This window comes from Streptomyces sp. NPDC048383 (genome assembly GCF_040651775.1).
In the GTDB taxonomy this organism is placed as follows: domain Bacteria; phylum Actinomycetota; class Actinomycetes; order Streptomycetales; family Streptomycetaceae; genus Streptomyces.
In genome coordinates this window covers 1-43,939 of the sequence record NZ_JBEZKS010000067.1, presented here as the reverse complement: position 1 = coordinate 43,939, position 43,939 = coordinate 1, and the positions used below count along the sequence as shown (strand labels likewise).

General features: G+C 72.0%; 40 protein-coding genes and 1 pseudogene. 20 read left to right on the top strand and 21 right to left on the bottom strand.

The window, feature by feature from the left end; all coding sequences use genetic code 11:
- Positions 1 to 93: 93 nt before the first annotated feature.
- Positions 94 to 447 carry an LPXTG cell wall anchor domain-containing protein gene (locus tag AB0D46_RS33305; RefSeq protein WP_362883057.1) on the bottom strand — a complete coding sequence of 118 codons (354 nt, stop codon included), beginning with the start codon at positions 445 to 447 and terminating at the stop codon, positions 94 to 96.
- A gap of 107 nt (positions 448 to 554) precedes the next feature.
- Between AB0D46_RS33305 and AB0D46_RS33300 the strand changes: the two genes are divergently transcribed.
- The 3 genes from AB0D46_RS33300 (at position 555) to AB0D46_RS33290 (ending at position 3,424) form a co-directional block, all read left to right on the top strand.
- The gene (locus tag AB0D46_RS33300) at positions 555 to 896 is read left to right on the top strand and encodes a hypothetical protein (protein WP_362883056.1); all 342 of its coding nucleotides are present in this window, start codon (positions 555 to 557) and stop codon (positions 894 to 896) included.
- Between the two features lie 159 nt (positions 897 to 1,055).
- The gene (locus AB0D46_RS33295; protein ID WP_362883061.1) at positions 1,056 to 2,300 is read left to right on the top strand and encodes an Ig-like domain-containing protein; all 1,245 of its coding nucleotides are present in this window, start codon (positions 1,056 to 1,058) and stop codon (positions 2,298 to 2,300) included.
- 149 nt (positions 2,301 to 2,449) lie between these two features.
- Positions 2,450 to 3,424 (top strand): GNAT family N-acetyltransferase, encoded by a 975-nt coding sequence (locus AB0D46_RS33290; protein WP_362883054.1) that lies wholly within the window; start codon positions 2,450 to 2,452, stop codon positions 3,422 to 3,424.
- A gap of 39 nt (positions 3,425 to 3,463) precedes the next feature.
- On the opposite strand, the gene AB0D46_RS33285 is transcribed toward AB0D46_RS33290, so the two are convergent.
- A complete protein-coding gene (locus tag AB0D46_RS33285) occupies positions 3,464 to 4,405 on the bottom strand; it encodes a helix-turn-helix transcriptional regulator (RefSeq protein WP_362883052.1) in 942 nt (313 codons plus the stop codon).
- 204 nt (positions 4,406 to 4,609) lie between these two features.
- Between AB0D46_RS33285 and AB0D46_RS33280 the strand changes: the two genes are divergently transcribed.
- Positions 4,610 to 5,656, top strand: coding sequence for an NAD(P)-dependent alcohol dehydrogenase (locus AB0D46_RS33280; protein ID WP_362883050.1), 1,047 nt, complete (start codon positions 4,610 to 4,612; stop codon positions 5,654 to 5,656).
- Between the two features lie 160 nt (positions 5,657 to 5,816).
- Positions 5,817 to 7,988 carry a sulfatase-like hydrolase/transferase gene (locus AB0D46_RS33275; protein ID WP_362883048.1) on the top strand — a complete coding sequence of 724 codons (2,172 nt, stop codon included), beginning with the start codon at positions 5,817 to 5,819 and terminating at the stop codon, positions 7,986 to 7,988.
- Between the two features lie 141 nt (positions 7,989 to 8,129).
- Here AB0D46_RS33275 and msrA read toward each other — a convergent pair whose 3' ends face one another.
- From msrA to AB0D46_RS33250, 5 genes are all read right to left on the bottom strand, one after another.
- Positions 8,130 to 8,825: a peptide-methionine (S)-S-oxide reductase MsrA gene (msrA, locus tag AB0D46_RS33270; protein ID WP_362883046.1), complete on the bottom strand. Its 696-nt coding sequence runs from the start codon at positions 8,823 to 8,825 to the stop codon at positions 8,130 to 8,132.
- A 91-nt stretch (positions 8,826 to 8,916) separates the two neighbouring features.
- On the bottom strand, positions 8,917 to 10,083 hold the full coding sequence (locus tag AB0D46_RS33265) for a hypothetical protein (RefSeq protein ID WP_362883045.1): 1,167 nt from the start codon (positions 10,081 to 10,083) through the stop codon (positions 8,917 to 8,919).
- Positions 10,080 to 11,678: a M48 family metallopeptidase gene (locus AB0D46_RS33260; RefSeq protein ID WP_362883043.1), complete on the bottom strand. Its 1,599-nt coding sequence runs from the start codon at positions 11,676 to 11,678 to the stop codon at positions 10,080 to 10,082. Before AB0D46_RS33260 ends, AB0D46_RS33265 begins: the two co-directional genes overlap by 4 nt.
- A 94-nt stretch (positions 11,679 to 11,772) precedes the next feature.
- A complete protein-coding gene (locus AB0D46_RS33255; protein ID WP_362883041.1) occupies positions 11,773 to 12,804 on the bottom strand; it encodes a hypothetical protein in 1,032 nt (343 codons plus the stop codon).
- Positions 12,805 to 13,029: 225 nt separating this feature from the next.
- The gene (locus AB0D46_RS33250) at positions 13,030 to 14,148 is read right to left on the bottom strand and encodes a hypothetical protein (RefSeq protein ID WP_362883040.1); all 1,119 of its coding nucleotides are present in this window, start codon (positions 14,146 to 14,148) and stop codon (positions 13,030 to 13,032) included.
- A gap of 148 nt (positions 14,149 to 14,296) precedes the next feature.
- Between AB0D46_RS33250 and AB0D46_RS33245 the strand changes: the two genes are divergently transcribed.
- Positions 14,297 to 15,454 carry a cystathionine gamma-synthase gene (locus AB0D46_RS33245; RefSeq protein WP_362883038.1) on the top strand — a complete coding sequence of 386 codons (1,158 nt, stop codon included), beginning with the start codon at positions 14,297 to 14,299 and terminating at the stop codon, positions 15,452 to 15,454.
- 50 nt (positions 15,455 to 15,504) lie between these two features.
- Here AB0D46_RS33245 and AB0D46_RS33240 read toward each other — a convergent pair whose 3' ends face one another.
- From AB0D46_RS33240 to AB0D46_RS33230, 3 genes are all read right to left on the bottom strand, one after another.
- Complete coding sequence (locus tag AB0D46_RS33240; protein ID WP_362883037.1) at positions 15,505 to 15,756, bottom strand: hypothetical protein; 252 nt, start codon at positions 15,754 to 15,756, stop codon at positions 15,505 to 15,507.
- Positions 15,753 to 16,229 carry a sigma factor-like helix-turn-helix DNA-binding protein gene (locus AB0D46_RS33235; RefSeq protein ID WP_362883035.1) on the bottom strand — a complete coding sequence of 159 codons (477 nt, stop codon included), beginning with the start codon at positions 16,227 to 16,229 and terminating at the stop codon, positions 15,753 to 15,755. The genes AB0D46_RS33240 and AB0D46_RS33235 overlap by 4 nt, the downstream gene beginning before the upstream one ends.
- A gap of 71 nt (positions 16,230 to 16,300) precedes the next feature.
- Positions 16,301 to 16,822: a MarR family transcriptional regulator gene (locus tag AB0D46_RS33230; RefSeq protein ID WP_362883033.1), complete on the bottom strand. Its 522-nt coding sequence runs from the start codon at positions 16,820 to 16,822 to the stop codon at positions 16,301 to 16,303.
- A 247-nt stretch (positions 16,823 to 17,069) separates the two neighbouring features.
- On the opposite strand from AB0D46_RS33230, the gene ilvA reads away from it, so the two are divergent.
- The 3 genes from ilvA (at position 17,070) to AB0D46_RS33215 (ending at position 20,382) form a co-directional block, all read left to right on the top strand.
- Positions 17,070 to 18,302, top strand: a complete 1,233-nt coding sequence (ilvA, locus tag AB0D46_RS33225; RefSeq protein WP_362883031.1) for a threonine ammonia-lyase — start codon at positions 17,070 to 17,072, stop codon at positions 18,300 to 18,302.
- A 176-nt stretch (positions 18,303 to 18,478) separates the two neighbouring features.
- Positions 18,479 to 19,510 carry an ATP-binding cassette domain-containing protein gene (locus tag AB0D46_RS33220; protein WP_362883029.1) on the top strand — a complete coding sequence of 344 codons (1,032 nt, stop codon included), beginning with the start codon at positions 18,479 to 18,481 and terminating at the stop codon, positions 19,508 to 19,510.
- Positions 19,507 to 20,382 (top strand): ABC transporter permease, encoded by an 876-nt coding sequence (locus tag AB0D46_RS33215; RefSeq protein WP_362883028.1) that lies wholly within the window; start codon positions 19,507 to 19,509, stop codon positions 20,380 to 20,382. Before AB0D46_RS33220 ends, AB0D46_RS33215 begins: the two co-directional genes overlap by 4 nt.
- 79 nt (positions 20,383 to 20,461) lie before the next feature.
- Here AB0D46_RS33215 and greA read toward each other — a convergent pair whose 3' ends face one another.
- Both greA and AB0D46_RS33205 read right to left on the bottom strand, forming a co-directional pair.
- Positions 20,462 to 20,959, bottom strand: coding sequence for a transcription elongation factor GreA (gene greA / locus AB0D46_RS33210; RefSeq protein WP_362883026.1), 498 nt, complete (start codon positions 20,957 to 20,959; stop codon positions 20,462 to 20,464).
- 175 nt (positions 20,960 to 21,134) lie between these two features.
- The gene (locus AB0D46_RS33205; RefSeq protein ID WP_362883025.1) at positions 21,135 to 21,551 is read right to left on the bottom strand and encodes a DUF4307 domain-containing protein; all 417 of its coding nucleotides are present in this window, start codon (positions 21,549 to 21,551) and stop codon (positions 21,135 to 21,137) included.
- Between the two features lie 107 nt (positions 21,552 to 21,658).
- On the opposite strand from AB0D46_RS33205, the gene mca reads away from it, so the two are divergent.
- Entirely contained in the window at positions 21,659 to 22,540 is an 882-nt protein-coding gene (gene mca / locus AB0D46_RS33200) for a mycothiol conjugate amidase Mca (RefSeq protein ID WP_362883023.1), read from the top strand.
- Between the two features lie 2 nt (positions 22,541 to 22,542).
- Complete coding sequence (locus AB0D46_RS33195; RefSeq protein WP_362883021.1) at positions 22,543 to 22,788, top strand: hypothetical protein; 246 nt, start codon at positions 22,543 to 22,545, stop codon at positions 22,786 to 22,788.
- Positions 22,789 to 23,042: 254 nt separating this feature from the next.
- On the opposite strand, the gene AB0D46_RS33190 is transcribed toward AB0D46_RS33195, so the two are convergent.
- A complete protein-coding gene (locus AB0D46_RS33190; protein ID WP_362883019.1) occupies positions 23,043 to 26,369 on the bottom strand; it encodes a tetratricopeptide repeat protein in 3,327 nt (1,108 codons plus the stop codon).
- A 756-nt stretch (positions 26,370 to 27,125) separates the two neighbouring features.
- On the opposite strand from AB0D46_RS33190, the gene AB0D46_RS33185 reads away from it, so the two are divergent.
- From AB0D46_RS33185 to AB0D46_RS33150, 8 genes and pseudogenes are all read left to right on the top strand, one after another.
- Positions 27,126 to 27,308: a cypemycin family RiPP gene (locus tag AB0D46_RS33185; protein WP_362883017.1), complete on the top strand. Its 183-nt coding sequence runs from the start codon at positions 27,126 to 27,128 to the stop codon at positions 27,306 to 27,308.
- A 362-nt stretch (positions 27,309 to 27,670) separates the two neighbouring features.
- Complete coding sequence (locus AB0D46_RS33180) at positions 27,671 to 29,176, top strand: alpha/beta fold hydrolase (protein ID WP_362883016.1); 1,506 nt, start codon at positions 27,671 to 27,673, stop codon at positions 29,174 to 29,176.
- Complete coding sequence (locus tag AB0D46_RS33175; protein ID WP_362883014.1) at positions 29,166 to 29,726, top strand: hypothetical protein; 561 nt, start codon at positions 29,166 to 29,168, stop codon at positions 29,724 to 29,726. The genes AB0D46_RS33180 and AB0D46_RS33175 overlap by 11 nt, the downstream gene beginning before the upstream one ends.
- The gene (locus AB0D46_RS33170; protein WP_362883012.1) at positions 29,723 to 30,295 is read left to right on the top strand and encodes a CypD family RiPP peptide-cysteine decarboxylase; all 573 of its coding nucleotides are present in this window, start codon (positions 29,723 to 29,725) and stop codon (positions 30,293 to 30,295) included. The genes AB0D46_RS33175 and AB0D46_RS33170 overlap by 4 nt, the downstream gene beginning before the upstream one ends.
- Positions 30,288 to 31,025 carry a methyltransferase domain-containing protein gene (locus AB0D46_RS33165; protein WP_362883010.1) on the top strand — a complete coding sequence of 246 codons (738 nt, stop codon included), beginning with the start codon at positions 30,288 to 30,290 and terminating at the stop codon, positions 31,023 to 31,025. Before AB0D46_RS33170 ends, AB0D46_RS33165 begins: the two co-directional genes overlap by 8 nt.
- Positions 31,022 to 31,654 (top strand): ATP-binding cassette domain-containing protein, encoded by a 633-nt coding sequence (locus AB0D46_RS33160; protein ID WP_362883009.1) that lies wholly within the window; start codon positions 31,022 to 31,024, stop codon positions 31,652 to 31,654. Before AB0D46_RS33165 ends, AB0D46_RS33160 begins: the two co-directional genes overlap by 4 nt.
- Positions 31,651 to 33,198, top strand: coding sequence for a hypothetical protein (locus AB0D46_RS33155; RefSeq protein ID WP_362883008.1), 1,548 nt, complete (start codon positions 31,651 to 31,653; stop codon positions 33,196 to 33,198). The genes AB0D46_RS33160 and AB0D46_RS33155 overlap by 4 nt, the downstream gene beginning before the upstream one ends.
- 61 nt (positions 33,199 to 33,259) lie before the next feature.
- Positions 33,260 to 33,418, top strand: a pseudogene (locus AB0D46_RS33150) (DUF255 domain-containing protein); the annotation flags it as partial.
- Positions 33,419 to 33,451: 33 nt separating this feature from the next.
- Here the strand turns inward: AB0D46_RS33150 and AB0D46_RS33145 are convergent.
- From AB0D46_RS33145 to AB0D46_RS33110, 8 genes are all read right to left on the bottom strand, one after another.
- Positions 33,452 to 33,859: a PIN domain-containing protein gene (locus tag AB0D46_RS33145; protein ID WP_362883007.1), complete on the bottom strand. Its 408-nt coding sequence runs from the start codon at positions 33,857 to 33,859 to the stop codon at positions 33,452 to 33,454.
- Positions 33,856 to 34,128 (bottom strand): hypothetical protein, encoded by a 273-nt coding sequence (locus AB0D46_RS33140; protein WP_362883006.1) that lies wholly within the window; start codon positions 34,126 to 34,128, stop codon positions 33,856 to 33,858. Before AB0D46_RS33140 ends, AB0D46_RS33145 begins: the two co-directional genes overlap by 4 nt.
- A gap of 112 nt (positions 34,129 to 34,240) precedes the next feature.
- Entirely contained in the window at positions 34,241 to 35,692 is a 1,452-nt protein-coding gene (locus AB0D46_RS33135; protein ID WP_362883005.1) for a CBS domain-containing protein, read from the bottom strand.
- 366 nt (positions 35,693 to 36,058) lie between these two features.
- Positions 36,059 to 36,598, bottom strand: a complete 540-nt coding sequence (locus AB0D46_RS33130) for a hypothetical protein (protein WP_362883059.1) — start codon at positions 36,596 to 36,598, stop codon at positions 36,059 to 36,061.
- Positions 36,599 to 36,618: 20 nt separating this feature from the next.
- The gene (locus tag AB0D46_RS33125) at positions 36,619 to 38,583 is read right to left on the bottom strand and encodes a hypothetical protein (RefSeq protein WP_362883004.1); all 1,965 of its coding nucleotides are present in this window, start codon (positions 38,581 to 38,583) and stop codon (positions 36,619 to 36,621) included.
- Positions 38,580 to 39,743 carry a 5'-methylthioadenosine/S-adenosylhomocysteine nucleosidase gene (locus AB0D46_RS33120; RefSeq protein WP_362883003.1) on the bottom strand — a complete coding sequence of 388 codons (1,164 nt, stop codon included), beginning with the start codon at positions 39,741 to 39,743 and terminating at the stop codon, positions 38,580 to 38,582. The genes AB0D46_RS33125 and AB0D46_RS33120 overlap by 4 nt, the downstream gene beginning before the upstream one ends.
- Positions 39,744 to 40,487 (bottom strand): NUDIX domain-containing protein, encoded by a 744-nt coding sequence (locus tag AB0D46_RS33115; RefSeq protein ID WP_362883002.1) that lies wholly within the window; start codon positions 40,485 to 40,487, stop codon positions 39,744 to 39,746. It lies immediately after the preceding gene.
- Positions 40,488 to 40,840: 353 nt separating this feature from the next.
- Complete coding sequence (locus tag AB0D46_RS33110) at positions 40,841 to 41,407, bottom strand: Uma2 family endonuclease (RefSeq protein ID WP_362883001.1); 567 nt, start codon at positions 41,405 to 41,407, stop codon at positions 40,841 to 40,843.
- A gap of 231 nt (positions 41,408 to 41,638) precedes the next feature.
- On the opposite strand from AB0D46_RS33110, the gene AB0D46_RS33105 reads away from it, so the two are divergent.
- Positions 41,639 to 43,705, top strand: coding sequence for a thioredoxin domain-containing protein (locus tag AB0D46_RS33105; protein ID WP_362883000.1), 2,067 nt, complete (start codon positions 41,639 to 41,641; stop codon positions 43,703 to 43,705).
- Positions 43,706 to 43,939 lie beyond the last annotated feature (234 nt).

Here is a 43,939-nt window from a genome sequence, read left to right as displayed (position 1 = left end):
CGTCATCGACTGGCGCGCCCCCGCGGCCGCGCCGTTCTACCGGTCCACGCCCAAGCCCCGGGGCCCGGCCCCTTCCCGTTCCGTCCGACGCGGCTACCGGGTGCGGGAGCGGCGTACGGAGAAGGTCACGAACCCGGCGCCCAGACCCAGGCAGAGGGTGCCGCCCAGGACGTACGGGGTGGTGTCCGTACTGCCGGTGTCGGCCAGCGTGAGGGTGACCGTGGCGGTCCGGTCCCCGGAGTCGGCGTCGTCGGACGGGCCGGACCCGGAGGCGTCGTCCCCCGCGGGGACGCCGCCCACGGCGCCGGTGTTGGCGGCGGCGGGGCCGCCGGAAGAACCCGCCGTGTTCCGGTCCGGAGCGGTGGCGTTCGCCGAGGGAACGAACCAGAGGACGGCGAGGAGGGTGGTCGCTCCGAGAGCGGTGAGTAGCGGTCGACGTGCGGACACGGTGCGATCCCCCTTGTGGCAGCAGCGAATTGGCCGTGTGCGCCGATGCTAGTGAAGAGGGCGGGTCGTGGGAAAGTCGAGGCTGTCGCGGGCTTACTCTCCGTCGTATGAACCCTTCTGAGACATCACGATACGTACGACTTCGGGTGGATTTGGTGCTCGAAGTCTCCGACTCCGACGCACTGATCGGCGCCGCGCTGGGCCACATCAAGGCGGACGAGTTCATGCCGGACGAGGAGCGCGGCCACGCCGAGGCGGCCGTCCGGCAGGACGAATCCGAGGCGCTGGCCTACCTGGTGGACCCGACGGACCTGGTCGCGGAACTGCCCGGAATCGAGCTGGCACAGGCGTCCTGGAGCAGTGAACCGGTCGAATACGACCCCGAGTCCCTGGAGTGGGACCTCGACGAGGAAGATGGGGACTTCGAGGAAGAGGCGGACAACGCCTGACCGTGGGGTTGCACACATTCGAACGGAGTGTGGAACCGATCCGCGTTGTTAACGCGTTGTCAGGACGAGCAGGGGGTGATGCCCCCTGCCCGGCCCAATCCCGGGAATGCAGCCTCGGGGTTTCCGGCAACGATGGAGTGACGTGTGAGGACGTACAGCATGCGGCGGAAAAGGTCCCTGGTGGCCGTATCCGCCGTGCTCGGCGGCGTACTGATGCTCTCGGCCTGCAACGACGGGGGTACCGAGAAGCCTCAGGGCAGCGCGGAAACGGGCAAGGCGCAGGCGGACGTGGACGCGGCGGCGGCCAAGGACGCTTCCAAGGCGAAGATAGAGATCACGCCCAAGGACGGCTCCACCAACATAGCCCTGAACGACGCGGCGACCGTCACCGTCAGTGACGGCAAGCTCACCCAGGTCGAGTTGAAGAGCTCCGAGGGCGCCGTGGTGGCGGGCAAGATAGCCGCCGACGGCAAGACCTGGAAGCCCGACGCCGCACTCAAGCGCTCCACGAAGTACGCGCTGGCGGCCACGGCGAAGGACGAGGCGGGGCGCGAGGCGCACGAGAACGCCTCGTTCACCACCCTCTCCCCGGAGAACAGCTTCGTCGGCTCGTTCGTCCCGGACGAGGGCCAGACGGTCGGCGTGGGCATGCCGGTCTCGATCACCTTCAACAAGGCGATCAAGGACCAGAAGGCCGTCCAGGCGGCGATCACGGTCAGCTCCAGCAGCGGCCAGGAGGTCGTCGGTCACTGGTTCGGCAACCAGCGCCTGGACTTCCGCCCGGAGGAGTACTGGAAGGCGAACTCCACGGTCACCCTGAAGCTCGCGCTCCAGGGCGTGCAGGGCGCGCCCGGCATCCAGGGCGTGCAGAACAAGACCGTGACCTTCAAGGTCGGCCGGAGCCAGGTCTCCACCGTCGACGTGACGGCCAAGACGATGACGGTCACCCGGGACGGCGCGGTCCTCAAGACCATCCCGATCTCGGCGGGCTCCCCGGACAACCCCACGTACAACGGTCAGATGGTGATCTCCGAGAAGTTCAAGGAGACCCGGATGGACGGCGCCACCGTCGGCTTCAAGGGCAATGACGGCAAGGGCGAGTACGACATCAAGGACGTCCCGCACGCGATGCGGCTGTCCACCTCCGGCACGTTCATCCACGGCAACTACTGGGGCGCCGACTCGATCTTCGGGAAGGTGAACACCAGTCACGGCTGTGTCGGTCTGAACGACGCCAAGGGTGCGAACGACCCGGACCAGCCCGGCGCGTGGTTCTTCGACAACTCGCTGATCGGCGACGTCGTCACCGTGAAGAACTCCCCGGACAAGACCATCAAGCCGGAGAACGGTCTCAACGGCTGGAACATGAACTGGGCGGAGTGGAAGGCCGGCTCGGCCGCCTGACATCCCGTGTGAGCGCCGCCGACGGCGCCGCGCGTCCGACCCGCGAACGGCGGGGAGCCCGTGAGGGGCTCCCCGCCGTTCGCGCGTCCGCGCCGGTCGCGGCGGTGGCCGGTCCGCGTGACGGGGACGGCACGGCCTAGGGTCGGGGCATGACGAAGATCGAGACGCTGACCGTGCCCCCGACCGACGCCGAGGTGGACACCTGGTGGGCGGTGCAGGTCTCCGCGCACGCGACCGACACCGCCGCGCTGCCCGACGTACCCGCCCCCACCCGGGCGGAGACGGCCGGGCGGCTGCGCGTCCCGTCCGGGCGGGGCCGGTTCGCGCACTGGGCGCAGGCCGACGGCGAGGGCCACGCCGCCCTGCTGCTGTTCACCGAGGAGGGCAACACCCACACCGCGTTCCTCGACGAGCTGACCGTGCGCCCCGACTCCCGCCGCCGGGGCGTGGGCAGCGCCCTGTGGGAGCGGGTGCGCGCCGAGCTGATCGACCAGGGCCGTACCTCGGTGTCCACCGTCGCCGACACGGGCGGGCCCGCCCAGGCCTTCCTGGAGGCCGCCGGCTTCGTCAACGTGCTGCCGATGGCCTGGTACGTACAGGAACTCGGGCAGGACCCGGCGGCCGAGGCCGACCCCGACGTCTCCGGGTACGAGCTGCTCACCTGGGCCGGCCTGGTCCCCGACGCCTGGGCCCCGGCCGCCGCCGCGGCCCACGGGGCGATGGAGGACGCGCCCTCCGGCGACGGCGACGAGCGGTTCACCGCCTGGACGCCCGAGCGGGTGCACGCCGCGCAGCGGCTCGTCCTGGACCGCGGGGGGAAGCTGCTGATGGTCGCTGCCGTCACCGCCGCCGGGGAGATCGCCGCGTACACGGTGCTCGTGCTCCCGGATCCGGACGGGACGCGCGCCCTCCAGTACGACACCGTCGTCGTCCCCGCCCACCGGGGCCGCGGTCTGGGCCGCGCCGTCAAACTGCGGATGCGGGCCGAGGCGGCCGTACGGTACCCCGCGCTGCGCCGGATCGGGACGACCGTCGCCGACGAGAACACCCCGATGCTGGCCGTGAACGAGGCCCTCGGCTACCGGCGCGAGCGCGGCGCGGCCGTCTTCCGGCTGACGCTCTGACCCCTGACGGACGGGCCCCGCACGGCGCGGGCCCGTCCGTCAGGCGGGCTCCTCCGTGCGCGCCGTCCCCGACCCGGGGGCGGGCCGGGCGGACCGGGTCGGCGCGGCCGGCGCCGCCGGCGTGGGCTCGTGGGCCGGCGCCGACCAGGACGACAGCAGCCGCAGCGCGTCCGCCGACGGGGATCCCGGCACCGCGTGGTAGGTCACCAGGAACTGCGCCGGGTCGTCGGGCAGCGCCAGCGTCTCGAACGGCAGCACCAGCTCGCCCACCACCGGGTGCCGCAGCCGCTTCACCCCGTGCGTCTTCTTGTCCGCCACCGTGTGCGCCGCCCACAGCCTGCGGAACTCCTCGCTCTTCACGGACAGCTCCCCGACCAGCACGGACAACTGCTCGTCGTCCGGGTACTGGCCCGCGTAGATGCGCAGGTTGCTCACGACCTCGCAGGCCCGGCACTCCCACTCCGCGTACAGCTCGGACGTCGCCGGGTCGAGGAACACCAACCGGACCAGGTTCCGCTCCGCCGGGGGCAGCGCCCCGAAGTCGCCGAAGACGGCCGCGGCCAGCCGGTTCCAGCCGATGACGTCCTGCCGCCGCCCCACCAGGTACGCCGGTACGCCCTCCATCGCCTCCATCAGGCTCCGCAGCTCCGGGCGGACCTGCTGCGGGCGCCGCGAGCGGCTCCGGCCGCGGGCACGGGGGCGCGCCAGGTGCGTCAGGTGGTCCGACTCCGTACCGTCGAGCCGCAGCGCCCGCGCGATGGCGTCCAGCACCTCCGCCGACACGTTCTGCCCGTGCCCCTGCTCCAGCCGCGTGTAGTACGCCACCGACACCCCGGCCAGCTGCGCCAGCTCCTCGCGGCGCAGCCCCGGAACCCGCCGGTGCCGGCCGTAGTCGGGCAGGCCGACGTCCTCGGGGCGCAGCCGGGCGCGGCGGCTGCGCAGGAACTCGCCCAGTTCGGCTCGCTGATCAAGCTGGTCCATACCGCCAGTATCCCCGGGCGGGACACCGGACGGCGCGACGAGCCTGACCCCGCCAAGGGTAGGTTCGCCAGTCCTAGGCACGGCAGGGGGCTGGGTGGGCGGCCCGGACGGGGGCAGGGTGGAAGTACCGCAGTACGGACGTCGTACCCCGACGTCACCCCCACGACGTCACAGCCCGGCGTCCTCGTCAGAGGAGATCACCCCATGTCCGTCACCCAGGTCCCCGCCTACGCCGCCCCCGCCGCGAAGGCCCCGCTGGAGCGCACCACCGTCCCGCGCCGCCCGGTCGGCGAGCACGACGTCCTCATCGACATCAAGTACGCCGGCATCTGCCACTCGGACATCCACCAGGCCAACGACGGCTGGGGCGAGGGCATCTTCCCGATGGTCCCGGGCCACGAGATCGCCGGCATCGTCACCGAGGTCGGTTCCGGCGTGACGAAGTTCGCCGTCGGCGACCGGGTGGGCGTGGGCTGCTTCGTGGACTCCTGCCGGGAGTGCGAGTACTGCCTGCGCGGCCAGGAGCAGTACTGCGTCAAGGGCATGACCGGCACCTACAACGCCGTCGACAAGAAGGGCGAGCCCACCTACGGCGGCTACTCGACCCACATCGTCGTCGACGAGAACTACACCCTGCGCATCCCCGACGGCGTCGAGCTGGACGTCGCCGCGCCGCTGCTGTGCGCGGGCATCACCCTGTACTCGCCGCTGCGGCACTGGCAGGCGGGCCCCGGCAAGAAGATCGCGATCGTCGGCCTCGGCGGGCTCGGCCACATGGGCGTGAAGATCGCCGCCGCCCTCGGCGCGGAGGTCACCGTCCTGTCGCAGAGCCTGCGCAAGAAGGAGGACGGCCTGAAGCTGGGCGCCGCCCACTACTACGCGACGAGCGACCCGAGCACCTTCGAGGAGCTGGCCGGCACCTTCGACCTGATCGTGTCCACCGTCTCCGCGCCGCTCGGGCTCGACCGCTACCTGGCCCTGCTGAAGGTCGACGGGGCGCTGGTGAACGTCGGCGCGCCGGAGGAGCCGGTCGAGCTGAACCTGTTCTCCGTCATCGGCGGCCGCAAGACCCTCGCCGGTTCGATGATCGGCGGCATCCCCGAGACCCAGGAGATGCTCGACTTCTGCGCCGAGCACGGTCTGGGCGCCGAGATCGAGGTCATCTCGGCGGACCGGATCAACGAGGCGTACGAGCGGGTGCTGTCCAGCGACGTGCGCTACCGCTTCGTGATCGACACGGCGACGATCTGAGGCGCGAGGCCGCGTGACGCGTGACGTGTGCGGGGGAGCGGGGTCCGGGCGGTCGGGCCCGGACCCCGTGTCACACGCTTTTCACGTCCCGTGCATGGCTTCGGCGGGGTCCGGCTGTCGATGATCTCCTCACCGACCCGTCGCCGCCGAGGAGTTCACGATGCCCAGCCGCCGCCACTTCATCGCCGGATCCGCGGCGGCGGTCGGGCTCGCCGCACTGCCCCAACTGCCCGCCGCGGCCGCGGAGCCGGTCGCCCCGGCCGTGCCCGGGGGCGCTCCGAACCTCGTGGTGGTGCTGGCCGACGACCTCGGGTACGGCGACCTCTCCCCGTACGGCCAGAAGCTGATCGCCACCCCGCGCATCGGGCAACTCGCCGCGGAGGGGCTGCGATTCACCGACGCGTACGCGGCCGCCGCCGTCTGCGCGCCCTCCCGCGCCGCCCTGCTGACCGGACTGCACACCGGGCACGCCGCCGTCCGCGCCAACCCGGGCAGCGGCGGCCAGGCCGGCCTCGGCGCCGGGGACACCACCTTCGCGGAAGTGCTGCGGGCGCGCGGCTACCGTACGGGCCTGTTCGGCAAATGGGGCTTCGGCCCGGAGACCGCCGACCAGCCGAGCCACCCGCTGGCGCGCGGCTTCGAGCAGTTCTACGGCTACATCGACCACGGTCACGCCCACCAGTACTACCCGTCGTACCTGTGGCGCGACGGCGTCAAGGAGCCGGTCGCGGCGGGCACCTTCGCCCCCGACGCCATCGCCGCGCGCGCCCTCGACTTCATCGACGCGCACGCGGCCGGGCCCGATCCCTTCCTGCTCCTCCTCACCCCGAACCTGCCGCACGCGCCCAGCGAGGTCCCGGACCTCGGCGCGTACGCCGCGAAGCCCTGGAGCAAGGCCAACAAGGCGCACGCCGCGCAGATCGGCCTCCTCGACGCGCAGGTCGGAGCCGTGATCGACCGGCTCCGGGCGCGCGGGATCGCGGACCGCACGGTCGTCCTGGTCGCCTCCGACAACGGCCCCCACGAGGAGGGCGGCGTGGACCCCGACCTGTTCGACGCCAACGGCCCGCTGCGCGGCTACAAGCGCAACCTGTACGAGGGCGGCGTCCGGGTCCCCCTGATCGCCTGGGGCCCCGGCCGGATCGCGACGGGCACCACCAGCGCCCGCCCCACCCCGCTGCACGACCTGCTGCCCACCCTCGCCGACCTGGCGGGCGCCCCGGCGCCCACGGACATCGACGGCCTCTCCGCGGCCCCCGTCCTCGCCGGCACGCCGGCCCTGGCGCCGATCCACTCCCACCTGTACTGGTACCGGGACGAGCAGGGCGTCACCTCCCGGGCCGACGCGCAGGACGGCGGCCGGGCCAAGCGGGTCGCCGAGGCCATCCGCAAGGACCGCTGGAAGGGAGTCCGGTTCGCCCCCGGGCGGGACCGCGACGCCCCCGACGCCCAGTGGCAGTTCGAGCTGTACGACCTGACGGCCGACCTCGGCGAGCAGCGCGACGTGGCGGCGGCGAACCCGTCGGTGGTCGCCTCCCTGACGACGTTGCTGCGCGCGTCCTGGGCGCCGACCCGTCCGCGCCGGGCCTGGGGCCTGACGGCCGTCCCGGACGCGGACGGCGCCACCGTCACGACCCGGCTCGCGAACGGCGCCGCCCGGGCCTGGCCGGACGCCCGGGTCGCGCTGACCGTCCCGGCGGGCTGGACGGCGACCCCGACCGGCCCGGTGACGGCCGCCTCGCTGGCCCCGGGGCAGACCCTGACCACGGTGTGGACGGTGACCGGGCCCGCGGCGGCGTCCGCCCTGCTGACGGCCTCCGCGACCACGTCCGCGTACCGCTTCTCGGTGCCCGTCCGCTTCACCCCGCTGCCCGCCCCGCCCACCAAGGACGGGTACCTCAGCGACCTGCCGTGGGTGTCCGCCGCCAACGGTTGGGGCCCCGTCGAGGTGGACCGGTCCAACGGGCGCAAGGAGGCGGGCGACGGCACCCCGATCGCGTTCGGCGGGGTGACGTACGCCAAGGGGCTCGGCGTGCACGCCCCGTCGGAGGTCGTCTACCACCTGGGCGGGCGCGCGGCCCGCTTCACGGCGCTGGTCGGCATCGACGACTTCTCGAAGCAGCAGTCGGCGGCCGGCGCGACCCGGGCGGTGGTCCGCGCCGACGGCCGCACCCTGCTGACCACGGGCACCCTCACGGGAGCGAGCGGCCCCACCGCGATCGACCTGGACGTCACCGGGGTGCGCCTGCTCCACCTGGTGGTGGAGGACGCCAACGGCAACTCCGCCTTCGACCACACCTCGTGGGCCCGCGCGCACGTCACCGTGCGCTGACCCCGTCCGGAGCGGCGGGCCGGGTGTGCGACCCGCTCGCCCCGGCCGGGCGGCGCGGCGCCGACGACCGCCGAGGCCGTCAGCTCGATCCGGATGCCCCCACGGGCCCCGCAGGACCCGGCACGGGCGGTACGCGGACCGTCAGGCGTCCGGGGACGGGGACGGGGACGGGGACGACGGGGCCGCGGCCACGCCGATCGGGCAGGAGACGCCCGTGCCGCCGATGCCGCAGTAGCCGCCCGGGTTCTTGTCGAGGTACTGCTGGTGCTCCGGTTCCGCGGGCCAGAAGGGGCGCTCCGCGGCGGGCAGGACGGCCGTGGTGATCCCGCCGTGTCCCGACGCGGTGAGGACGCGCTGGTAGCCGGCGAGGGAAGCCTCGGCCGCGGCCTGCTGGGCGGGGGAGTGGGTGTAGATCGACGAGCGGTACTGGGTGCCGACGTCGTTGCCCTGGCGGAAGCCCTGGGTCGGGTCGTGGGACTCCCAGAACAGCTTCAGGAGGGTCTCGTAGGAGACGAGCGCCGGGTCGAAGACCACGCGGACGACCTCGGTGTGCCCGGTCAGGCCGGAGCAGACCTCCTCGTACGCGGGGTTCTCGGTGAAGCCGCCCTGGTAGCCGGCCAGGGTGGTCCACACCCCGGGGGTCTGCCAGAACTTGCGCTCCGCGCCCCAGAAACAACCGAGGCCGAAGTCGGCCGTTTCGAGGTGGGCGGGGTACGGGCCGGTCAGGGGGTTGCCGAGGACGGTGTGGCGCTCCGGCAGGGCGAACAGCGGGTGCGCGCGGCCCTTCAGGGCCTCCTCGCGGGTGGGCAGCTCGGGCGTGCGGCGGTACGAGAACATGGATTCCCTCCTTGTGGTCCTGACAACGGTCGGGGGCGGGCCGGGATTCCCCGACCCGCCCCCGGCGTGCGGCGTACGACGTGCGATCCGCTCAGTCCTCGTCCTCCAGCAGGGTCACCCGCACCGCCCAGTCGCGGGCGTACAGGTAGCGCTGCTTCGGGTTGCCCGCGTAGTACCAGGGCATCGCGCCGATGTGGCCGTCGATGTGCCGGAACTGCTCGACGGCCTCCGCGTCCCGGTCCTGCCAGAACAGCAGGTACGCCAGCAGGTGGCGCAGCTCGACCGCGCGGGTGTCGGCCGGGTCGGCCGCCGCGAGGTCGACGAGGGCCTCGTCGACGGCGGTGCGCACCTCGGGCCCCGTGAAGAAGTCCTCCGCCGCGAGGTCGTCCTCGTAGTTCTCCTGTTCGACGTAGGCGATCAGGGGCAGCATCGACAGCAGCTCGCCGGGGGCCGCGCCGGCGGCCGCCTTCCGGGCGAAGGCGAGGGACGCCTCGTGCGAGCCGCGCCACTTGCGGGCCCAGTACTGCATGGCGTTGGTGTGGGCGCTCAGCAGCTTCGGGGCGCGCGCGACGATCTCGGCCCACAGCCGCTCGTACCGCTCGTGCGGGTACATCAACCCCAGCGCGACGGCCTGTTCGACCAGGTACGGGACCGGGTCGGCCGGGTCCGCCAGCTCCTGCGCCTCGTGGACGGCGGCCTGCGCCGTGCCCAGCAGCTGGTGGAACAGGTCGAACTGTTCCGAGGAGGTGTGGCGGGCCCACGCGGAGCCCCGCACCTCCCAGGCGACGAGGACGGCGTTGTCGGCGTGGACGGTGGCCGCCGCCGGGTCCCCGGGCCGGGCCGCGCGCCAGGCCGTCAGCCAGGCGTCGTCCTCGACGGCCGCCTCGGCGAGGGCGCGGACCCGGCGCCAACGCAGCTCCCAGTCGGCGCCGGCGCCTTCGAGCCAGGCCGCCCCCGCCTCCCAGTCCCCGGACCGGACGGCGGCCAGGGCGGCCGTCCGCTCGGCCGGCACGGGCGCGGCGTTCTCGGTGTCCAGCCGGTCCTCCGGTACGAAGCCCAGGGCGACGACAGCGGCCGCCGTCCCGGCCTTGCCGTCGGCCTTGAGGGTTTCGGTGCGGGCGCGCAGTTCCGCGCCGGCCGACTCCAGGCCCTCGATCCGCTCGGTCAGTCCGCGGGCCTTGCGGATGAGGTGGAAGCCGCGGGCGACGTAGAGGGCGCCGGCGAGGAGCAGGGTGCCCAGGACGAGGAGGATGATCACGGGGCGAGCACCAGCTTCCGCAGCGGTTCGGTGTCGCACGGGTCGGCGACGGCCGCGTCCAGGGCGGCCTTGAGACGGTCCTCGAAGTCGCCGGCCGGGTAGGCCAGGCCGGCCGAGTCGGACCAGGACAGCTGCCAGCGGGCGGTGCCGCGGGCCGTGAGTTCGGTGGTGACGAGCTGGTTCAGGATCCGGCGGAAGGCCGGGCGGGCGAACTCGCGGGCCGCGCGACCGGTGGCGGCGGCCGCCTGCTCCGAGGTCGGGAACCGCTCGGCGAGCCGCCACCGCAACTGCGGGTCGGCGTCGACGGCGTCCAGCAGCGGCGCGAGGCCGTCACCGGCGCCCTCGGCGGCCACGGCCTCGCGGATCTCCCCCGAGCCCTGGCCGACGTACAGGGTCATGCTCTCGTGCACGAGGTCCGGCCAGTCCAGCCGCTTGAGGCCGAGGGCCTCCGGGCTGAGGACGACGGGCTCCAGGGCGGCCATGGCCGCGTCCGCGTCGGACAGCAGCTCCAGCGACGGGCGGGCGGCCTGACCGGCGCGGCCGTCGTCGGGCAGGGCCTCGATGCGGGCCACCCGCTCGGCGAGCGCGGGGTGCGAGTCGTACGGGGAGGTGGGCTCGGTCGACAGCTCGGCGCGCAGCTCGTCCAGCTGCGCGGAGCGGGCGTCCAGGAGCCGGCGGAAGCCGCCGAAGACCTGCCCGGGCAGCGGCAGCAGTCCGGCGTTGACGCCGAGGGTGGCGTAGGAGCCCATGTAGAAGTCGTGGGCGTCGCCGAGGGCGTTCAGCTCGCGCAGCGCGGAGGCGGTGGCGTCGCGGCCCGCGACGCGTACGGCGGCCAGGTCGGCGGCCAGCTCCTGACGGCGGGCGCCGGAGAGGGTGGCCCGCATGTAGAACTTGGCGTACGCGGTGTAGATCCGGGCCATGGCGCGGTAGGTCAGGCCCTCGCCGGTGGTGTCGACCTCCTTGGCCTTCTTGCCCTTGGCGGTCCGCTTCTCGGCGCGCTTCTCCTGCTTGGCGCGTTCCTTGGCCACCTTGGTGTCGGCGCGGTCGTGGAAGTGGCCGATGGTGCGGATCAGCTGGGCGCGACCGCGGGCGATCAGCGGGGTGAGGCGGGTGTCGAGGTTGGCGTAGTGGCCCATCTCGTGGGCCAGGACGGAGCGCAGCTGCATCTCGTCCAGGCCGCTCATCAGGGGCAGGCCGAGGTAGAGCCGGCGGGTGCCGGGCAGCAGGCCCAGCATCCGGGACTCCTCGGCGACGGCCGCGTTGACCTCGTCGATCAGCAGGATCTCGTCGGGGGCGCGGGTGCCGACCTGAGCGGCGATCTCGCGGACGGCCTGCCACAGCACCGGTTCCCGCGCCTCGGTGACGGGGACGCCCGGCAGCGGGTCCGCCGTGGGGGTGCGGAGCATGAACATGCCGCGCACGATCGGGATCGCTAGGACCACCGAGACGATGACGAGCTTGCCCGCCAAGGCGCCGTGCAGCCAGGTCATGCCGGCCCAGTCGAGCAGGCCGAGGAGGCCGAGCAGGATCAGGCCGAGCAGGTAGAAGCCGGCGAGCAGGACGAGCGCGCGCAGCGCGCGAAGTGAAGCGCCCATAAGGACAGGTCCCCCCAGGGGATGGAGAAGTGGAGCGGGTGATGACGGGCGCGGGTGCCGTGGACGGCGCCCCGCCCCGGTGCGGCCGGTGCGGTCAGCCGCGGCGCGCGCCGTGGGCGGCGAGCCCCCGGGCCAGGTCGAAGGCCGCGACGGGACCGGCCCCGTCGGTGTTCCAGGGCGCGGCGCCGCAGTACGGGCCGATCGCGCGGAACTGGTCGAGCGCCGCCGCGTGCATGCGGGCCTCGCCCATGCGGTGCGCCAGCAGGTGGCGCAGCCGGGGCAGGCCCTCGTGGTCGGGTCGTACGGTGTCCAGCCGGCCCGCGATGTCGAGGAGCCGGCCCCGGTTCGCCTCGGAGCGGGCGGTACGGGCGGCGCGCGCGCCGCGCAGCTCGCCCAGCGCGTGCAGGTGGACCCCGGGCAGCAGGCTGCCCGCCGGGGCCTGGGCGGCGGCCCGCCCGGCGAACTCGATCATCAGCTCGTCGGAGCCGTGCCACTTGGCGCACCAGTACTGCATGGCCTGCCAGTGGGCGGCCGTGTGGTGGGGCGCGCGGAGCGTGAGGTTGCGCCACAGGTCGGCGAACTGGCTGTGCGTGTACGACAGCGCCCGCGCGGCCGTGATCATGACGACCCAGGGTCCGGGGTCCGCGGGGGCCAGGTCGGCGGCCCGCTGCGCGGCGGCCACGGCCGCGGGCAGTTGCGCGTGGAAGTCGCGCATGTCGGCGTCCGGCACCTCGCGGGCGACGGCCGAGCCGCGCACCGCCCACGCCCGGCTGACCAGCAGTCGGGCGTGGGCCGTGCCGGCGTCGCCGTCGGCGGGTTCGGCGGTGCGCCAGTCGGTGAGCCAGCGGTCGTCGGCTTCGGCGAGCCGGATCAGCAGCTCCAGCCGGGTCCAGCGCTCGTCCCAGTCCGTTCCGGCGGCCCGGACGTGGGCGGCGGCGGGCCGCCACTCGCCCTCCCGGGCGGCGGCGATGACGCGCCGGCGCTCGTCCGCACGCTCCGGGTCGGCCTCGGGGCCGGCGCCGCGCGGGTCGAGCAGCTCCCGGGGGGCGAGGCCGAAGGCGGCCGGGTCGAAGCGCGTACGGACCCAGCGGGTGGCGAGCGCGCGTGCGGCGCGATTGACGATCACGGCCGGAATCATGCGGCCTGATCATCACTTACGGCAACTTTATTGGCCAAGGCTGCGGGGTCGGGCGCGGGGAGCCGTCGCCTCCGACGGGACATATCCGCCGACGGCCGGAGAATCCGGCACCCGCGCCGGGCCGGGGCCGTTCTCGGGTGCCCGTGCCCGCCCCGTCCCCGCCCCGTCCCCGCGCCGCCCCGTCCCCGCGCCGCCCCGCGTACGCGCCCGGCGTCAGTGCGGCAGTGTCGCCGGGGACCCGCCGTTGGCCTCGTACCCCGCGACCGCCAGCGCCCGGTACACCGCGTACGTCGCCGCCGGGTCCGGGGCCGTCGACCAGGGCAGCGCGCCCACGTACCCGTCCACGTGCCGCACCTGCTCCATCGCCTCCGCCCAGCGCTCCATGTTCACCAGGAACACCAGCAGCAGGTGCCGTACGTGCGCCAGCATCGGGTCGTCCTGCCGCGCCGTGCGCACCGCGTACATCGCGCCCTCCACCGCCCGCGTCACGACCGCGCTGCGGTAGAAGCTCTGCACCAGGTTGACCTCGGGCAGGTGCTCGTACACCGCGAACAGCGGCAGCGCCGCCAGCAGCGAACCCTGCGGGGCGCGGGCGGCCGCCGCGTGCGCGAAGGCGTCGGCCTTCTCCCGCGAACCGTGCCACTTCTCGCACCAGTAGTGCAGGGCCGCCAGGTGCGCGCCCATGTGCTGCGGAGCCAGGTCGATGATCCGCGCCCACAGGACGTCGAAGTCCGCCTCCGAGTAACCCAGCGCCCGCGCCACCGCCAGCTCCGTGATGTACGGGACCGGGTCGCCCGGCGCCAGCAGCGTCGCCCGCCGGCACGCGTCGCGGGCCTCCTCCAGGATGATCCGGTGGTCGGTGGAGCCCACGCCGCCCGAGTGCCGCCACGCCTGCTGCACCAGCAGCTCCGCGTGCACCTGCGCGCCGCCCGCGTCCTTCTCGGCCTCCAGCCGCCACGCCTTCAGCCAGCGCGCCCCGGCCCCGGGCTCCCGTACGAGTTCCAGCGCCGCCGCGCCGCCGAAGGACTGCACCCGCTGCCAGCGCTGCTCGCCCTCCCTCGGGGTACCGGCGAGCAGGGCCGACGCGGCCTGCCAGTGGCCGCTGCGCTGGACGTTGCCCAGCGCGTCCATCAGGTCCTGGTCGGGCCCGGGCACCCGGATGTCCAGCTGCTCCTCGCGCACGAAGCCGTAGTCGGCGGGGTCGGCGGCGTCGGGGCTGCCGGGCGCCACCTGGCGGATGCCGCCGGCGAATCCACCCCGCTTGCGACGCACGTACGGCAGCACGACGGCCACGATCAGGACCAGGGCCATCAGGACCAAGAGAATCTCCATGCCGCCAAGCGAACCAGACGCACCCGGGCCAAGGCCAATGGTGTGGCTCCCCGTCCTCGTTCCAGGTCGGCGGGGCAGGTCAGCGGCCCGTCGCCGCCCCGTCAGGCCGGAAGAGGACCGGGGCCCGGACGGGGCATAGCATCTGCCCATGAGCGACGACAGCCACGAGCACCAGAGCTTCGAGACCCGTGCGATCCACGCGGGCAACACGGCGGACCCGCAGACCGGCGCGGTCGTACCCCCGATCTACCAGGTGTCCACGTACAAGCAGGACGGCGTGGGCGGTCTGCGCGGCGGCTACGAGTACAGCCGCAGCGCCAACCCCACCCGGACCGCGCTGGAGGAGAACCTCGCGGCGCTGGAGGGCGGCCGCCGCGGCCTCGCCTTCGCGTCCGGGCTCGCCGCCGAGGACTGCCTGCTGCGCACCCTGCTCGCGCCGGGCGACCACGTGGTCATCCCCAACGACGCCTACGGCGGCACCTTCCGCCTCTTCGCGAAGGTCGTCTCCCGCTGGGGCGTGGAGTGGTCGGTGGCCGACACCTCCGACCCGGCGTCCGTGCGCGCCGCCCTCACCCCGAAGACGAAGGTCATCTGGGTCGAGACCCCCTCCAACCCGCTGCTCGGCATCACCGACATCGCCGTCGTCGCCGACATCGCGCGCTCGGCCGGCGCCAAGCTGGTCGTCGACAACACCTTCGCCTCGCCCTACCTCCAGCAGCCGCTGGCGCTCGGCGCGGACGTGGTCGTGCACTCCCTGACGAAGTACATGGGCGGCCACTCCGACGTCGTCGGCGGCGCCCTGGTCGCCGCGGACGCGGCCCTCGGCGAGGAACTGGCCTACCACCAGAACGCGATGGGCGCGGTCGCCGGTCCCTTCGACTCCTGGATCGTGCTGCGCGGCATCAAGACGCTGGCCGTGCGCATGGACCGGCACGCGGAGAACGCCGCCAAGATCGTGGAGGTGCTCACGCGCCACCCGAAGGTCACCCAGGTCCTCTACCCGGGACTGCCCGAGCACCCGGGCCACGAGGTCGCCGCGAAGCAGATGCGCAACTTCGGCGGGATGATCTCCTTCCGCGTCGCCGGCGGCGAGGAGGAGGCCGTCGCGGTGTGCGGTCGCACCAAGATCTTCACGCTGGCCGAGTCGCTGGGCGGCGTCGAGTCCCTCATCGAGCACCCGGGCCGGATGACCCACGCCTCGGTGGCCGGCTCGGCCCTGGAGGTCCCGGCGGACCTGATCCGCCTCTCGGTCGGCATCGAGAACGCCGACGACCTCGTCGCGGACCTGACCCGCGCCCTCGGCTGAGACGGCCCGGTCCCGGCCCGAACGGCCACGATCCCCCCGCCCCCGGAGCGCTACCAGCCCTCCAGGGGCGGGGAGATGCCGCTCGGCGGCGTCACCCACGGCCGGGTCAGCGAGGCCCACACCGTGAAGGCCACCGCCGCCGCGAACAGCACCGTCCAGCCCAGCCGGCGCAGGGCCCGGCGGCGGCGCAGCAGGCGCCGGCCGTGCGCGGCGGCGTCCACCACGAGAGCGGCCGGCACCACCGGGTGCGGGCCCTCCATCAGCTTCCGGACCTGGTCCTCCTTGCGGTCGAGGGGACTCACGCGGCCCCCCGCCCCGACGCGGCACCCGGCTCCGGCCCGGAGCCCGCGCCGCGTCCCGACCCCGCCCGCATCGTGGCGACGGCCCGGTTGCACACGGCCTCGACCCGCTCGGGCGGCAGCCCCAGCTGCGCGGCCGTGACCTCCTCCGCGACGCCCTCGTAGACCCGCATGACCAGCACCAGCCGCTCCATCGGGCTCAGCCGCGCGAGCACCCCCGTACCGCCGGGATGGCGCCAGGACGTCCGGGCGTACGCCGCGCAGAGCTCCTGGCGGGTGTGGTCGTACGGGTCGTCACCGCGCAACCGGTTCCAGTGCGCGTACGTACGGGCCAGCGCCCCGGCGAGCAGCCGGCGCGCGGCCGTCGCCCCGGTCGGGGCCTCGGCCGTCAGCAGCACCGCGACGTGCAGGAGCCGCCCCGCCGCGCCCGCGACGAAGGCCTCGAACTCCGGGTCGCGCCCCGAACGCCGGTCCACAGGCCACATAGTGCGGCCGGTGCCACCACCCCGGTCAAGGGGTCGGACGGGCCGGGATCAGCGCGCCGCGCTCAGGAGGCCGGGCCGCCCTCGGAGGCGGCGGCCATCAGCTCCGACAGGGAGAGGTTGAAGCGGGTCAGCAGGGTCGTGAAGGACTCGCGCTCCTCCTCCGCCCAGTGCTCGGTCACCCGCGCCATCAGCTCGCGCCGCGAGGACCGCACCTCCTCCAGGCGGGCCAGCCCGCGCGCGGACAGCGCGAGGACCACGGCCCGACCGTCCTCGGGGTGCGAGGTCCGCTTGACGAGGCCGCTGTCGACGAGCGGGGCGACCTGCCGGGTGACCGTGGAGGAGTCGATGCCCATCCCGCCGGCCAGCGCCTTGACGCCCATCGGGCCTTCCAGGTCGAGCCGGTTCAGGAGCAGGTACGCGGCGCGGTCCATCGAGTTGCGCGCCTGGCCGACGCCGCCGAGGCGGGTCTGCTCGGCCCGGCGGGCGAACACCGCGACCTGGTGCTGGAGCGAGTCGAGGAGACCGGCTCCGGCGGGCGCTTCGGCCGCCGTGGGCAGGTCGGAACGGGCCGGGATGGAGGGCATGGCCGTGGGCTCTCTTCGCGTGGGGCCGACAAGGATGGGGGACAGAGTACGCGGCCGTGCGGCGGCCCGTACGCCGCGTACGAGAACTGGTGCGGCCCATCGGTCCGGTCGCCCGGGGGTCGTCCCGGATGGCGAGATCTCGCCCCTGCGCGCGTGGACTCCGGGGTCCGCCGGGGCGGGCCGGGCCGGTCGTCCACCCGTCGGTCGTCCCTGCGCCGTGACCTGCGGGGGCTGCGAGACTGGCGGTATGAACTACCGCGTGCCCCAGCCCGTCCCCCAGGTCATCCTCGACGACGTCCGGGGGGCCCAGAAGATGCTGTCGGGGGTTTCTCGGGTCACGCCGATGGAAGGCAGCCGGCACCTCTCCTCCCTCACCGGTTCCCCGGTCCACCTCAAGTGCGAGAACCTCCAGCGGACCGGCTCCTTCAAGCTGCGCGGCGCCTACGTGCGCATCGCCGGCCTGCGCCCCGAACAGCGGGCGGCCGGCGTGGTCGCGGCGAGCGCCGGCAACCACGCGCAGGGCGTGGCGCTGGCGTCCTCGCTCCTCGGGGTCCGCTCCACGGTGTTCATGCCGGTCGGGGCGCCGCTGCCCAAGGTGGCCGCGACCCAGGAGTACGGCGCCGAGGTCCGGCTGCACGGCGAGGTCGTCGACGAGACCCTCGCCGCCGCCCAGGAGTACGCGGACCGCACCGGCGCGGAGTTCATCCACCCCTTCGACCACCGCGACATCATCGCCGGCCAGGGCACGGTGGGCCTGGAGATCCTGGAGCAGTGCCCCGAGGTCCGGACGATCCTCGTCGGCATCGGCGGCGGCGGGCTCGCCGCGGGCATCGCCGTCGCGGTGAAGGCGCTGCGCCCGGACGTCAGGGTCATCGGCGTGCAGGCGGCGGGCGCGGCCGCCTACCCGCCCTCGCTGAAGGTCGGCCACCCGGTGTCGGTGGACAACCCGAGCACGATGGCGGACGGCATCAAGGTGGGCCGCCCCGGCGACGTCCCGTTCAAAATCATTGGCGAGCTGCTCGACGACGTGCGTACGGTCTCCGAGGACGCGCTCTCCAGCGCCCTGCTGCTGTGCATGGAGCGGGCGAAGCTGGTCGTCGAGCCGGCCGGGTGCAGCCCGGTGGCGGCGCTGCTGAGCGAGCCCGAACGGTACGGCGACGGCCCCGTGGTCGCCGTGCTGTCCGGAGGGAACGTCGACCCGCTGCTGCTCCAGCGGATCCTGCGGCACGGCATGGCCGCCGCGGGCCGCTACCTGTCGCTGCGGCTGCGGGTCACCGACCGTCCGGGCGCGCTGGCGGGCCTGCTCGGGGTACTGTCCGCGCTGGACGCGAACGTGCTGGACGTCAGCCACGTGCGCACCGACCCGCGGCTCGGGCTCACCGAGGTCGAGGTGGAACTCCACCTGGAGACCAAGGGGCCGAAGCACTGTGCGGAGGTGGCCCGTTCCCTGCACGGTGCGGGGTACGCGGTCATCGGCTGAGCGCGGGGGAGGAGCCGGCGGTGGTTCCGAGAAAAGCATGGCGGAACGCGATATAACGCGATAGCGTGACGGCCGTCGGGCGCTGCCCGTCCGACGCCACCTTGAATTTGTGCAGGAAAGTCCTGATTCTTCGGGCCCCGAAACCATCCGGCCCGAATCGCTCTGGGAGAATCCGTATGCCAGGCGCCATCTATGCCGAAGGACTCGTCAAGACCTTCGGCGACGTAAGGGCTCTGGACGGCGTGGACCTCGATGTCCCCGAAGGCACCGTGCTGGGGCTCCTCGGCCCCAACGGCGCGGGCAAGACCACCACCGTCCGTGTCCTGACCACCCTCCTCCAGCCCGACAGCGGCCGGGCCGTCGTCGCCGGGATCGACGTCCTCAAGCAGCCCAACGAAGTCCGCCGGGCCATCGGCCTGTCCGGCCAGTTCGCCGCCGTCGACGAGTACCTGACCGGCCGCGAGAACCTCAACATGGTGGGCCGGCTCTACCAGATGAAGGCGAAGGCCGCGAAGGCCCGGGCCGACGAACTGCTCGAACGCTTCAACCTCGCCGACGCCGCCGACCGCACCGCCAAGACCTACTCCGGCGGCATGCGCAGGCGACTCGACCTCGCCGCGGCCCTCGTCGTCAGCCCGCCCGTGATGTTCATGGACGAGCCGACCACCGGACTCGACCCGCGCAACCGCCAGCAACTGTGGGGGATCATCCAGGAGCTGGTCGCCGCCGGCACCACCCTGCTGCTCACCACGCAGTACCTGGAGGAGGCCGACCACCTCGCGCACGACATCTGTGTGGTGGACCACGGCAAGGTCATCGCCCGCGGCACCTCCGACCAGCTCAAGGCCCGTACGGGCGGCGAACGCGTCGAGGTCGTCGTCCACGACCGCGCCCACATCACCACCGCCCGCGAGGTCCTCGCGGGCTTCGGCAAGGGCGAGGCCACGGTCGAGGAGCACACCCGCAAGCTGACCGTGCCCGTCGCGGGCGGCGCCAAGCTGCTCGCCGAGGTCATCCGTGAACTCGACGGCCGCGGCATCGAGATCGACGACATCGGCCTGCGCCGCCCCACCCTCGACGACGTGTTCATCTCCCTGACCGGCCACGCGGCCGAACTGGCGGCGGAGGAGAACGGCGAGGCGCCCGCCACCGGCAAGGGCGACGCCCAGGGCAAGGGCCGCACGGCGCGTAAGGAGACGGCGAAGTGACCCTCACCTCCCCGACCCCGGGCACCTCCCCGGCCCCGGAGATCGCCGCACCCCGGCCGCGGGGCGGCATCGTCCAGGGGGTCAACGACTCCCTGGTGATCGCCAAGCGGAACCTCATCCGCATGTCCCGGATCCCCGAGATGATCATCTTCGGCGTGATCCAGCCGGTCATGTTCGTCGTGCTGTTCAGCTACGTGTTCGGCGGCTCCATCAGCGTCGGCGGCAGCACCTCCCCGTCGGACTACCGCGAGTTCCTGATGGCGGGCATCTTCGCCCAGACCGTCACCTTCGCCACGGCCGGCGCGGGCGCGGGCATCGCCGACGACATGCACAAGGGCCTGATCGACCGGTTCCGCTCGCTGCCCATGGCCCGCGGCGCGGTCCTCACCGGACGCACCCTCGCCGACCTCGTCCAGACCACGCTCACCCTCGTCGTCCTGGCGGTCGTGGCCCTGCTCGTCGGCTGGCGCACCCACACCAGCATCGGCGAGGTCCTCGGCGGCTTCGCCCTGCTGCTCCTGCTCGGCTACGCCTTCTCCTGGATCGGCGCCCTGATCGGCCTGTCGGTCCGCACCCCGGAGGCGGCCACCTCGGGCGGGCTGATCTGGCTCTTCCCGTTGACGTTCATCTCGAACGCCTTCGTCCCCTCCGACAACATGCCGACGTTCCTGCGGCACATCGCGGAGTGGAACCCATTCAGCGCCACCGTCCAGGCGTCCCGGGAACTCTTCGGCAACCTGCCGGAGGGCTACCCCGTCGCGGACGCCTGGCCGATGCAGCACCCCGTGTGGGCGTCGATCATCTGGTCGGTGCTGATCATCGTGGTCTTCCGCACCCTCGCGGTCCGCAAGTACCGCTCGGCCACCGTCTGAGACCCCCCCCGCACGTGCGGGAGCCCCCGTCCGGAGCGGTCCGGACGGGGGCTCCCGCGCGCGTGCGCGTAAGGAGGGATCAGCCGTTGAAGGGCTTGACGGCCAGGATCTTGACGGTCGCCTGCTTGCCGTTCGGCAGCTCGTACCGGGCGTCCTCGCCGATCTTCTTGCCGTTCACGCCGCTGCCCAGCGGGGACTGCGGGGAGTAGGTCTCGAAGTCCGACGACGCGTACTCGCGGGAGGCGAGGAGGAACTCCAGGGTGTCGTCCTCGTCGCCGTCGAAGGCGATCGTGATCAGGGTGCCGGGGGCGGCCACGCCGTCGGACGCGGGCGCGGTGCCGACCTTCGCCTTCTCCAGGAGCTGCGTGAGCTGACGCACCCGGAGCTCCTGCTTGCCCTGCTCCTCCTTGGCCGCGTGGTAACCGCCGTTCTCGCGCAGGTCGCCCTCCTCGCGGGCGGCGGCGATCTTCGTGGCGATCTCCGTGCGTGCGGGACCAGAGAGGTAGTCCAGCTCGGCCTTCAGCTGGTCATACGCCGCCTGCGTCAGCCAGGTGACGTTATCGCTCGTCTGGGTCACGGGTGCTCCTCGTCGGTACAGGGGAATGCGAAGCCGCCGGCGGCGGGCGAAACCACGAGCCTAACAATTCGGGAAGAAAAGGGGGAGGACACCCGGTGAGTGAAGTGTGTCATCGCGTTCCGGATACCCGCCGGGCAGCCGGTCCTGAAGGAGGCGTCGTTCGAGCGGTCCGGGGTCAGCCGACCGGGGACGCGGCGCTCTGACAGCCGACCAGTTCGACGGCGGTCGCACGCCCGGTCGTCCTCAGCGTGACGACCTCGTCCACGCGCGTGTCGCGCTGCGCGAACGTGAAGTCGGCGCGGCCGACCTCACCGTGCTGCTCGTCCTGGGAACTGAGGGTGCAGACACCGGTCACCGAGGCGTCCTTGCGGACCTCCAGGTGCACCTTGACCTCGGTGTCCGACAGGATCTGGAACTTGATCATCTCGCCGCTGACGCTCTGACCGCCGACGTAGTCCCAGCCGATCCAGCCGACCACGCCCAGCAGGACCACGCCCAGTACCGACCCGACCACCTTGAGCCTGCGGTCCGCACGCTCGTCCTCGGACCGGCCGTACCGGCCTTCGGGGAGCCCTTCGCGCACCGCGCTCATGATCGTTCCTCTCAGTGGGGAGGGTGAGGCACCCGTTGGAATTTTCCGACCCCCCGTTCGGTCACTATAGAAGCCGACCGTCGCGCCGAATCACAGAGGATCCCGCCTTGACCGAGCAGCTCCGACTGATGGCCGTCCACGCCCACCCCGACGACGAGTCGAGCAAGGGCGCGGCCACCATGGCCAAGTACGTCTCCGAGGGGGTGCCCGTCCTCGTCGTGACCTGCACCGGCGGCGAGCGCGGCTCCGTCCTGAACCCCAAGCTCCAGGGCGACAAGTACATCGAGGAGAACATCCACGAGGTGCGCGCCAAGGAGATGGACGAGGCCCGCGAGATCCTCGGCATCGACCAGGAATGGCTCGGCTACGTCGACTCCGGCCTTCCCGAGGGCGACCCGCTGCCGCCGCTGCCCGAGGGCTGCTTCGCCCTCGCGGACGTGGAGGAGGCCGCCGGCGAGCTGGTGAAGAAGATCCGCGCCTTCAAGCCGCAGGTCATCACCACCTACGACGAGAACGGTGGCTACCCGCACCCCGACCACATCATGACCCACAAGATCACGATGGTGGCCTTCGACGGCGCGGCCGACACCGAGAAGTTCCCGGAGGCCGAGTACGGCGTCGCCTACCAGCCGCAGAAGCTCTACTACAACCAGGGCTTCAACAAGCCGCGCACCGTCGCCCTCCACGAGGCGCTCCTCGCGCGCGGCCTGGAGTCGCCGTACGGGGAGTGGCTGGAGCGCTGGAAGGAGTTCGAGCGCACCGAGCGGACCCTGACCACGCACGTGCCCTGCGCGGACTTCTTCGAGATCCGTGACAAGGCCCTCATCGCGCACGCCACCCAGATCGACCCGGACGGCGGCTGGTTCCGCGTTCCGATGGAGCTCCAGCGGGAGGTCTGGCCCACCGAGGAGTACGAGCTGGCGAAGTCGCTCGTGGACACCTCCCTCCCCGAGTCCGACCTCTTCGCGGGCATCCGGGAGAATGCGTAGCTATGAGCGCTACGCAGTCAGCCCTGACCCAGCTCCTCCCCCTGGCCGGCGACACCTTCGACAAGAACAAGGTGACCCCCGGAATCCTGGGCTTCATCGTGTTCGCGGCCCTCGCCCTCGGCGTGTGGTTCCTGATGAAGTCGATGACCCGGCACATGGGGCGGGTGGACTTCCAGGAAGCCCCGGAGCCGGCCGCCGCGGGCCCGAAGGGCGCGCAGACGGCAGCCACCCCGGACAGCACCGGCTGACACCCCGCACGCGAACGCCGCCCCGCCCGGAGGACCGGTGGGGCGGCGCTTCCCCGGCGGGGTGACGCCGCTGGAGTCGTGCGTACGGGCCGGGGCGGGCCGGTGGGGGCCCGGCCCGCACGTGGGCGTACGGATCCGGACCCGCTCGCGGGAGCCGGTCGGACCGGCCCACCTCCGCGTACGGACCCGCTCGCGCCCGTCGGGGCGCGGGACGGGTTCCGCCCACTCCCGCGGGGGCGCGGTACCGGTTCCGCTCAGGCCCGCGGTGGGACCGGGACCCCCATGACCTCGCGCGAGCGCAGGCTCGGGACCATGCCCAGCCGCCACGCCTGCCAGCCCTCCGTCGGGTCCACGCCCCGGCCCAGGATCACCCCGTACGTCTCCAGGCAGTCGTCCAGCCTGCCGTCGCGCAGCGGATGCGGGGCCGCCACCAGCCGGGACAGCTCGGCCCGCGCCTCGTCCGGGGCGGCGGGGTCCGCGTACGGCAGCAGCGTGCACCGCAGGAAGCGGGCCCAGTCCTCGCCGCGCAGGTCCCCGTACGAGACGAACAGCCGCGCCGCCTCCTCGCACAGGCCGAGCGCCTGCGGGATCCGGCCGTTGCCCGCGTCCACCACCGCCAGCTCCAGGCAGGTCCACGCCTCGCCGTGGGCGAGCCCGATGCGTCGGAAATCGGCCCGCGCGTCCACCAGCAGCTGACGGGCGAAGCCGGAGTTGCGCAGGTTCCCCGTCTGCGCCGCCCGCTGGTCGCGGGTGACCCGCCCCGAGTGGTGGCGGGCGTGCGCCAGCCCGTACACGTCCCGCATCCGCGAGAACATCGTCCGCGCCCGCTCCAGCTCCCGGACCGCCCGGTCCCGCTCGCCGCCCTCCTCCAACGCCTGACCGAGGTAGTACAGCGTCCACGCCTCCCCGCGCGTGTCCTCCGCCAGCCGGTGCCGGCCCAGCGCGTCGCGCAGCCGCTCCTGCGCCGGACCGGGATCGCCGTCGACCACCCGGGCCCGACCCAGCTGGGTCAGCGCCCAGGCCCGGCCCCGGTCGTCGCGGGTGCGCCCGTACAGGTCCAGGGCCCGGTTCAACTCCGTCTCGGCCCGCGGCACGTCCCCGAGCCGCAGGTGGACCTGGCCCAACTGGAAGTGCGCCCACGCCTCGCCGTGCACGCTCTCGTTCTCCCGGTGCAACACCAGCGAGCGCTCCAGCAGCGCCAGCGCCTCCGCCAGGTGCGCCCGGTCGCGTTCGACCGCCGCCAGCGCGTGCAGGCCCCACGCCCGGTCGCCCGCCAGCTCCGGTGCCTCCTGCAGGGCCAGCGCCTCCCGGATGCGGGTCGCCGCCTCCGGCAGGTTGCCCTGGTGGTGCAGGGTGATCCCGAGCGAGACCAGGGCCATCCCGGCGCCCGCCTCCTGCCGGGCCTCCCGGTACTGGTCGACCAGCGAGGTCAGCGTCGTGCGCGACTTGTCCAGCTCGCCGAGCTGACGCGCCGCGATACCGGTGCGCCACTGCACCGAACGCGCCATCCGCTCCTCGTCCACGGCCCGCGTCAGCTCGTTGATCTCCCCGAGCCGGTACAGGTCCCCGCGCAAGAGGCAGAAGTCGCAGAGCGCGCCCAGCAGGTCCAGCACCGTCTGCTGGTCGACACCCTCCGCGTGCCGCAGGGCCGCCGTGATGAAGCTCGACTCCTCGTCCAGCCAGCGCAGCGCCGCGTCGAGGGAGGCGAAGCCGTGCCCGCCGAAGTGGTTCGCCCGCGTCGACATCTTCCCGTCGACCATCCGGATCACCGAGTCCGCGAGCTGCGCGTAGTCCCGGATCAGGCGCTCCTGGGCGGCCGCCGCCTCCGCCCGGTCCTCGTCCGCCGCCAGCCGCGCCGCCGCGAACGCGCGCACCGCGTCGTGCATCCGGTACCGCTCCCCGCGTACGAGGTCCAGCAGGCCCGCCTGCGCCAGGTCGCTCAGCAGCCGACCGGCCTCCGCCCGGTCCGAGCCCGTCAGCGCCGCCGCCGCGGACGCGCCGAGCGAGGCCCGTCCGGCCAGCGTGAGGCGCCGCAGCAACCGGCGCCGCTCCTGCGGCAGCCGTGCGTAGGCCAGGTCCAGGGCGTGCTCCAACGAACCGTCCCCGCTGTCGGAGGCCCGCGCCGCCCCCAGCGGGGCCAGCACGCGCAGCGCGAGCGGCAGCCCGGCCCCCAGTTCCAGCAGCCCGGCCTCCGCCTCCGGAGCCGGCGCGGCCTCGCCCGCCGCCCGCGCCCCCTCCCGCAGCACCTGCGCCGCCTCCGGCGGCGCCAGCCGCCCCACCGGCAGCTGGTGCACCCAGGCCGACAGGTCCGCGGGCAGCTCCAGCGGCTCCCGCGCGGTGACCAGCACCAGGCTCTCGGAGCGCTCGGGCACGAGCGTGCGCACCTGCGCCGCGTCCACCGCGTCGTCCAGCACCACCGTCACCGGGAGCCCGCGCAGGTGCTGGTGGTACAACTCGCCGAGCCGGCGCACCTGCTGGTCCGCCGACGCCCCTTCGCGGAACAGCAGCTGCTCGCGCGGGGCGCCGAGCCGGTTCAGCAGGTGCAGCAGCGCCTCCCGGGTGGGCAGCGGGGTCTCCGGCGCCGCCGACCCGCCCCGCAGGTCCACCAGGCACGCGCCGCGGAACTGGTCCCGCAGCGCGTGCGCCGCCCGCAGCGCCAGGGAGGTGCGGCCGGAGCCGGGCTCGCCGTGCAGGACCACGACCACCGGCCGGGTCTCGGTGCTGGCCCGGGCCGCCTGCACCCACTGCGCGATCCGGGTCAGCTCCGCCCGCCGGCCCGTGAACAGGGCACCGGAGTCGGGGAGCTGCCCGAACGACTGCTCCAACATGCCGCGCCGCCGCGCCTCCGCGCTGCGGTCCGTACCGCGCAGCGGGGCGAGCCCGCCGCCGGAGGCCTGCTTGCCGATGGCCGCCGCGCCACCGGACCCGGCTCCCGGGCCCGGCGCGGGCCGGGGGGAGGCGCCGTTCGTGCCGGATCCCGATCCCGGCCCCGATCCCGACGCCGGCCTGCCCGCCGTTCCGCCGCGCGCGGGGACCCGTACGGCCGCGGCCGCGGTGCGCTCCCGCTCCAGGAACGGCCGTACCCCGCGCACCTCCAGCGCCGACAGCCACTGGAGCCGCAGCTGCTCCGGCCCGCCCGGCCGGCCGGCGGCCCCGGCGCGCCGGTTCGCGGCCGGCAGGTGCAGCGCGGTCACCTTCGCCACGGTCGTGGCCGCCCCCGCGACGCCCACGACGATGCCCGCGCCGACCGCCGTACCGGCGTCGACACCGAACGCCAGGTCCGCGCCCGCCGCGGCGAGGGCGGCGACCGCCGTCACCAGCAGGGCCGTCGAGGTGTTCCCCCGTCGGAAGGCCTCCCCGAGGGACAGGTCCCCGGACGCCGCCTCGTCCAGCGCGAGCGCGTACGCCGCGTACTCCTCGGCCGCGGCCGCGGCCATCCCGTCCAGGGCCTTCAGGCCGCGTGCCAGCAGCGCCTCCTGATCGGCCGGTGGCAGGGCCGACCCCGCGACGCCGCGCCGGGCCTCCTCGTCGACGGCCCGGGCCAGCAGGCGTTCGGCCTCGACACGATGGCTGTCCCGCATCGGCATCCTCCTCGGAGAGCTCCGCAAACGTGCGCCAAGTGTCCTGCGGGACGATCCTGAAGGCGAGCGAATCTGAGCTAGTTCAGAGGGAGTTGGACCAGGACCGATCCCATCGCCGGGCAACCGCGTCCCTGTTGGTCCGCCGTGACGCCCTCCCGGAGGAGGAACCGCCCGCCCGGGGCGGCGAGCCCGTCCAGCCGAGGAGGTGACGCCGCCCGGGTCGCGAGGGGCCGCTCACCGCTCGCGCCTCCCTGGAGATCCACCACACACGCGCCGTGCGGAACGGACGGGGTGGCCCCGGCGGGACGGTCGACATGACGAACGCGAGGGTGTGGTGGGTCGAGAACTGGCCGGATGTCGCCGGCCCCGAGCGCCGCGGGCAGGGGCGCCCGGGGCTCCGCCGCCCGCCCCCACCCCGTCGGGCGCCCCGCGCCGCGGGTCCTCGAACATCCTTCGCCGCCGGCGAGGGCGCCGCCCCCAATCGTCCGAGTCGCCCCGCTGTAAAGAATCCGTTCGGATGGCCGAAAAAAGTCGTCGGTTCTGCCGCATTACAGGGCCTGTGTTATGCGGCAATAGCCGGGCAATTGTGCTTGACGAGTTCTTGAAGGTCTGCTTAAGGTCGGTCCGCAACGTCGAAGTTGCAAACGTTGTGCAGCGCGTTCATTCAGAGCGGGCGACGGGGGTGGCAACGTTCAATATGCCGATACCATTCGCTCGCATGATCACCGACGAAAGGTTAGTGAAATGCGATCTGAAATGACTCTTACGGGTTCCAATTCCGCTGAGGCTCTGGCGGCGCAGGACTTCGCCAACACCGTTCTCGGCGCGGCGGCCCCGGGCTTCCACGCGGACTGCGAGACGCCGGCCATGGCCACACCGGCCACGCCGACCGTTGCCCAGTTCGTGATCCAGGGCAGCACGATCTGCCTGGTCTGCTGACCCAGGACTGAGACTGCCGCCGGAGAGGCCCGTCGCAACCGGGCCTCTCCGGCGCGCGGTCCAGAGTACTCACGACGGCGGCCAGGCATGCGACGGGGGAGACGGACAATCCGGTGAAATGGAAGTGGTGGGGGCAGTACGCCTCGAATGCGACAGCCGCCCAGGAAGCGGCCGATCGCGTATTTCTTCCGATAGCGATCGGTCAGGCTCTGGCAGCCGCGGAGACCTTGTTTCTCCGTGAGGAATTCGAAGAGGACGGATATCTGAGGGGCACATCGGCCCGGCAGTATCCGGCAGGCACATTGCGGCACCGAATAGGCCGTGTAATCGACCATCCGCGGACTCCCCGCGTGCTCGCGGGAGTGACTCTTGCCGCATCGGCGGGCCTGGCGCTCGCCCGCGGAAACCGGAAGGCCCAGATCGCCGCCGCGGCGGTCATCGGGACGTGCAACCGGCTGAGCGAGATCCGCACCCCCTACGGGCGGGACGGTGCGGACCAGATGACGGCCGTCATCACCCAGTACCGCGCCCTCACCGGGCTGATTCCCGACCAGCGGCTCTCCGACGACCTCTTCCTGCGCGCGGTCAACTTCCAGGCCGGGCTGAGCTACGCGGTCTCGGGAATCTCCAAGGCCTTCGGCAGCAGTTGGGTCCAGGGCGACGCCCTGCTCGAAGTCCTTCAGACGGAGGCGTACGGCCGGGGACCCGCCGCGGCGCTCCTGCGCGAGCACCCGCGACTGTGCCGGGCCCTGACCGTCGCGACGGTGGTGTGGGAGACGTCCTTCCCGCTCATCTACCTGTTGCCGCGCAAGCGGGCCTCCCACGCGCTCATGGCCGTCAAGGCCTTCCACGTCGGTGTGGCGGCCGCCATGGAACTGCCGCGCTTCGTCTGGGGGTTCTTCGGATCCCACGGAGCCGTCGGCTACGTCCTGGACACCCGCGGCGCCCCCCGGACGTTCGAGAAGGCCGTGTTCGCCGTCGCCGGCGGCGCCGTCCTCACGAGCGCGCTGATCGCACGCGAGAAGCGCCGGGTCGCCGAGCAGCGCCGGCTCGGCCCCAAGGGCGCAGCACGGCTCCGCCATGCCGACGGCGAGGTCGAGTACCGGGTGGACCGTCCCGCGGAGGGGACCCCCTCCCGCGCGGTGATCGTCCTGGAGTGCGGCCTCGGGCAGTCCTTCGAATCGTGGGAGTGGGTCGCGCGGAGCCTGGCCGAGCACCACACGGTCATCCGCTACCACCGCTCCGGATACGGCCTCACGACCTCCCGCGCGGAGAACGGCGACCTCCTCGCCGCCGTGCTCGACGAGGTCGGCGTCGAGGGCGGGATCGTGGTGGCCACCCACTCGATCGGATCGCTGAGCGCCGCCTCCTACCTGGGCGAGGGGCCCCTCGCCGGCCGTGTCGACAAGCTGATCGTGGTCGACGGCACCGACCCGGTGCTGCTGGACGAGGACCGCACGGACCGCAGGCGGCTCGGCCGGTTCCTCCAGGCGCAGGTCTACACGCTCGTGGCGGCGCTCACCGGGATCTACGAGTGGGCTCCCAACGCGGTGGAGCGGCAGGCGGGCTACACGCCCGACGTCCAGTACAGCCACGTGCAGTTCGTGTTCTCGCCGAGGAACATCGTCAACTCGGTCCGCGAGTACCGCCGCATGGGGACCGAGGGGGCCGTGGAGCGTCTCGGCGCGGTCGAATCGGTCCTGGTCGTCGCCTCGGACGAGTACGCCGAGCAGCAGGCGGTGCTGGCCGAGAAGCTCGGGGCGAAGTTCGAGGTGGTGCGCGGCTCGGCGCACCGGTCGATCATCGGGTACCGGGAGCACGCCGAACAGGTCGAGGGCGCTATCAGAAGGTTCATGGATGCTTACTGACCGGATCAAGGGCGGGGCGACCACCGTCGCGGTCGGGGCGCTCGCGGCGCACCTGGTGGCGACCGTGCTGCAGAACACCCCCGACTCGTACAACCAGGACATGCGCACGTTCACGGGCGGCTGGCCCATCCCCGGCTGGCGGTTCTTCGCACCGAACCCGGGCGTGCAGAACGTGCACCTGCTGGTGCGGGAGACCACCGACGAGGGTTCGACTCCGTGGCGCGACGTGACCCCCGTCGTACCGCACGGGTGGACGCAGGTGCTGTACAACCCGCGCAGCCGCGGCCCCAAGGCGCTCTTCGACGCCATGCAGCAGCTCTCCATCATGAGCGCGAACCAGGCCGACTTCTCGTGGGTCACCCGGAGCCTGCCGTACGAACTGGTGCTCGCGGCGAGCCGGGCCGCGGTGGCCGACGACGCCCGGGCGCTGCAGTTCCTGCTGATGAACGTGTTCCCCAGCGCGCCCGCGGACCAGCGGATGAAGCCGATCCTCACCTCCGAGTGGATCCCCCTGGGGACCGCCGCCCGCCCGGCGGGAGCCGTCGCGTGAACGTGGAGAAGTTCGAGGGGGCGGAGCTGCACGTCCATGTCACGGGCTCCATCAGCGCGGCGCTCGTGCCGTGGTGGATCCACTGGCTGCGCGAGTTGCAGCCGGAGCTGGTCGTGAACGTGTCGGTGACGCCCGCCGCGTCGCGGTTCGTGGCGGTCCGGGCGCTGCGCCACCTGGCCAACGGCGCCGTGTGGGTCGACTCGTGGGACGACCCGGACGTGCCGCCCGAGGTCAACTCGGGGAGGAGCGGCGCCTCCGAGTGCTTCCTCGTCTTCCCCGCCACGCTGGACACCGTCATGCGCCTGGCGCAGGGGCGCGCGGACTCGCCCGCCCTCATGATGCTCCAGCTGACCGACGCGCCCCTCGTGATCGCGGACACCTTCCCGGGGTCCAACGAGATCGTCGAGGACAACGTGCGGACCCTCAAGCTCCGCCCGAACGTCGCGTTCGCGCCGCGGGTCAGTGGTGTGCGCGCGAGCAACCGGCAGACGGCCGAGGTGGGTTTCAACCTGCCGGGTGCCCTCGCCGTGGCCAACAGGATGCGGAAGGAAGGGCGTTCCGGTGAGTGATCCGAGCGTGTACGACGAGACGGCGATCGAGGCGTACGACCTGGTGTCGTCGATGCTCTCCCCGGGGGCCGGGCTGGTGGCCTGGGTGTCGTCCCACCGGCCCCTGGACGGGAAGAGCGTCCTGGACCTGGGGTGCGGCACGGGCGTGTCCTCGTTCGCGCTCGCCGAGGCCGGTGCGCGGGTCGTGGCGGTCGACGCCTCGCGGCCGTCCCTGGACGTGCTGGAGAAGAAGCGCCTCGACCGCGAGGTCGAGGCGGTGGAGGGCGACTTCCGCGCACTTCGGTTCGACTCCACGTTCGACGTCGTCACGATGTCCCGGAACACCTTCTTCCTCGCCCAGGAGCAGGAGGACAAGATCGAGCTCCTGCGGGGCATCGCCCGGCACCTGAAGCCGGGCGGCGCGGCCTTCCTGGACTGCACCGACCCCGCCGAGTTCCAGCGCACGGGCGGCGACGCGCACTCGGTCACCTACCCGCTGGGCCGGGACCGGATGTTGACGGTGACGCAGACCGCGGACCGCGCCGCCCAGCAGATCCTGAGCATCTTCCTGGTCCAGGGGGCGTCGACCCTCACCGCGTTCCACGAGCAGGCCACCTGGGCTACGCTGGCGGAGATCCGCCTGATGGCGCGGATCGCGGGTCTGGAAGTGACGGGCGTCAACGGGTCGTACGCGGGAGAGCCGTACACCGCGCGCTCGCGGGAGATGCTGGTCGTACTGGAGCGGCAGTGAGCGAAGTGCCGGCGATCGCCGCGGAGGGTGCCACGGTCGTCCTGGACGGGACCACCCTCCTCGCCCCGACCACGTTCGAGGTGATGCCCGGCGCGTTCTGGTGCCTCACCGGAGGCAACGGCTCCGGGAAGACGACGCTCCTGCGGGCCTTCCTGGGGAGCCGCAGGCTGACGGACGGTGCCGTCCTCGTGTGCGGCGAGACCGTCGACATGGCCAGGCCCCGGCACCGGCGTCTGGTGGCCTCGCTCGTCGAACCGATCCCCGTCGCCCGTGACATGACGCTCCGCGAACAGGTGACCCTGGTCGCCGCCTCCTGGTTCGGCAACACCACGGAGACCGCCGAACGCGCCGACGAGATCATCGGGCGGCTCGGGCTCAGCGCGCTGGGCACCCGCTTCCCCTCCCAGCTCTCCTCCGGCCAGCTCCAGCTCTTCAACCTCGCGCTGACCCTGGTCCGCCCGGCCGACGTCGTCCTGCTCGACGAACCCGAGCGGCACCTCGACACCGATCGTGTCGACCTCGTCGCCGCCCTGCTCGCCGAACGGGCGGAGCAGGGGACGTCGTTCCTGGTCGCCACCCATGAGGCCGCCGTGGTGGAGGCCTGCGACGGCGTCATGGAGCTGGGATGACCACGGACAGCATCAACGCCGTCGAGGCCGACCCCAGGGACCGCGTCCACGCCGTGCGACATCGGTACGCCCACCGCGGCGACCGCGCCACCGTGCAGGACTGGGCGTACACCGTCTACCTCGGCGTCATCCTCAGCGCCGTCTACGTGGCGCCCGTCGTCTACCTGGTGCGCACCACGGCGGCGCTCGTCCCGCTGCCGTCCGCCGAGGCGGTGACGTCCGTGGCCTGCCTGGTCGCGGCGACGGTGGTCTGGGGCGCCCAGCTCACCGGCCGGTTCTGGGGACCGCTGGTGCTCAAGCCGTTCCTGCTGCACGTGTTCATGTCGACGGACCTGTCCCCGACGCACTACCTCGCCGCGATCGCCCGGCGTCGACTCGCCTACGCGGGACTCGGCACGGTCCTGGTCGTCTGCACGGCGGCGTTCCTGGCGACCGACCTGCTCGACGACCCGGGAAGCCCACTGCTGCCGCAGTCCCTGGCCGTCGCGGTCGGCATCGGCGCCGCCGCCCCCGTGGCCTGGCTGTGGGGCCAGGTCCGCACGGTGCGCGAGAACGTCCTGTTCGCCGCCGCCGTGGCCGTCGCGGCGGCAGGCGTGGCCCTGCTCGGCCGCTCCGCCCTCGTGGGCGGGGGCGGGCCGTGGCTCGTCACCGGTGTGCTCGTGGTCGCGGCCTTCCTGCTCGGCCGGTCCGCGTTCCGGGCCGTCCGTACGGTCGATCTCACCCGGCTCGCCCGGGAGTCGGCGCGTGCCGCCGAGGCCCAGACCTTCGCCTGGACCGGCACGCTCCACCACGCGCTCGATCTGTACCGCCCCCAGCCGAGCGGGCTCACGTCCGCCCTGACGCGCCCGGACGGGCGGCTGCGCGGCCACCTCGCCCAAGGGGCGGTCCGCGCGGTCCGCACCCGGGGCCGCGCGCTCGCGGCGGCGGTGTTCCTGCCGACCGGCGGCGTCCTGCTGGCCCTCGGGGTCGCCGAGCCGGACGCCCGGCTGGCGACACTGTCCTGGACGACGGGCGCGGTCGGCGTGTACCTGGGGTCCGGCTGGGTCGGCGAGAGCTGGCGCGGGCTGCGCGACGAGCTGACCCTGGCCCCGTTGCTCGGCGAGTGGTGGGGCGGGGTGCTCGCCCGCACCCTGGCCTGGCCGGTCGTCGCCGTGGTGGTCCCGGTGGGGCTCGCGGGCGCCGTCACCGTCCTGACCCGGTGGCCGCTCCAGGACGGACCGGTCGACGCGGTGCTGCTCACGACCGGGTCGGTGGTGCTCGCGCTGGGCGCCAGGTTCCTGCGCGAGATGAAGATGAACCTGCCCGTCGAGCTGCTGCTGCCCATCATCACGCCGCTGGGCGACCTCTCCGCCCTCCGCGTCTTCGTCTGGCAGTTCGACGGTCTCGTCGTCGTCCTGCTCGGCGTCCTCGTGATGAACGGGATGCCGTCCGCGTCGGGCGCCGCCCTGCTCGCGCTGGTCGCGGCCGCCTGCTGCGTCCGGTCGGGCCTGCGCCGCACCGGGTGGCCCCTCCGCCCCTTCGCCACCCGCCTCGGCCGGGTCTAAGGCGGACCGGCCGGCGGCAGGGGTCCCGCGGGACTCCGGGGCGGCAGGGCAGGATGGACACATGGCGAATCGACTGGCCCATGAGACCTCCCCGTACCTCCTTCAGCACGCCGACAACCCGGTCGACTGGTGGCCGTGGTCGCCCGAGGCGTTCGAGGAGGCCCGGCGCCGCGACGTCCCCGTGTTCCTGAGCGTGGGGTACAGCTCCTGCCACTGGTGTCAGTGAACTCACAGACCCAGTAGTCGACGGTGCTTACACGTCTCTGATGATCACGCGCTTCCCGCAGAGCTTCGACCAGTCGTCACGGTCGGAGGTCAAAACGATCACCGGGGTCGGGGCGCGGAGCGCGAGCGCGGCGACGAGGGCATCGATTGCGTACTTGTGCCCGTGCAGCCCGCCTGCGTCCTGAAGCAGCTCCACGGCAGTCAGGGAGTCCTCCTGGCTGACCGGTTCCACTCGCAGTCGGGAGAGCACCCACTTCAAGCGCGCCAGATCGGTCTTCCCGCGTACGGCTTCAACAATGGTCAGCGCGGACACGAGGACGGGAACCCCAGCCTGCCGGGATGCCTCAAGGCGAGCCGCCATACCGCGGTCGTTGCGCAGGAGCAGAGAGAGCGCCTCGGAGTCGAGCACCAGCGAGCGGGCTGGCTGCTCCTTCACGCGGCGCCCCGCTCGACACCCTCGGCGTTCACGTCTCCGAACAGCTCGCGACGAGCGGCTTCGATCTCCTGCTCCGTGAGCGCGCCGTGCTCCTCCTCGTGGGACGCCACAATCTCGGCGAGTCCGTCCATGGCGAGCTGGTGCCTGACGGCTTCGGTGATGTAGCTGGACAGCCCGCGGCGGCCGGTTCGGGAGCGGAGCTCGCTGACCAGCTCGGCGGGCATGGACACGGAGATGTTCTCAGTGGTCCCGGCTCGAGTCTGTTTCATACCCGAAGTGTAAGACGATATTTATTACAACGAGAATCCTTGAGGTGTCGGCACTGACGAGGGGGTGAGGGCGGAGGCGCGTGGTGGCCCGGGGGTGGCCGCGCGCCTCGCTTCAGCTTCCGTATCGGCGCAGCAGCTCGATCATGTTGCGGAGCTTCGGTATCGCGTCATCGCCGGCCTTGTCCTTGTCGTTGAAGTGCATCAACTCGTTACGGACCTCGCGCAGCTCGTCGAGGCGGGCCACGAAGGACTTGCGGTCCAGCGGCCACCCCAGCTTGTCCCATTGCTGCTGATTGCTGAGGATCTGCTGATAGTCCCCATACGACATCTGGCCGAAGGCAGTGATGTTGCGGAGCTTGTCCGGATCGCAGAGCGTGATCACCTCCTGAAGGTCGAGGCTTTCCGAGATGACCCGGCGCAGCTGCCGGTCGAGGTCGCCAATGAGGAGGAACGGCCGCGCCGTGGCGCCGTACTCGGCGGCTACGTCCGCGATGGTGATGATTCCGGCGATCTGCTTCGTCTGGTCCCGCACCAAGAGGAAGCCGTACTGCTCCAGGTAGGGCAGGACGTCGATCAGATGATCGGCATAGCTGACATCGTGAGCTTTGACGATGGCCTGGGAAAAGGGAGCCTGGCTGTCCTTGTAACGAGCCTGGGCAATGGATTCCCAGGTGACGGCCCCCTGGAGGTTCCGAGTTCCGTTGAGCACCGGCAGCTGCGAGTACCCGTTGAGCTGCATCTTGGTGAATGCTTCCTCGAAACTCGCCGAGGAGGTCACAGATACCACTCCTCTGAGCGCCGAGGGCAGGTTGCCGACCGTCTGTCCCTGGATTGGCTCGCCCTTGTCCTCCGTGTTGCCGGAGGTGGTGGCGGTCGCTGGTTTGCCGGTCGTCCTCGGCTCCGCCTGCTCTGTTGCCGCCTCCGGTTCGGCCGTTTCCTCGTCCATGTCCTCGGTATCCAATGACGGCCCGGTCAAGGTGACCCGGTCGTCGATGCCTACGGCTGCGAAGTCCGGAACGGTGGACAGGCCGTGGTTGGTCAGCTCACTGGCTATCTGCTCGCTGATCAGGTAGCCGCGTCGGGAAGCCCCCCACCAGCCCAGCAGATCCCGGACGGTGAGCGTGATCGGAGCATCTGCATCCGCTTGCTTCCGGGCGTCTTTCAACTGGGCGTGCCGCGCGGCGGAGACGTCTGCTGCCGAGCCGCCGGACGCGGGCTGCTCCGCCACCGTGTCCAGGAGGCTCTGTCTCAGAACGTCCAGCAGGGTGCCGTCGTCAAGTGCCCAGGCGGTCCATCCGTCGTAGGGGCCCCGCCCCGTGGCCGCAGCAGCTGCCGCGGAGGGGGACTTGAACCGCTGACCGTCGCTCAGCTCGATCCTGCCGTCCCCGGTCACCTTCGCGAGGTGTGCCTCTCCGGACTGCTTACGCCGGAAGGTGAGCTGCGTCCCGGCGGTCAGCAGTTCGGCGTCTACCAGATCGGAGACCAACACCCGCCGTCCCTCGATCAGGTAGGAGGCTCGTCCCAGGGGCTCCTCCGCGCCGTCGCCCAGTTTGGAGTCGGTCATAGGTGTCTTCCTCCGGCTCGATCCCGCCTCGCAACGGTCTGATCATCTCAGAGGCGCACCCCGCACTGCTGTGGATTCCGTCCTTCCTCAAGAATGGGGCCAGACTCTTCACCGTGGGCGTGACCCGGGCCCCCAGCGTGGCTACGTGATTGCCGCCTGGGAGGCCCTCGCCAGAGCGGCAAAAGGGACGGTGCCGGCCCAGTGGCCTCTTCGGCCCGCCGGCTGCTGAGTCGACGGGACCGAATCCGTTGCAGCAGGAGATCTGGGAGGGCTTCTAAGGCCACGTCCGGCACACCGCCGTCCATGACGAGGACACCTGCTATCCCGACGTCGTTGCCCAGGCCCGCCACAGTATTTGGCTTAGTGCTATCGCTCCCTACGGCACAGGAACTGCCAGCCCAGCACGGCCAGGGCGAGCGTCTGCCCGAGAGAAGCGAGCAGGAGCAGGGGCTGAACGACAGGAGACATCCAGAACGCGGCCGTGCAGACCATGGGGAGGACCAGGTACGTGAACAGGTCCACCGCAGTCTGAAGCCGCTTGCGCGCGGTGCGGCCCGCAACGTTGCGGTGGTAGATCTCCCAGCCGAACACTGCACCGTGGGCGGAGGTGAGTTCCTCAAGGCGCGGTCCCAGCCGGTCGCGGACGTAGTAGCCGATCGCCGAGATCTTCTCGTCGTTGACCAGGTAGGTCCAACCCAGGATCAGACAGATCGCGGGGACGGAGAGCAGTAGCCGGGACTGCCCGCTCTGCGCGGTAACCGCCACGACCGCAGTGGCTGCCGCGAGGGTAAAGTACAGCAGGTTGTCGCGGAACCCTATGCGGGTCTTCTGTTCCTCCTTGAGGCAGCCGTACTCGGCCAGCAGGATCTTGCTCTCGGTGACGTCATCCGTGGAGGGCACAGGCACTCCTCTGCTCAAGTTCAGGATCATCCGACGACCTGGAAGGGCGCCAGGCTGTCGGGGCCGTGCCGTTCGATCCAGCTCTTCCCGTCGGCAGCTATCCCCTCCAGAAGGCGGAAGGTGTGGGCCGAGCCGGCCGCGCTGAGGTTGATCTCGGAGATCTCCTGGGAATTCTCGGTCGGCGCCAGTTGGTGGGCGTCGGCGTCCTTGATGCGGATCTTCCTGGCCGGTCCGTTGGCGAGTACGAGCTCCAGGTCGTAACCGACGTCGGCGTTCTCCGTCACTTGGACTGAGGTCAACGCGTCGAACCGGTAGTTGCTCCGTTGCTCGTTTCTGCGCGTTGCGTCGTAGAAATTGCATTCGGAGCTGATCTCGCGGATGCCGTCCTGGGTGAACAGGAAGAGACGAAACACGTAGTGCGAATACCGCCATGGGCCGCCCCGGACCCGGCCACGTTTGTAGGAAGGTCCCGGGGCCACCAAGATGGTGTGGGTGATCAGATCACGCCAGGTGAGCCGGTGGTGTCGGAGTGCTTCGTCGACGAAGGAAGTCTTGTCGCACGTGAGCCAGGTCTCCATCTCTAGTTCGCTGGGACGAGTCTTGTCGAGGAACGATTTCCAGCGCTGATATGCGATCTGTCGTGAGGTCAGTTGTTCCTGGTAGTCCTGGGTCTCTCGGTCCAGTCGGCGCTCTTCACGTCGGACCTCCAGCCATCGCAAAGCGGTCGCGTGACCGGACCAGCCAGCACCGAGGACGGCTAGGAACGCCCACAGAGACCGTGGTTGGGCGGCATCGGAGACTGCCGTGCCGAATGCGGCCAGAGTCGCGACGCCGAGAACGACGAGGGACGCCACGGTCAGAGCCTTCGTCCTGACCGGAATCTGGTCCTTGAGGTGCTGATCGGACAGGGTTCCGCTGGTGTGGCGATGACGGGCGTCCTCGGCGAGGTATCGGATCAGCCAGTCGACCCGTTCCACACCGATTCGGCTCTCCCGGTAGAGGTCCGCGATCTCGGCGGCGAGGCTGCTGCGGATCTCAACCGTGTGGGCGAGCCAGGCATCCGGGGTGAACCCGTGCGGCCTGCGAACGCTGAAGTAGTGATCGAACGAGTGGCGGACGCGCTTGGTGAACCCGTCCTCGGCGAGAGCGGGGCTACGCGGGTGCGAAACGCGGGCCTTGGTCGTGAGGCCCGGCCATCGGACGCCGAAGCGGGCCGCGGTCAGGCCTGCGCCGAGTGCCACCGACAACTCGACGATCGCCTGGGCCGGTTCCGCGGACAGCGCCAAGGCCCAGAGGACCGTACCGCTGATCGCGAACAGGACCGCCCGGACGGGGAGGGCCGCCTTGGCGGCGGCAGCGGTGCTCGGGCGGGGCGGAACGGCCCGCGCCCCGATGGGGACGGGGGCGAAGTAGGCCCAGACCCGCTGAGCCCGGTCGTTGCCGAAGCGCTCCGCTCTGGCCCGTCCGAGGGTCTCCGCCCACAGGTCGTCCTTCAGCCCTCCGGTGAGTATGACGTCGAGGTGGCGGAGGATCGCGTCGTGCTGGCGGAACGGCAGGTCCTGCAGCTGCTTCAGCACGGGTCCGGTCTCGCTGCCGGTGGTGCTGAGTACCGCCAACAGGTCGAAAGTGACGCGCAGGGCTTCCTTCCATTCGTCCTCGGCGTAGGTCCGCACGAGCCTGGAGGCGTAGCGCAGCCGCTCGACCTCTTCGGCGGTCAGGTCGTGGTGGGTGCGTGCGCTGAGCATGGCGAGCACCCAGTGGAAACGAACCTCCGTGCTGTCGTGCCCGTGGACGATCGCATCAGTGATCATTTCGCGGGCCCGGCTGGGGACGCCGTCCTCCAAGAGCTGGACGCCGACCCGGTATTTCTCCTGCGGCGAGGCGTCCGGGTGGACGAAATAGATGGTGGAGTCGTGTACGGTCTCGGCCTGGATCCCGATGGTGGAGTTGTACGCGGCCGAGCTGTACGCGGCACCGTCGTTGTGGCTCATGCCAGGTCACCGGCCGCCGCAACCATGGGAGCCAACGTGGCCACCAGCGCGGGGCACTCCGCGACCAGTCCGCGCAGCCTCTTGAGCATCATGACCGTCCGCTTCGACGATTCAGGGGTGCGCTCCCCGGCCAACCGTAGGGCGGAGTCCAGATCGGCCAGGGACTCCCGGTAGCTGTCCTCGTCAAGGGCGCCCTCGGTGCGGTGCCACCCCAGCTGATCGCGGAAACCGTTCAGCTCCGTGATCAGGTCCGTCGGGCCGGATGTCTTCGAGACCGCGTTCATGTGGACACGGCTGCCCGTGACTGAGCCGGCCATGATGCCGACGGTGCTGTTGTGGACGGTGTTGCTGACGCGCCGCTCGAACCGGTCGGCCGAACGGGCACTGTCATCCTGGCGCATCGCGGCCTCCTCCTGCTCGCCCACCAGTTCCACTGCCAACCGGATGGCGAACGCCGCCGCGTTCGCCGCGGCCCGCGGCTGCCAGTTGCGGTCGTCCGAACTGTTTTTCGTGCCGTCCGCCCGGTCGCTGATCCCCCGGATGATGGCCACCGGCGCTCCGCTGAGATGGCCGGCCTGGGCCACACCGGCCGCCTCCATCTCGATGGCGAGCGCGTCGTTGTAGTGCTGTCGGATCCACTTCGCCTCGGCCGAGATCCTTGAGTTCTGGACGATCTCGCCAGCGGCGATCGCCCCGAAACGCACCTGCGGTCCGTCCTCGTGACCGGGTGCGGGGTCCGCCCAGTCGTTCAAACGGGCCAGGTGTGAGGCGAGCTGGCTGATGCCGTGCGGCGCTTCCCACACCCGGGGACGGGCTTTGAGCCCGTCGTCCTCGCTGGTCCCGCCGTGGTAGGCGTATACGTGTGACGCCATCACCACGTCACCCAGCCCGGTGGTGTCCCACAGGGCGCCGGCGACCCCGACGAATAAAACGGCCACCGGAGAGAACTCCTGGATCGCACGTTCGGCGATCACCGCGGCGGAATGGTTCCCCTTGTTCGTCAGGCCGAGCGCGACACGGCACGATGTGCCCCGTACGGTTCCCACCTCGAACCGGGTACCGCGTTCGTGGAGATGCACCTGAAGATCCGCCAACCTCTGGCGCACGGACTGATATTCAAGATTGAGGGCGGTGAGAATCACCACCGGGTCTTTCGGCATCTACTCCTCTTCCCCTCTCGTGTTCCCTTCCGTCGCAGATGGCGCGGGTCGGATCAGCGGTGGGAACAGCACGGTTCTCGGGCCGGCCCGGTACAGCCGTGCGGGCCGCCCTCCCGTAGTTTTGCGGTCCGTGCCGACGGGGACTATGAATCCCTTCGCGGCTTGGACCTTCCGGTAGAAATTGCGGGTGTCGAGTGTGGTGCCCCAGACGGCCTCGTACACCTGCTGCAACTCTGCGATGGTGAAGCTCTCCCCGCAGAACGCAGTGGCCAGCGCCGAGAATTCGATCTTTGTGCGCGCGCGTTCGATACCGTCCGCCGCGATTTGATGGTGGTCGAAGGCGAGGGTCGCCTCGCCGGACAGGACGGCTTCTGCGGGAATCCACGCGGCATCGGTGGCATCTGTCCCCGCGACAGGGTCGGGCAGCCCCGGCGCGATCGCCAGGTGGGCTACGGAGACGACTCGGCCCCGCGGGTCGCGGCCCGAGCTTCCGTACACGGCCAGCTCTTCAAGGTGCACCCAGCCGGAGGTCAGGGCCGTTTCCTCACTCAGTTCGCGGTAGGCGGCGTCCAGGATCTCCTCGCCATCGTGGCTAAGGAACCCTCCGGGCAGCGCGAGCATGCCCCGGAAGGGATCTTCACCCCGCTCCACCAGGAGGACGTGCAGGCGGCTTTCCCGCAGCGTCAGGATCACGAGGTCGACCGTCAGCAGGACAGAAGGTGGTGACCATGTGTCATCTTGCATGTCCTGCAAAGTACTTCAGTTACTGTCACTTGCACAAGAAGTAGGTCGGTGCGATCGACGCACCGCTCGACCTCATGGTCGTGGCGCGCGCGGAGGGCCGGCTGGTGGTCGAAGGTGTCAGCTCGCGCCTGCCCGCAGTGTCACGGTTTCCACCCGTGACCGGCATGGCCTTCCGTCGACGTGACCTCAATCGGTTCCTGACCGGGCGCGGTTTATCGATCGCTTGTGAGCCGGCATGGCGTCCGCAGGTGGTGCGTCCGGCCTGAAGGCGGGGAATGGTCCGGTCGGTCCGCGAAGAACGACGGTCCGGGCGCTACCGGTCAGATGTCGAAAGCGGGGAGGCTTCTCCGCTCTTACATGACCCCGAGATCGACCGTGATGGAGAAGGGCACGGTGGCCTTCACCGTGCCGGTGAACATCTCGCCGTCCCTGTAAGCCTTGGTGGCGGGGTCGAGGACGTGGGTGTACACGATCGGGACGCCGGTGGCGGCTTGCTCGACCCGCCAGTAGAAGGGGATGCCGGCCTTGGCGTACTGGTCCACCTTCACGATCCGGTCGGTGGTCTCCGAGCCGGGCGACACGACCTCGACGACCAGGAGTACGTGCTCGGGGCGGGTGGGCGTGAGGTCGATGGTCTCCGCCCGGTAGACGATGACGTCCGGACGGCGGTTGGTGAGCGGCACGTCCTGCAGGCGGACGTCGAAGTCCGTGTCCGCGTTCCAGTCCGGGCCCGCGGCGGCGTCCAGGGCATTGGCCAGGACCCGAGCCAGCCGGTTGTGCCGCTTGGAGGCGCTCGGGCTCACGACGACCATCCCGTCCACGATCTCGATGCCAGCGCACTGCTCCTCGGACCAGGAGTCGTACTGCTCCGCGCTGATCTGCGTGTGCATCCACGCGGGTGCCACCATCTCGGCGGTCATGAAGTACCTCCTTCGAGGATGCGGTGCTGCTCGACTCAGCGTACTGCCCGCCTCTATTCGGGCACCGGCTTTGGGTCAGGGCAGAACCTTCGGCGTCCGCAGGGCGACCTGGGGGCAAAAGGGGCGACCCGCATTCGCCACGTGATGGCGCATGAGTGCAAATCGGCCAAGTGGGGTGGGGGTTTGTGGGTCGAACCGGCAGGGCCGTGTCGGCGTGAGAGGCTGGGCCGTATGAACCGGTTGGCTGGTATGACCTCGCCTTATCTGCTTCAGCACGCCGACAATCCGGTCGACTGGTGGCCGTGGGGACCCGAGGCGTTCGAGGAAGCGAAACGGCGCGATGTACCCGTTCTGCTGTCGGTCGGATACTCAGCGTGTCATTGGTGTCACGTGATGGCGCACGAGTCCTTCGAGGACGAGCCGACCGCCGCCTACATGAACGAGCACTTCGTGAACGTCAAGGTCGACCGGGAGGAGCGCCCCGACGTCGACTCCGTCTACATGGAAGCCGTGCAGGCGGCCACCGGGCAGGGCGGCTGGCCGATGTCCGTCTTCATGACCGCCGACGGCGAGCCCTTCTACTTCGGCACCTACTTCCCGCCCGAGCCCCGCCACGGCATGGCCTCCTTCATGCAGGTCCTCGAAGGGGTGCGGGCCGCCTGGACCGGCCGGCGCGGCGAGGTCGCCGAGGTGGCCCGGAAGATCACCCGCGACCTGGCCGAACGCGAGCTCGGATCGGGCGCCGGAGCGGGGCTGCCGACCGCCGAGTCCCAGGCCAACGCCCTGCTCCAGCTCTCCCGCGACTACGACCCGGCGAGCGGCTGGTTCGGCGGCGGCGACACGAAGTTCCCGGCCGGCATGGTCGTCGAGTTCCTCCTGCGCCACCACGCCCGCACCGGCTCCGACGGTGCCCGCGAGATGGCCGAGGGCACCTGCGAGGCCATGGCGCGCTGCAGCCTCTTCGACCAGGTGGGAGGCGGCTTCCACCGCTACGTGCTGCGCCCGCGGCCGGGCGCCGAGTTGGTCCCGCACTTCGAGAAGATGCTCTACGACAACGCCCTGCTGTGCCGGGCGTACGCGCACCTGTGGCGCAGCACGGGATCCGAACCGGCCCGCCGCGTCGCGTTGGCGACCGCCGACTTCATGGTCCGCGAACTGCGCACCGACCAGGGCGGTTTCGCCTCGGCGCTGGACGCCGACAGCGCGGACCCGGTGACCGGCGAGCACGTCGAGGGCGCGTACTACGCCTGGACGCCGGCCCAACTGGTCGAGGTGCTCGGCGAGGAGGACGGGGCACTGGCGGCGGCCGTCTTCGGGGTGACCGAGGAGGGCACCTTCGAGCACGGGACCTCGGTCCTGCGGTTGCCGCAGGACGGTCCCGACGTGGACGCCGACCGGCTGACCGGCATCAAGGAGCGGCTGCTCGCCGCCCGCGCCGCGCGGCCCGCGCCCGGGCGGGACGACAAGGTCGTCGCCGCCTGGAACGGTCTGGCCGTCGCGGCCCTCGCCGAGTGCGGGGCGTACTTCGAGCGCCCGGACCTGATCGAACGGGCCACCGAGGCCGCCGACCTGCTCGTACGGGTCCACATGGACGGCAAGGCCCGGCTCGCGCGCACCAGCCGTGACGGGGAGGTCGGCCCGAGCGCCGGGGTGCTGGAGGACTACGGCGACGTCGCCGAGGGCTTCCTGACGCTGGCCGCCGTGACCGGCGAGGGGGTCTGGCTGGAGTTCGCCGGGTTCCTCGTCGACCTGGTGCTGGACCGGTTCACCGCCGAGGACGGCTCGCTCTACGACACCGCGCACGACGCCGAACAGCTCATCCGGCGGCCCCAGGACCCCACCGACACGGCGGCGCCGTCCGGTTGGACCGCCGCCGCGGGGGCGCTGCTGTCGTACGCCGCGCACACCGGCTCGCAGGCGCACCGGACGGCGGCCGAGCGGGCGCTCGGGGTGGTGCACGCCCTCGGGCCGCGCGCCCCGCGTTTCATCGGGCACGGTCTGGCGGTCGCGGAGGCGCTCGTCGACGGGCCGCGCGAGGTGGCCGTCGTCGGACATCCGCAGGACGCGGCGCGGGCCGCGCTGCACCGGACGGCGTTGCTGGGGACGGCTCCCGGGGCGGTGGTGGCGACCGGTCTGCCGCTCCGGGCGGACGGCACCGGCGGGGAGTTCCCCCTTCTGGCCGAGCGCACCCTCGTGGACGACCTGGCGACGGCGTACGTGTGCCGGCACTTCGTCTGCGCGCGACCCACGACCGAACCGGGCGCGCTCGCGGAGCAGTTGGGCACGGTTCGACCCTGAAGCACCGGGACCGACGTCCGCCGGGGTCCTCGCCGGTCAACGCGGCAAGCAGGACCCGGCCGGGCGGCCGGAGCGGCACCGACCACCTCGTCCGCTCGTCGTCCGTGGCGTCGCGACGCCACGGACCCGTCCACCCGGAAGGGGGCCCCGGGGCACACGAACCCCGGGGGCGGCTTCGGGTCCCGAGAGGGACCCGGCGGGAAGCCCCGCCCCCACGCCCCGACCGGGGGCTGA

Excerpts from the sequence above, each read along its gene's own strand:
- AB0D46_RS33300 (WP_362883056.1), top strand. The coding sequence starts at position 555 with ATGAACCCTTCTGAGACATCACGATACGTACGACTTCGGGTGGATTTG.
- AB0D46_RS33295 (WP_362883061.1), top strand. The coding sequence starts at position 1,056 with ATGCGGCGGAAAAGGTCCCTGGTGGCCGTATCCGCCGTGCTCGGCGGC.
- AB0D46_RS33290 (WP_362883054.1), top strand. The coding sequence starts at position 2,450 with ATGACGAAGATCGAGACGCTGACCGTGCCCCCGACCGACGCCGAGGTG.
- AB0D46_RS33285 (WP_362883052.1), bottom strand. The coding sequence starts at position 4,405 with ATGGACCAGCTTGATCAGCGAGCCGAACTGGGCGAGTTCCTGCGCAGC.
- AB0D46_RS33280 (WP_362883050.1), top strand. The coding sequence starts at position 4,610 with ATGTCCGTCACCCAGGTCCCCGCCTACGCCGCCCCCGCCGCGAAGGCC.
- AB0D46_RS33275 (WP_362883048.1), top strand. The coding sequence starts at position 5,817 with ATGCCCAGCCGCCGCCACTTCATCGCCGGATCCGCGGCGGCGGTCGGG.
- msrA (WP_362883046.1), bottom strand. The coding sequence starts at position 8,825 with ATGTTCTCGTACCGCCGCACGCCCGAGCTGCCCACCCGCGAGGAGGCC.
- AB0D46_RS33260 (WP_362883043.1), bottom strand. The coding sequence starts at position 11,678 with ATGGGCGCTTCACTTCGCGCGCTGCGCGCGCTCGTCCTGCTCGCCGGC.
- AB0D46_RS33250 (WP_362883040.1), bottom strand. The coding sequence starts at position 14,148 with ATGGAGATTCTCTTGGTCCTGATGGCCCTGGTCCTGATCGTGGCCGTC.
- AB0D46_RS33245 (WP_362883038.1), top strand. The coding sequence starts at position 14,297 with ATGAGCGACGACAGCCACGAGCACCAGAGCTTCGAGACCCGTGCGATC.
- AB0D46_RS33230 (WP_362883033.1), bottom strand. The coding sequence starts at position 16,822 with ATGCCCTCCATCCCGGCCCGTTCCGACCTGCCCACGGCGGCCGAAGCG.
- ilvA (WP_362883031.1), top strand. The coding sequence starts at position 17,070 with ATGAACTACCGCGTGCCCCAGCCCGTCCCCCAGGTCATCCTCGACGAC.
- AB0D46_RS33220 (WP_362883029.1), top strand. The coding sequence starts at position 18,479 with ATGCCAGGCGCCATCTATGCCGAAGGACTCGTCAAGACCTTCGGCGAC.
- AB0D46_RS33205 (WP_362883025.1), bottom strand. The coding sequence starts at position 21,551 with ATGAGCGCGGTGCGCGAAGGGCTCCCCGAAGGCCGGTACGGCCGGTCC.
- AB0D46_RS33195 (WP_362883021.1), top strand. The coding sequence starts at position 22,543 with ATGAGCGCTACGCAGTCAGCCCTGACCCAGCTCCTCCCCCTGGCCGGC.
- AB0D46_RS33190 (WP_362883019.1), bottom strand. The coding sequence starts at position 26,369 with ATGCGGGACAGCCATCGTGTCGAGGCCGAACGCCTGCTGGCCCGGGCC.
- AB0D46_RS33185 (WP_362883017.1), top strand. The coding sequence starts at position 27,126 with ATGACTCTTACGGGTTCCAATTCCGCTGAGGCTCTGGCGGCGCAGGAC.
- AB0D46_RS33175 (WP_362883014.1), top strand. The coding sequence starts at position 29,166 with ATGCTTACTGACCGGATCAAGGGCGGGGCGACCACCGTCGCGGTCGGG.
- AB0D46_RS33155 (WP_362883008.1), top strand. The coding sequence starts at position 31,651 with ATGACCACGGACAGCATCAACGCCGTCGAGGCCGACCCCAGGGACCGC.
- AB0D46_RS33140 (WP_362883006.1), bottom strand. The coding sequence starts at position 34,128 with ATGAAACAGACTCGAGCCGGGACCACTGAGAACATCTCCGTGTCCATG.
- AB0D46_RS33135 (WP_362883005.1), bottom strand. The coding sequence starts at position 35,692 with ATGACCGACTCCAAACTGGGCGACGGCGCGGAGGAGCCCCTGGGACGA.
- AB0D46_RS33125 (WP_362883004.1), bottom strand. The coding sequence starts at position 38,583 with ATGAGCCACAACGACGGTGCCGCGTACAGCTCGGCCGCGTACAACTCC.
- AB0D46_RS33120 (WP_362883003.1), bottom strand. The coding sequence starts at position 39,743 with ATGCCGAAAGACCCGGTGGTGATTCTCACCGCCCTCAATCTTGAATAT.
- AB0D46_RS33115 (WP_362883002.1), bottom strand. The coding sequence starts at position 40,487 with ATGCAAGATGACACATGGTCACCACCTTCTGTCCTGCTGACGGTCGAC.
- AB0D46_RS33110 (WP_362883001.1), bottom strand. The coding sequence starts at position 41,407 with ATGACCGCCGAGATGGTGGCACCCGCGTGGATGCACACGCAGATCAGC.
- AB0D46_RS33105 (WP_362883000.1), top strand. The coding sequence starts at position 41,639 with ATGAACCGGTTGGCTGGTATGACCTCGCCTTATCTGCTTCAGCACGCC.